A 57,671-nucleotide genomic window follows, 5' to 3' on the forward strand; every position below is an offset into this window, starting at 1 on the left:
GGATCTGAAACGATTGTCCCATCAGGTCATCGACAAAATCAATCTGGGAACCATCCATGTAAGGAACGGAGATTGAGTCGATCAGCACCTTGGCGCCAAGCTTTTCGATGACGATGTCATCATCGGATTGGTCATCAACCAGATCATATTTGTAAGAAAAGCCAGAGCAGCCGCCGCCCTCGACAGAAACGCGAAGTGCTGTTTTGCCCGGTTCGGAACTGATAATTTTTGCAATCCGCTTGGCTGCGGATTCAGAAACGGTAATGTCTGTCATCTGCCTTGTTCCGCTTGCAATTGCGTATGCCGGATTGAACCAATTGAGAATTGTCCAGAATACGCGTACTTGCCTTCATGTTTAACTGATAGCTATGAACGCAACGTGTGGAAGTCAATGTCCACCTGAGTTTAGCGTAATCATATTACAGTGAGGAATGCATCGCAATGTCCCCGGAAGGAATTGGATCGCTGGAAGGAATTGGCTTCGGTTATCGCGAGCGTGCGCCCTATGCCTGCAATCCTGCCTTGACCCGCGGGCGACTGGTTCCTGAGCCTGAAAGTGCAACGCGAACGCCTTTCCAACGCGACCGCGACCGAATCATTCACTCGACTGCGTTTCGTCGCCTCAAACATAAGACGCAGGTTTTCATTGCCCATGAGGGCGATCACTATCGAACCCGTCTGACGCATACCATCGAGGTGGCGCAGATTGCCCGCGCACTGGCGCGCGCTTTACGACTGGATGAAGACCTCGCGGAAGCTGTAGCACTTGTGCATGATTTCGGTCATACGCCGTTTGGACATACCGGCGAAGAAGCACTCAATGAACGCATGAAGCTCTATGGCGGCTTTGATCACAACGCTCAGTCTCTTCGCATTGTGACGAAGCTTGAGCACCGCTATGCGGATTTCGACGGACTAAACCTCTCGTGGGAAACCCTTGAGGGGCTGGTGAAGCACAATGGTCCGCTGATCGGCCCCTATGCTACGCATTCAGATGAGCCGGTTCCACTGCCCATCCTTGATTTCAACGAGCGTTACGATCTCGAATTGTCGCGCTTTGCGAGCCTTGAAGCGCAATGCGCGGCCATTGCCGATGATATTGCTTATAATGCGCATGATATAGACGATGGCCTCCGTTCCGGCCTGCTTAAACTGGAGGGGCTCGATGAGGTGCCGCTTACAAAGCGCCTTCTGGATATCGTGAGAGCGCGTTATCCGGCACTTGATGCGGTACGCACCGGGCACGAGCTGGTACGGCGGCAGATTACAATCATGGTTGAGGATGTGATCGCTGAATCACAGCGTCGTATTGCTGCGGCTGAGCCTCAGAGTGTCGAGGATGTGCAGGCCCAGCCGCGCGCACTTGTGGGTTTTTCGGATGCAATGAGGGATGAAGAGAAAGCTCTGAAGCGCTTTTTGTTCAAGAACCTCTATTTTCACGAGAGTGTTGTTGTTCGCAGACATGCGGCCGACAAAATCGTGCAGGACCTGTTCGATATATGTTTTGACAATCCCGCCATCATGCCTGCGGAGTGGCAAACGGGCTGCGAAACGCTTGATGAGGCGGGTCGCGCTCTCCGTGTTGCAGACTATCTGGCCGGTATGACTGACAATTATGCGGTGCGGGAACACCGACGATTGTTTGACCATACACCCGATTTAGCTTAATCGGGTCGGGACGAAGCGGGTCCTGGAGCTTAAATGCGTCGGGATCTTTGCTATTTTTATGATGAGCCGACGCCGGAAATCGCAACTATAACCGGACTGAGGCCTGACAGGACGAACCATGAATATCTTTGCAGATTTCGACGCGCGTATTAAAAAAACGTTGCAAGATATTGATCTGAAAGCGAAAGATGGCGGCGATCTCGATCTGTCGCGTATCAGCGTGGAGCCACCGCGTGACGCTTCGCACGGTGATATTGCCACCAATGCTGCCATGGTGCTTTCCAAGGCTGTGGGCCAGAACCCGCGCGAGCTTGCCACTGCGATTGCCGATGCGCTGAAGTCTGATAAGGATGTCGCCACGGTTGATGTCGCTGGCCCAGGCTTTATCAATCTGCGTCTGAAAGATACCTACTGGCAGCGTGAGCTGGCCGCTATGCTCAATGAAGGCACCGATTTCGGACGCTCGAAGCTTGGCACAGGCACCAAAGTCAATGTCGAATATGTTTCGGCCAACCCGACAGGTCCGATGCATGTTGGCCATTGCCGTGGCGCAGTCGTCGGTGATGTGCTGGCGAATCTGTTGAAATTTGCAGGCTTCGACGTCGTCAAAGAATATTATATCAACGACGCTGGCGCACAGATCGATGTGCTGGCACGTTCGGTTATTCTGCGCTACCGCGAAGCACTGGGTGAAGAGATCGGTGAGATTCCAGCTGGTCTTTATCCAGGCGATTATCTCGTTCCTGTCGGCGAGGCGCTCGCCAAGGAGTTTGGCAACAAGCTTCTCGAAATGCCGGAAGATGAAGCTTTCGCAATCGTCAAGGAACGCACGATCGACGCCATGATGGCGATGATCCGCGCCGACCTTGATGCGCTGAATGTGCATCACGATGTCTTCTATTCCGAGCGTAAGCTTCATGCTGATCATGCGCGCGTTATTCGCGCTGCGATCAACGATCTGACGCTCAAGGGCCATGTCTACAAGGGCAAGCTGCCGCCGCCGAAGGGGCAGCTGCCGGAAGAATGGGAAGATCGTGAGCAGACCCTGTTCCGTTCGACCGAAGTGGGCGACGATATTGATCGTCCGCTGATGAAGTCTGATGGCACGTTCACCTATTTCGCAGCTGACGTCGCTTACTTCAAAGACAAATATGATCGCGGCTTCAATGAGATGGTCTATGTGCTGGGCGCCGATCATGGCGGCTACGTCAAGCGTCTTGAAGCTGTTGCGCGGGCTGTTTCTGACGGTAAGGCCAAGCTCACCGTTCTGCTTTGCCAGCTCGTAAAGCTGTTCCGCGATGGCGAACCCGTGCGCATGTCCAAGCGTTCGGGCGAATTCATCACGTTGCGTGAAGTGGTGGATGAAGTTGGCCGCGATCCGGTTCGTTTCATGATGCTTTATCGGAAGAACGATGCGCCGCTCGATTTCGATTTTGCGAAAGTGACTGAACAGTCCAAGGACAACCCGATTTTCTACGTGCAGTATGCTTCGGCGCGCTGCCATTCGGTTTTCCGCCAGGCTGTCGACCAGCTTGGGCTGAGCGATCTTGATCGCGTATCGATGGCCGGACATTTCGACAAGCTGACCGATGAGAGCGAAATCGCACTCGTTCGCAAGCTCGCCGAATATCCGCGTCTGATCGAAGCTGCGGCGACGCATCAGGAGCCACATCGCCTCGCTTTTTACCTCTATGACCTCGCCAGTGCGTTCCATTCTCAGTGGAATAAGGGCACCGAGAACACAGACTTACGTTTTATTAAGGTTAACGATCCAGAATTGTCTCTAGCAAGGCTAGGGCTAGTACAGGTCGTTTCCGATGTGCTGACGTCCGGTTTGACAATAATCGGTGCGGATGCTCCAACGGAAATGCGCTAGGACGGTTTCGTCATCCGCAAGTTCAACCAAGGTGTTGAGCGGATGTCGGCAAGTCAAAAAGATGGAAGATCAACGAGGGTGCAAGTCGTCGATCTTCCTTCAGGCGCATGAAACTTCCGTCAACTTTTGCCCACATTGCCTCGCTACAACGTAATGTATCGAGACGTCTTGCGACGTCCAGGGTTTGAGTTAGGAACACACCATGACGGACAGCAGTGCTAATCCCCGTAATTACGGCGAGCGTCCGCTGCATGAAGACGATCCGCTGATGGAACTTTCGCGGATCATGGACTTCGGCGCGTCTGCTGATAACAACGTTGCGCGAAGTGAGTATCGTCCTGAACCGGGATTTGATTCTGGTGATGACGCGCTTTCTTTCGATCTCGAACGCGAGCTCCTTGGTGATTTCGGCGATTTCACAGAGCCGGAACAGCACTCTGCTCCGACGACGGCGTCGCCATATCCGGACCCGCATTCCTATCAGAATCCGGAGCCTCAGCTTCAGGAAGACGATCTCGCGTCGGCACTTGAAGAAGAGTTTGATCTTCATCTGGATGGAACTGCGCCAGCTGCCCCAGCCGAATCGTTTGAATTCGTGGAAACGGATCGCTCCGAACCTGTGCCGCAGTTTGACTACAACGATTATTCCGAAGCGCGCACGGCTTATGAAGAAAGCCATGCTGAACCTAGTTATGCCGAGCCGCTTGCTGCCAGTGTATCGTCTGAGCCCTTGGAGCAGGGCTATGTCGATTATAGTCCAGCCACTGCCTACCAGCCGTCAGAAGCGCCGTATGTCGATCCATATGCGAGCGAACCGACAGTAAACGCAGCTGCAGGCAATGATTGGGAAGTCCAGTCCGCAGAGCCGTTCGAAACCAGCTATGCAGCAGCACCTGCCCATCAGGCGCTTTCGCTTGAAGATGAGCTGGAAAGCCTGCTCTTCACTGACGAACCACAGGCGACTTCGGCCCGTGAACCCATCTATGAAGATGAGCCACAGCAATTCGCAGCCTATACGCCGCGTTATGAGGAACCTGCCGCAGAAGCGCCGTCTTATGCTGCGCCTGCTCATCACGGCGATACCGAGCACGCTTTCGACGATTTCCAGCTCGAAGACTCACAGGCATATGAACCTGTAGAAACAGCGACAAACTTTACGCCTGAACCATATGATGCGCGTGAAGTCACTCCGCAAGCACAGGCGCCTATCTATCCACATTACACGCTGAGCAACTTCGCTGCCGGCGCTGCTGCGACAGGTGTTCTTGCATCTGAACCTGTTCGGACAGAAGCGGCTGATTACGAACCGGAACAAGCTGAACTGGACGACGATTTTTCGTTCGACGATGATTTCTCGTTTGAGAATGAGCAGAACTTCGTACCTGCTGCCGCTGAGGCAACAGAAGATGATCTCTCCGGTCTTGAAGAAATCTCTTTGAGTGAAGAGGATTTCGGATTTGAACCGTCAGGCGATGCTCCGGCTTCCGTCGCTGCAAATGATTCGAACTTCTTTAGCGAAGAAGATTTCTTCAATGCAGATGATCTCGATTTGTCATCGGAAACCGAAGACGAACAGGTTGGTGAACCTGTTTATGCTCATGCGACCTACAATGAAGAAGAGGCGCATCCGGCAGCTCCATCCTTCACCAATTACGCGGACCCACGTTCGGCTTTCGTTGCGCCTGCGCCGGAAATCGAAACGCTGAGTGTTGCTGATAGCAAGGTTGAGCAGACACATTCGCTGGATTTGCCGGAAGTCAATTACGGCGAAGACGAAGCAAATGCCGGTTTGACCGATCTGGAAACCGAATTTGCGGAAGTGTTCAACACTATCGGTGTCGATGAGACAGCTACAAAGACGGATGCACAGAGCGAGGCCGATAAAGCTTTTGAGGATATTTTCCGTGAAAGCGCTTCGTCCTATATGCCAAATGCTGGCGTGGCAGCGGGTGCTGCACTTGGTCTTGGTGCTGCAACCGCTGCAGCTGCGACCGCTTATGGACGCGCAAATCCAACAGCGCAGCCTCAGGCATCACAGGCCACTGTGGCAGATGCTGGTGGTAGCAGCGATGATTTCTATAACCATTGGGCCGCACAGGGCGCTCAGACGATAGAGAGCGGCGAATTCGGTACACGTGCAGCCATGCAGCCGGAAGACGATCTGGGTAGCGCCGCCGAGGCTTACCGCAATCGTCCGGTTCGTGGTCGTCGTGGTCTGATCCTCGCAAGTGTTGCAGGCATTGCGGTTCTTATCGGCGGCATCGGCTACCACTTCCTCGGTGGAAGCGGATCAGGTGAGCCAGTTGTGATTCGCGCTGATAGTCAGCCGATCAAAGTTCAGCCGGAAAATCCGGGCGGAGCGACTGTCCCCAACCAGGACAAGGCGGTCTATGATCGTGTCGCTGGTACATTACCGAACAATCCAGAACAGAAATCGCTGATCTCTTCCGGCGAAGAGCCAGTTGATCTGGGCGCGCAGGATAATGACGTGGGATCGAATGATTTCCCTGAGCCAAATCAAACGGCCGAGGCGCCATCGAATTCCGGTCAGGATGCACCGCTGATCCAGCCGCGTGAAGTCGAAACCATGATCGTTCGTCCAGACGGTACGATCGTTCAGGCCCAGCAGCCCGCCCCAACACCGCAACAGCCGGCACCAATAAACACGGCAAACTCAGCAAGTCCGGCAAATTCAGCGAGCCCGACAAATTCAGCGAGCAATGACGCACTCATTGCACCGCCTGCAGACACTGATGAAATTGCAGCTCTTGCGGCTGGCAATGCACCGCAGGAGCCCGTTGCGAACACACCTGCTGCTCAGCCTGCACCGGCGGCTCAGGCGCCAGCAACACCAGTTCGTGCGCCGGTCGTGCCGTCCCGTCCTGCTGAACAGCCAACCAATATTGTTGGCAACGTGCCGCAACGCACACAGGCTCAGGTGCCTGCAACCGCTCCAGCGGTGCCTCAGGTCGCTTCTGCTGCCGGTGGTGGCTATTTCATTCAGATTGCTTCGCAGCCATCTGCTGAACTGGCACAGAAGTCCTATGCCAACATGGCGCAGCGTTATGGCAGCGTGATCGGCGGCCGTGCAGTGGACATCAAGCGTGCAGATATTCCGAACAAGGGCACTTATTACCGCGTTCGCGTTCAGGCAGGTTCGAAGGATGATGCCAATGCACTCTGCGGTCGTTTCAAGACTGCTGGCGGCAGCTGCTTCGTGACGCAGTAAAATTTACCAGACGAAAAACGAGAAGGGCGGCATAAGAGCGCCGTGCGTCCTTTCGGATGCACGGCGCTCTCAACTATTTTATCTACGCATCATGCTTTACAAAAATCGATTCCGATTTTTGCGCCGATGCTGTAGCCGCCCTTTTGCGTATGGCTACCATGACGGTGATTTTTCGGCTAAACCGCTATCACTGGTTTGAGCACAAACAGATCAAAGGAATGCTGCATGAAAGAGTGCAAGGCGTGGATTGCTGGCGTAGCTGGAACAAAGCTGACGCCTGATGAGGTGGCTTTTTTCCGTGACGAAAAGCCTTGGGGTTTCATTCTCTTTGCACGCAATGTGGAGAGCCTTGAACAGGTTGCAGAGCTAACCGCGCAACTGCGCGATGTGACCGACCGTCCTCAGACGCCTGTTTTCATTGATCAGGAAGGTGGTCGCGTTCAGCGGCTTCGCCCGCCACTCGTTCCGAACTACCCTGCGGCTGCACAAATTGGTGCGATCTATGATCGTGACAATGAAGCAGGTCTTCGTGCCGCCTGGCTTCATGCGCGCCTTCACGCTTTTGATCTTCTGAAAGTTGGTGTCAATGCCGATTGTCTGCCCGTTCTCGATGTTCCGATCGAAGGGGCCCATGATGTCATCGGCGCGCGGGCCTATTCAAAGAACCCGCATAGCGTTGCTGCAATGGGGCGCTCTGCTGCAGAAGGGCTTCTTGCCGGTGGCGTGCTGCCTGTGGTGAAGCATATGCCAGGTCATGGCCGCGCATTCAGCGACACACACAAGGAACTGGCCCGCGTTGGTGTACCGCTCAGTGAACTGGTCGCGCATGATTTTGTGCCGTTCAAGGCGTTGAATGATCTTCCAATGGCAATGACCGCACATGTTATCTTTGATTGCATCGATCCCAAGCGTCCATCGACCTTATCGCCGACAGTCATCAATACGATCATTCGCGATGTTATCCAGTTCGACGGTCTGGTCATCAGCGACGACATTTCGATGAAAGCGCTTTCGGGTGATCTTGGTGATATCGCCGAAGATATTACCGCTGCAGGCTGCGATATCGTTCTTTATTGTGCGGGCGTGATGGAAGAGCTGGTAAAGGTTGCCGCACGCGTTCCGGTTCTCGACGGTAAGGCTCGGAAGCGTGCAGATCTGGCGGAAGTCTATGCAGGTGATCCGGATCTTTCCGATGAAACAGAACTACGCGAAGAGTTTGGACAAATGTTCGAACTGATGGCGTAACCGACAAAACTTGGTACATTAAAACGGATCGGTGGGATTTTCTCACCGATCACAAAGTAAGCAGGACAAGCGGTTGGCTGGATCGGAAACGAACACAAATGGCAAGGACGGCACCAATGTGCCGATGGATGCCTTGTGGCAGGCCGACGCCGATCATGGTGAAAACGAACCATCACTGCTGATCGACGTGCAGGGGTTCGAAGGTCCGCTTGATCTTTTGCTGCATCTGGCGCGAAATCAACGTGTCGATCTATCCCGGATTTCGGTACTGGCACTTGCCGAACAGTATCTGGGCTTTGTGGAACAGGCCCAAGCTCTTCGTCTTGAACTGGCTGCGGATTATCTGGTCATGGCCGCATGGCTGGCTTACCTGAAATCCAAATTGTTGATCCCCAAGCAACAGGACGAAGATGGTGCTACGGGCGAAGAACTGATCGCCTCGCTGCAATTTCGTTTGAAACGGCTTGAAGCCATGCGCGACGCAGCAGCCAAGCTTGTCAATCGCAACCGGCTGGGTCGTGACGTTTTTGCACGCGGTATGCCGGAACTGGTGGTGGTCGATCGATCCAGCCAGTTTTCGGCCACGCTTTACGAATTACTGACCGCCTATGCGTCGCAACGTCAGCGACAGGCAGTATCCCATGTGCAGATTGAGAAGCGTGCCGTCTGGTCGTTAAAAGAAGCGCGTTCAGCACTTGTGAGACTTATGGGATCGAGCGGCGATTGGGTCGCACTGGACCATTTTCTTATCAATTATGCGCTGACACCGCAGGAAAGGGCTTCTGCTTTGGCCAGTTCTTTTGCTGCAAGCCTTGAGCTGGTACGAGAAGGCAAGCTGGAAGTGCGACAGAATGCACCTTTTGAGCCGATCTATATGCGCGTTGCAGGCGGATTAAGCGAACTTGATGAGGACGAAAATGTCTGAAGCGGAAGTGGTAATGGATGATTATGACGATGATGCTCAACATCCAGCTTCGCCGATGGCCTTTGCGGAACTCGGACGGATGGTGGAGGCGATAATCTTCGCATCTTCCGAGCCGGTTTCTGAACGTGCATTGGCAGAGCGGTTGCCGGTTAATACCGATTTGTCAGCAATATTAGAGCATCTGCAAAAGGTCTATGAGGGGCGTGGCGTCCATCTGGTTCGGGTCGGTGCGGCCTGGGCTTTTCGCACTGCATCCGATCTTGGCTTTCTCATGAGCCGTGAGACGGTTCAACAGCGCAAGCTTTCCCGTGCTGCAATGGAAGTTCTTGCAATCATTGCATATCATCAGCCTGTCACACGCGCCGAGCTCGAAGATATTCGTGGTGTGGAAACATCCAAGGGCACGCTCGACGTGCTTATGGAAACGGGCTGGATCAAACTGCGTGGTCGCCGCCGCACACCTGGGCGTCCTGTGACCTACGGCACGACAGATACGTTTCTGGATCATTTTGGCTTGCCAGAAATACGCGATCTACCCGGTTTGGAAGAATTGCGCGGGGCAGGGTTGTTGTCTGCCCGCATACCATCCAGTTTCTCGGTACCAGTTCCGAATGTAGATCCGGACGAACTCACGGACGATGAAGAGCCACTTGAAGATATAGATCTTGAGGGTCTGGGGTTGCTGGCGCCACGCGGAGATTGATGAGGAATTTGAGCTACGACAAATAAAATCGTTGTAACTTCGTTCACTGTCACACTTCTGTTTGAAAGATTTGGTGAAAGCGCTTAAATCGTATTAAGCATTATAGGAATGAGCCGTGTCGGAGCGGCGATGAGAGGAATGAAATGGGTAGCTTTTCTATCTGGCACTGGCTGATCGTTCTCGCAGTTGTGCTGCTTCTGTTTGGTCGTGGCAAAATCCCTGAATTGATGGGAGACGTTGCGAAGGGCATCAAGAACTTCAAGCAAGGCATGTCTGACGAAGATGCTGCAAAGGAAGATGCCAAGGCGGATGCACGGACAATTGATGCCAAGGCGGATGAAACCGTCAATGACGTCAAGAAGACGACAAAATCCTGATCTGATGTAAAGGATGCTGCGTGCAATAGGTGCGCAGCATGTTTTGCTATGACGGCATGATCCAGCGAGTTGGAAGCCACTTCCAGGAAGATCGTGTGTAATAACAACAGGTTGGTTGCGGCCGCATCTTGATTGAAGATGTGTTTGCGATCTGGATTGCGGTTTTCCGCCGAAAGACGGGACGCGCGCGTCAGAAGCGCGGAGTATCAAATTATGTTAGATATCGGTTGGTCTGAACTGCTGATAATCGCGATTGTAATGATCGTGGTGGTTGGTCCCAAGGATCTGCCGAAGATGCTCAGAGCTTTCGGCAAAGCGACCGCGCGCATGCGTAGTACTGCTAATGAGTTTCGGCAGCAGTTCAACGAAGCCTTGAAGGAAGCCGAACTCGAAGACGTCAAGAATATTGTCGATGAGGCTCGCAAGCTTGATCCGCGCTCGAAGCTCACTCAGGTCTTTGACCCGATTCGCAGCGCCGGTGAGGATATTCGCTCCGGTCTTCAGTCCGCGACATCCATGTCACCTGCCGAGCCTGCAAAGGCGGCTGAGGTGACAACGCCTGTTGAAGCAAGTGGTGAGACGGTTCCCGTTGAAGCTCCAGCTGAAAAGCCAAAGACAACGCGGAAGAAGGCGACGCCTGCTGTTGCAGAAACGCCGGTGGCGTCCAAGCCTGTTAATCGGAAAGCTGCGACTGCCAAGCCAAGCACAAGCGTCAAAGCTGAACCCGCTGCAAAGGCGGCTGCGCCGAAGAAGGCGTCTCCAGCAAAACCTAGCGCGGTGAAGGCGGACACTCCCGCCAAGAAGACCACGAAAAAGACGACTGAAAAGACAGGAAGCAAAGCGTGAAACGGGACGAGGACGAAATTGAACAGAGCGCTGCTCCTCTGCTCGAACATCTTATCGAACTGCGTCGCCGCCTGATCTGGGCGATTTTGGCGTTTTTTATTGCTTTTATTCTTTGCTTTGCCTTTGCAAAGCATCTCTTCAATCTACTTGTCGTTCCCTATCAGTGGGCGCTCGACTGGGCTGGAATGGACCGCTCGAAGGCCGAGCTAATCTATACCGCGCCGCAGGAATTCTTCTTCACGCAAGTCAAGGTCGCCATGTTTGGCGGTGTTGTTCTGGCGTTTCCGATTATCGCTGCGCAGATTTACAAGTTTGTGGCCCCCGGCCTCTATAAGCATGAGCGCATGGCGTTTCTGCCATTCCTCATTGCTTCGCCGATATTGTTTCTGACCGGCGGCGCATTGGTCTATTTCTTCTTCACGCCGATGGTTATGTGGTTCTTCCTGGCCATGCAGCAGACGGGTGGCAATGGTGAAGTGCAGATTTCACTTCTGCCAAAAGTTTCCGAATATCTGAGCCTCATCATGACGCTCATTTTTGCCTTCGGTCTGGTTTTCCAGTTGCCCGTCGTCACGAGCCTTATGGCCCGCGTCGGATTGGTTACGTCTGCGGGTCTGAAGGATAAGCGCAAATATGCGATTGTTATTGCCTTTGTGGTGGCTGCGGTTTTGACACCACCTGATCCGGCGAGCCAGATCGGTCTTGCCTTGCCGACGATCCTTCTCTACGAGATTTCCATCATATTGGCCCGAATGATCGAGAAGCAGAGGGATGAGGCGAAGGATGAAGCTAAGGCTGAAGACAACGCCCCCACTTCCTGATCTGGACATATGTTAAACAGAGGCTGCATGATCGCAGCCTCTCTTTCTGTTAAATTTCATGAAACGGCTTTTCCCATGCTCGATATCAAATGGATTCGCGAAAACCCCGAAGCTCTCGACAAGGCGCTTGCCAAGCGCGGAGCAGGGCCACTCTCGTCCGAACTGATCGCGCTTGACGAAAAGCGTCGCGAACACGTCGGCAAAGTTCAGGCTGCTCAGGAGCGTCGCAACGCGGCATCCAAGGAAATCGGCAAAGCAATGGCCGAAAAGGATGCGGCGACTGCTGACAAGCTCAAGGCTGAAGTCGGTGAGTTGAAGACTTTCCTTTCTGAAGCTGAGGAAACAGAACGTCGTCTGGTCAAGGAACTGAACGACGCGCTTTCAAGCCTTCCGAATGTTCCGGCTGACGACGTGCCGCTCGGCAAGGACGAGGCAGATAATGTCGAAATCCGTCGCGTCGGCAATCAACGTAATTTTTCATTTCTGCCAAAAGAACATTATGAGCTGGGCGAGGCGCTTGGCTACATGGACTTTGAACGCGCTGCGAAGATCGCAGGTGCGCGTTTCACTGTTCTAAAAGGCCCGCTGGCACGTCTTGAGCGCGCACTTGGTCAGTTCATGCTCGATCTGCACACTACCGAGAACGGCTATACGGAAACCATGCCTCCGCTGATGGTGCGTGACGAAGCCGTTTATGGCACAGGTCAGCTGCCGAAGTTTTCGGAAGACCTGTTCCGCACCACAGATGGACGTTGGCTGATTCCCACTGCCGAAGTACCGCTCACCAATCTGGTTGCCGACGAAATCGTTGATCTGAAGACTTTGCCGCAGCGTTATACGGCGCTCACACCTTGCTTCCGTTCGGAAGCGGGTTCGGCTGGTCGTGATACACGCGGCATGCTGCGTCAGCATCAGTTCTTCAAGGTCGAGATGGTGTCGGTTACCGATGCGGATAGCTCGGTGGCTGAACATGAGCGCATGACGGCTTGTGCAGAAGAAGTGTTGAAGCGTCTCGGTCTGCCATTCCGCACTGTTGTTCTGTGCACGGGTGACATGGGCTTCGGCGCGCAGAAGACTTATGACATCGAAGTATGGATGCCGGGCCAGAACGCCTATCGCGAAATTTCCAGCTGCTCGGTTTGCGGCGACTTCCAGGGCCGCCGTATGAACGCGCGCTATCGCCCGGAAGGCGAAAAGGCTACGCGTTTTGTTCATACGCTGAATGGTTCGGGCGTTGCTGTCGGTCGCGCTCTGATTGCTGTGATGGAAAATTATCAGCAGGAAGACGGCAGCATTCATATTCCTGAAGCATTGCAGCCATACATGGGCGGCCTCACGCGCATTGAGAAAGCTGCGTGACACATAACATTTGACGATCCGAATGAAGGAGTGACGACGTGCGAATTCTGCTAACGAACGATGACGGTATCCATGCTGAAGGCCTCGCAGTTCTGGAGCGCATCGCACGCCAAATCTCGGATGATGTCTGGGTCGTGGCTCCTGAAACAGACCAGAGCGGCCTCGCGCATTCATTGACTTTGTCCGAGCCGCTTCGTCTGCGTCAGATTGATGATCGTCATTTTGCGCTGCGCGGTACACCGACCGATTGCGTGATCATGGGCGTCCGGCACGTTCTGCCCGGTGTACCTGATCTCATCCTGTCGGGTGTCAATTCTGGCGCGAACATGGCAGATGATGTGACCTATTCCGGCACTGTTGCTGGCGCCATGGAAGGCACGCTTCTTGGTGTTAAGGCAATCGCGCTGTCGCAGGAATATGAATATGAAGGCGACCGCCGCATCGTTCCCTGGGAAACGGCAGAAGCGCATGCGCCTGCACTGATCAAGAAGCTGATCGAAGCGGGTTGGCCCGAAGGCGTTCTGCTGAACCTGAATTTCCCGAACTGCGACCCTGATGAAGTCAAGGGCACGCGCGTAACGGCACAGGGGAAGCTCAGCCATGACGCGCGTCTTGACGAGCGTCGTGATGGTCGCGGTTTCCCATATTTCTGGCTGCAGTTTGGCCGCACGAAAGCAGAGGTTGCAAGTGATAGTGATATTGCAGCCATCCGTGCCGATTATATCTCTGTAACACCGCTGCAACTTGATCTGACCGCACAGAAGGCGCGGGCTGAACTCAGCAAGGCGCTTGGGGTTGAAGCATGAAACAGGCTGTGTCTGAACGCCAGCAGCTTTCGGACAGGGAAGGATTTGCATCCTTCGTTCTGCGCATGCGAGCGCGTGGTATCAACGATGCCCGGCTCTTTGCGGCAATCGAATCGACGCCACGTCAAAGCTTCATGGGGCCGTCTTGGGCGCATCTGGCGTTTAGCCAGCGTACCGCACCGCTTGATTGCGGCGAATATATTGAAGGCATCGATGACCAGGCGCGGGTCATTGCAGCGCTCCAGTTGGAGTCAGGGCATCGCGTACTGGAAATCGGCACCGGTTCTGGATTCACCGCTGCTGTCATGTCGGTGCTTTCAGGCCGGGTCACAACGGTAGAGCGTTATCGCAAACTATGCGACCGCGCTTTGCAGCAGTTTGTGACGCATAAGCGCGAAAACATCATGGTCAAACATGCCGATGGTCGCCATGGCATGCCGGGCGGACCTTTTGATCGCATTGTCATCTGGCTGGCATGCGAAGATATTCCTCGTCATTTCGTGGAGCTTCTGGCAACCCATGGCGTGTTGGTGGCACCAGTAGGTTTGGGCGATGGTCAGCAAATGATGACACGTATCGCAAAGGTCGGTAGCCGTTTCGAACAGGAAAATATCATGCCCGTTCGCTATCAGCCGTTTATCGAAGGCATGTCTTCCGTCCTGTGAGGACTTCACGGCCTCTTTATTTTGAAACCCAGTCGCTTGTTGCATCGATCCGATACAACAAGCGCTGTGCTGCGCTCTCTTGTGCACACAAAGGACGCTCTTCCCTTATTTAATCGGCGCATCGTGCATTCCAAAAGTCGATTCCGATTGTGGGCCGATGCTACGGCTACGGCGGTTTTGCTTTGTGTAATGCACGAGCAAAAAGCGCATTTGTGTGCTTATGGTGTTTAATTGGTGAATATTTTTTCGAAGAAATCTCGATTCTTAACCAGCGAGTAACATTAACGCGTTTTAATGAGTCCAAGTGAGTTTTAGAGTATGGGCGAGTTGAACATGCGTTTTCCAATATTGCAGCATACGTCCGAACGTCTCCTGCGGAATGCAGCGATCGTTCTGATTGCCGGTTTTGGTGCAGGGTGCAGCGCCGATACAATGCGCTTCACGGATGGTCTTTATACGGGCTCCACGTCTAATCCGCGTGTTGTGCAACAACAGCCTGCTGGCGATGTTTATGCATCTGCGCCGGTGGCAGCTGCTCCGCCGGTATCGAGTGGGTCCGTACAGCGTAACAGTCTGCCTCCTGTGTCTTCTGCGCCGGTTGTAGCTGCTGCTACACAGGCACAGAATCAGGTGTATCAGGCGCAAAATACTGCTGCCAATCGTGTAAATGGCGCCGTAAACAATGCTGGAACCCAGGTGGCAAGCGCCGCTGGTGCTGCGAACAATGCAGCCGCGAATGCGAAATCCAACGTTCTGGGACAGTTGCCAGCAACGGCAAATGGCGTTCCATTGCCAGCTGCTAATCATGCGGCTATACCGCAGCAAGCGCCTGTTGCAGCGCCGCAAACTGCCGCAGCAGGTGGTGCCTACACGGTTAAGTCGGGTGATTCGCTTTTCTCTATCGCGCAGAAGCACAATGTGCCGGTTGACAAGCTGAAGCAGGCCAACGGCCTTACCAACGGTGCAATTCGTGTCGGTCAGTCTTTGGCAATTCCATCGGCCGCCGGTGGTGCAACGCAGGTTGCCGCTGTCTCGCCGCAGCCAGCAAAGCCAGCCGCAGCAGCTCCAGTGCAAACTGCATCGATTGCGCCTGATGCGGCATCGAATGTGAAGCCGTATACGCCGCCACAGGCGAGTAACAAGGTGATCGAAGACGCAGAGAAGGATCAGTCGGCTGCTCCGTCCTCGACCGGTATTTCGCAGATGCGTTGGCCTGTTCGTGGCCGCGTTCTTGCGAGCTTCGGTCAGCGTGATGGCACCTCTGTCAATGACGGTATCGACATTATGGTTCCGGAAGGCACCGCCGTTAAGGCCGCTGAAAATGGCGTCGTCATCTATGCAGGCGACGGCTTGAAGGAATTCGGTCAGACGGTTCTGATCCGCCACGACAACGGACTGGTTACAGTCTATGGCCATAACAGCCAGATTCTCGTACAGCGTGGCCAGAAGGTTCGTCGCGGAGAGGACATTGCGAAGTCGGGTATGAGCGGCAACGCGAAATCACCGAAGCTGCACTTCGAAGTGCGGAAGAACTCTTCGCCGGTCAATCCTTCCAAGTATCTGGAATCCTGATCGAAAGCGGTTCAATCAAATAAGAAAGGCGGGTCTCGAACCCGCCTTTTTCTTTACATCGCTTTGCCGAGACGGCCAGCAAGATCCTGAATATATTGCCATGCAACACGGCCCGAACGATTACCGCGTGTCGTCGACCAGGTCAGTGCTTCCGCATGCATCGCCTGCGGATCATAGTCGAGCTTGTAGTGTGCGGCATAACCATCAACCATTGCCAGATAGTCGTCCTGGCTACATTTGTGGAAACCGAGCCACAGGCCGAAACGATCTGACAGTGACACTTTTTCCTCAATGGCTTCAGACGGATTGACGGCCGTTGAACGCTCATTGTCGATCATATCGCGCGGCATCAGATGACGGCGATTGGAGGTTGCATAAAAGATCACATTGTCCGGGCGACCTTCGACGCCGCCTTCGAGCGCCGCCTTCAGTGACTTGTAGGATGTATCATCGTGATCGAATGAAAGATCATCGCAAAACAGGATGAAACGATACGGGGTTTCCTTGATGATGTTCATCAGGGCAGGGAGGCTGTCGATATCTTCGCGATGAATTTCCACGAGCTTGAGCGGCAGCTTGTCGGTCTGTTCTGCATTGACGCTGGCTTGAGCTGCTTTGACGAGCGATGATTTGCCCATGCCACGCGCGCCCCAGAGTAGGACATTGTTTGCCGGATACCCTTTTGCGAAGCGTCGGGTATTGTCAACGAGCTGGTCACGCACCAAATCAACACCACGAATGAGCGCTATATCGACGCGATTAACGCGGCTGACGGGGTCGAGCGTTAGCCGCTCCGGCGCCCAGACGAAGCAATCGGCTGCTTCAAGGTCCGGTACAGTCGGTTGCGGAGGAGCGATACGCTCCAGTGCAGCGATCAGTCGATCCAGTTTCTGGCTAAGTATATTTTCGGTCGTCATTCCAAGCCCTCAGATAGTGAGGATCAGGGCTTAACATGCCACAGCGGACGGGAAAAGTGTGCGACCTTGGCGCAGTAGAGCCTTCGCTGGTTGCAATTCACGCGCTAACCATTGTAATGCCGTAAAGAATTTGTCTTCGAGACTTCAGAGGAGTTCCTAATGTTCGTAACACCGGCTTTTGCACAAGCCTCCGGCGCTGGCGCCGGGCCAGACATGCTCATGAGCATTCTGCCTTTCGTCCTGATTTTCGTAATCATGTATTTTCTCATCATCCGTCCACAGCGGACTCAGATGAAGAAGCGTCAGGAAATGCTGGCAGCAGTTCGTCGCGGCGATACGGTTGTAACCGGTGGCGGCATTGTCGGTAAGGTCCAGAAGGTCCACGATGACGGCGAACTCGACGTTGAAATCGCTGAAGGCGTTCGCATCCGCGTTCTGCGCAGTGCTCTTTCTGAAGTGCGCGTTAAGGGCGAACCAGTCGCCGACAACAAGAACAAGTAAATTTTATCAGACTGCATGGGCCCCGGTAAGGTTTCTATAGCCGGGGCTCGATCATTATTGCATTTCCAGCAAAAGTGCGAAGCGGTTTTGCGTGGGATAATGCTTAAGAACAAATAGTTAGAGCGGCTCTAACAATTCAATCTTAACTGGGACCGCTTTATTGTGCATGGCCACACTTGATTGTGGTTCATTCGCCCAAGCTGGAGAGCCGTTTGCAACAAGTGCGCTCCGGCACGCTCTATCCAAGCCGAAACGGAATTGCTGCTCTATGCTTTATTTTTCACGTTGGAAATCGGCTCTGATTTGGCTGGCAATACTTGCCAGCTTCCTCATTGCATCGCCTAATTTTTTCTCGCGTGAAACACTGGCAAATCTGCCCGGATTTTTGCCCACAAAGCAGGTCGCGCTTGGACTTGATCTTTCCGGTGGTTCCCGTCTTGTCCTTCAGGTGCAGAATGCTGGCAGGGGCGATCTTGATCGCACCAAAGAAATCATGCGCCAACGCCTGGAAGAACTCGGTTATGGTAATCCCATCGTCGAGGAGGAAGGACGCAATCGCATTCGCGTTGAAGTTCCCGGCCTTTATGACGCTCAGCTTCTAAAAGATATTCTCAGCATTCGTGGCAATCTTTCCTTCCGTGCGGTTGATGACAGCGTGTCGCCGGACGATGCTATTCGCGGAACGCCACCAGCCGACAGCACGGTTGTTTATTCCTATGATGATCCGCCGATCGGTTATCTTGTGAAAAACGAGCCTGTGTTTACAGGCGCAGACGTTACGGATGCCAAAGCGACACTTTCCGAAGACGATAATGAGCCGATCATTACGCTGACGCTGGATGAGAAGGGGCGCAGCAATCTCGCTGCAGCGACCGCTCAGGCTATCGGCAAGAGCTTTGCAATCGTCGTCGATAATCAGGTTGTTTCTGCACCCGTTGTGGACGAACCGCTCGATACGAATGAATTGCAGATTTCAGGTGCGTTCGATCTGCAGTCCGCCAACAATATGTCGGTTGTTCTGCGTTCCGGTGCTCTGCCAAAGGCAGTTTCCGTTCTGGAAGAACGCACAATTGCTTCGGCACTCGGTGACGACTACGCGAGCGCTGCAGTTTCTGCAGCTCTGCTGGCTGCTCTTCTCGTCGGTCTTTTCATGGTGCTGTCCTACGGCATCCTTGGCGTCATCGCCATGGTGGCGCTTGCCGTCAACATGATCATTCTGATCGCGATCATTTCGCTGATCGGTGCATCTATTACTCTGGCAAGTGTTGCGGGCCTGGTGCTGATTATCGGCATGGCCGTAGACGCCAATATTCTGATTTATGAACGCGTTCGGGAAGATCGCCGCAAAGGCTATTCCGTTGTGCAAGCAATGGAATCGGGTTTCTATCGCGCACTGTCGACCATCGTTGATGCCAATCTCACAACGATGATTGCAGCTCTGGTTCTGTTCCTGCTTGGATCAGGTCCGGTTCACGGTTTTGCGCTGACCGTTACAATCGGCATTGGTACAACACTGTTTACAACGCTGACCTTCACGCGCTTGCTGATTGCCCAATGGGTGCGCACGGCAAAGCCTAAGGAAATCCCCAAGCGTCGTCTGAAGCTGGTGCCTACTGTTACGCATATTCCGTTCATGCGGCTTCAGTTCGTGACGCTTGGTATTTCGGTTCTGGCGAGTGCAATCGTTGTGGCACTTTTCGTCAATATCGGCCTCAATTACGGTATCGATTTCCGTGGCGGTTCGATGGTCGAATTGCAGGCTCGCAGCGGCGATGCAAACCTGCCGGATATTGAAGAACGCATGAGCGAGCTGAATATCGACAGCGCGCGCGTGCTGCCTGCCAAGTCTCCACGATCTGCCCTTGTCATCATTGGCAGTCAGGAAGTTGGCGACGACGCCGAGCAGACAGTGGCTGTTAAATTGCGCGGCGAGTTCGAGCAGGATTATTCGTTCCAGCGTGTTGAAGTTGTCGGTCCGACTGTTTCCGAGCAACTGTCGCAGGCAGGGCTTCTGGCGCTGTTTCTGTCGCTTGCCGGTATCTTTGTCTATGTCTGGATAAGATTCCGCTGGCAGCTGGCTCTCGGTGCTGTGTTATCGACCCTGCACGATGTTATCATTCTGGCCGGTGTGTTTATTGTCTTCCGCATGGAATTCAATCTCTGGAGCGTGGCAGCAGTCCTGACCATCATCGGCTATTCGCTGAATGATACGATCGTCATCTATGACCGCGTGCGGGAAAACTTGAAGCGTTATAGCAGCGCGCCACTGCCTGCGATTATCGACGCCTCGATCAATCAGACATTGTCACGTACTTTGCCGACCGCTTTTGTGACTTTCATCGCGCATATTCCGCTCTATATGTTCGGTGGAGCGGATATTCGCATGTTCGCATTGGCGCTTAGCGTCGGCATTATCGTGGCGACCTATTCTTCGATCTTTATTGCAGCACCTCTGCTTGTACAGTTTGGCCTCAAGCCGCGTGCAGCCGATGGTGACGATGCAATGGGCGACGATCTCGCACAATCGCTCAATCTGGACAGTTAGAAATGGCTAAAGGCATAGAAATTCGCGAAGCCCACTTTCCGGGCCGTGCCCCTATTGATGCATACGGCAATGGCGGTTTCCGCTTCGCCGATATGTCGCATAAGGGGTCTATCCTGTGCTTGCCATCCGGCATTCATGGCTGGGAACCACAGACGCCGCCAATCCTGTCTCCCCATGACCTGGGTGCCATTCTCGAGCAGGCGAGCGATATTGAAATTCTTCTGGTCGGCACGGGTATGGACTTGCGACGCATTCCAGAAGATGTTCGTGCTATCCTCCGCGAGCACCGTATCTCGTCCGATCCAATGAGCACAGGCGCTGCGGTGCGTACTTATAATGTGCTGCTCGCCGAAGATCGCGCGGTTGCCGCTGCACTGATTGCTGTAGACTGATTTTCATGAACCAGAATGAGGCACATTGTCTGGCGCTTCTGCGCGAAGCCGACCGCGATCGTTATCTTTCGGTGCTTTATGCGCCGGAAGACAAACGCGGCGCGCTTGCAGCCCTTTATGCGTTCAATGCAGAAATTGCCCGTATTCGCGATCAGATTCATGAGCCGTTGCCCGGCGAGGTTCGTTTGCAATGGTGGCGAGATCTCATCAATGGCGAGGCGAGAGGAAGTGCAGAAGCGCATCCGGTAGCAGCAGCGCTGATTGAGACAATTACCCAATTTGAGTTGCCGCGCGTGGCTTTCGACAATTATTGCGAAGCTCGTATTTTCGATCTTTATGACGATCCGATGCCAAGCCGGAACGATCTGGAGGGCTATTGCGGTGAAACCGCTTCCGCGCTCATTCAGCTGGCAGGTTTCATTCTCGACCGTGATGCAGCCCAATCTCATACCGAGACGGCGGGACATGCAGGTGTTGCGCAGGCAGTAACAGGTCTGTTGCGCCTCATGCCGATCCATCGCCGTCGTGGGCAGCTCTATGTGCCTGCGGATATGTTGCAGGCCGTCGGCGTGACGCGCGAAGAGTTTCTTGGCAACGATGATAAATCTGCTCATGAGCGTGTCATCAGCGTGATGATGGCGCTTGCGCGCGAACACTTGGCAATCTTCGACAAGGCCAAAAAGGATCTGCCCAAAAGCCTCGGACCGGCATTCCTGCCAATGGCGCTTGTTCCGGCCTATCTCAATGCTATTGAGCGGCTTGGCGGCAAAGCTGCCGATCAGGTGGCGGACCTTTCAGCCACACGCAAACAATGGCTGATGTTTAAAGCAGGTTTTTAAATAATAGGGCGGTTTTCTGGTTCAGAAAACTACCCTATCTATTTGATATGTAACTTCTTTCAAAGCTACGCGTTATTGCTCAGCCATTCCTGAAAATCAGTCAGCGCGCGCGCGGACAATGCGCGCTTTTTCGCAATGGTCTTTTCCTTGCCGCGCAGCCGCTTGCCCTCGGTCTTTGGCACTTCAACCGGCGGGAACAGGCCGAAATTCACATTCATCGGCTGGAATGAGCGCTTGCCCGGTTCGTCCTCATCAGCAACGATGTGACCGCCGGTGATGTGGCCGAGAAGTGCACCAAAAGCCGTAGTCTGTGGTGGTGCAACAGGAGTTTTTCCAAGCTTTTCAGCAGCGGTGAAACGTCCGGCCAGCAAACCGATTGCCGATGATTCGACGTAACCTTCACAGCCCGTGATCTGACCAGCGAATCGCAGGCTATCGCGTGACTTCAACCGTAGCACATTATCGAGCAGCACTGGCGAATTGAGATAGGTGTTGCGGTGCAACCCGCCAAGACGCGCAAATTCAGCATTCTCAAGGCCAGGGATCATCTTGAAGATACCGGTCTGAGAGCCGTATTTCAGTTTCGTCTGGAAACCGACCATGTTGTAGAGGGTGCCAAGTGCATTATCCTGACGAAGCTGCACGACTGCATAGGCTTTCACCGTCGGATTATGCTCATTGGTGAGGCCCATTGGCTTCATTGGCCCATGACGCAGGGTTTCAGGACCGCGTTCGGCCATGACTTCGATAGGCAGGCAGCCGTCGAAATAGGGCGTACCTTCCCATTCCTTGAACTCGGTCGTGTCGCCTTCGATAAGTGCGGCAACGAAAGCCTCATACTGCTCCTTATCCATGGGGCAGTTGATGTAATCCTTGCCGGTGCCACCGGGGCCAACCTTATCGTAGCGCGACTGGAACCAGCAAACATCCATATCGATCGAATCAAAATGAACAATCGGCGCGATGGCGTCGAAGAAGGCGAGTGCATCTGCACCGGTTTGTGCCTGAATGGCTTCTGCAAGCGAAGGCGCGGTTAGTGGACCCGTTGCGACAATCGTCGTGCCCCATTCTTCCGGTGGCAAGCCCGCGATTTCTTCGCGCTCAATGGTGATGAGTGGATGAGCTTCGAGTTTTGCAGTTACCGCCTGCGAAAAACCTTCACGATCAACAGCCAAAGCGCCACCAGCCGGAACCTGATTTGCATCGGCGCATGCCATGATCAGCGAGCCTGCAAGGCGCATCTCGGCATGAAGAACGCCGACAGCGTTGGTCTCTGCATCATCCGAACGGAAAGAATTTGAACAAACCAGCTCTGCCAGCTGCTCTGTCTTATGCGCATCTGTGCCGCGAACGGGGCGCATCTCGTGCAGAACAACGGGAACGCCAGCTTGCGCGATTTGCCACGCGGCTTCAGAGCCAGCGAGGCCGCCGCCGACAACATGTACTGGGGAGAGATTGGTATCTTTTGACATGGCAAATCCCATACCGCCTTTGCATGTCGCCTTCAATGGGAGAAGCGCATCAGACGAGGGTAAACAGGTGCCACAAAAACAAATGGCATCCGGCGCGGGAGGAGGTGCGACGGATGCCATTATTGTCAGACCGGAATTGGGAGGAGGAGAGACCGGTCTTGGTACCGCAAAGCTTGGGAGGAGGACTTTGCGATAAACCGGGCCTGATGGGAGGAGGATTCAGGCCCAGCAAATTTGAATGAGTTATTAGCGTCCCTTGGACTGACGCGCTACATATGGGATGTCTGCGCGGGAAATGCCAAGGTCGTTAAGTTCGCGAGTCGAGAGCTGGTTCAGCTCGTTGACAGTATCGCGGTAACGGCGCCAGTTGTTGTAAGAGCGGAAGAGGTTCATGGTATTATTCCTTCATCGTTGAGGAACTGGTGTTCAATTCATCTTGTTTGTTGCCCAGTATATAACTCATTGTTTTCGCTACTTGCAGACCCGAGTTTGCATAGCTGCCTTGCGGGTTCTGCACGACGCGCTAAATCGATTAGACTGGTCGAGCACAAAATTGCCGTAAAGGAACAAGACCTAACTATTTGCCGGCTGGCGAGTTTCCTATATGTTCTCAGCTACTTGGAATGTGTGTCGCATCAACAGATAGATTGTTCGGGAGTTGTTTTGTCGTTTTCAGTTTCTGTAGAGCGCCTGATTGAGCGCTGGCAGCATGAAGGACTTATTGATGCCGAAACGGCGTCGCGCCTGAATGTTGATCTCGAAAAACGTGGTCCCCGGTTCAGTCTTGGCTCGGTTCTCGCGACGCTTGGCGGATTGTTGCTGGGAGCAGCGGTCATCATGCTGGTTGCAGCCAACTGGCAGGATATGCCGCGTATTATGCGTATCGGCCTGATCTTTGTCCTGATCTGGGCGTGCTATCTTGGTGGGGCATGGCGACAGTCGCGTGGCGACAGGCTATTGCCGCAAGCGCTTTATATAATGGCGGCATCATCTTTTGGGGCCGGCATAGCGCTCGTTGGTCAGATGTATCATCTGTCGGGCGATGTGCACTCAGCAGCGCTCGTCTGGGCAGGCGGTGTTCTGGCATCGGCCTTCCTGTTGCGTTCGCCGGTGCTGACAGCCTTTGGTGCGGGCGTCGCGTGCTTCTATTTGTCTACATATGCTTTCAGCAATGAATATGCCGATCTCAGCTATCGCTGGATGGGGCCGTTGCTTGTTCTTGTTGGCGCAGGCGCTGCCCGTTTCACGCGATCCCGTCACGCCGCACATCTGTGGTGCCTGTTTGTCATGGGGTGGGCCGTTCTTCTTTATTCGGAAAACGAGAGCCACACGATTCTTGGTATAATGCTGGTCATCGGTATCGCACTGATGCTGGCGGATGCATTTGCACATGAAGTTCTTCAAAAGCTGACACGCTTCGCGCATCCTTTGGCTTCCTATGGCTTGCTGCTTGCGCTTTTGGCGCTTGGCATTCTTCAGGTCGATAAGATGCTTTCAACGATCTTTGACAAGAATATCACGCAGGATGTCGTTTATGGCATTCTCATTCTGGCCCTTTCGATTGGTTCGCTTGCCATATGCGGACGCGACAATGGCAGCTTGCGATCAATCGCTTATGCGGCCTTCTCGGTTGAAGTCCTTTATCTCGCCTTCGCAACCGTTGGATCGATGATCGGTACGTCTGGTTTCTTCCTGACAGCGGGCGTGCTGGTGCTACTGCTTGCGGCTTTTGTTCGTCGTATGGAGAGCAGGTTCGGGCGAAAGCGTTCAGTGGAGGTGCAGCCATGAGCCTATTGAAAAGCAAGTGGCTCTACGCGGGCGCGGTTGTTGCTGCAGTGCTGCAGACCGGCATTCTTTATGCAAGCATCGAAAAGCGGGCTTCGGTGCTGCGTTCTGGCCATGAGATCGTGCTGCAGACGCGACCGATCGATCCTCGCGATCTGATGCGTGGCGATTATGTGATCCTTGGCTATGATATTACATCGATTGACCGCAAGATTATTCAGGGAACACCGGCCGACGGGTCGCGTACTGTCTGTGTGGCGGTTAAGCCGAACGACAAAGGCATATGGAATATTTCTCGTGCGTCATTCACGCCGTTCACGGACCTGGCTTCTGATGAAGCGCAGATTCGTGGGCAGTCAACCTACGCTATCTCCGACTATCCGGATGCGACAATCAGTATGCGCTACGGCATAGAGCGCTATTACGTACCCGAAGGCGAGGGGCGTGCAATCGAGGATGGCCAGCGTGATCTGGAAATTACTGCGGTGGTTTCTGTCGATGATACGGGCACCGCTGTCATGAAAGCTTTGCGCGATAACGGCAAGCAACTTTACCAGGAGCCGCTCTATTAATATCGCCCTTGAAGAAAAGGGGCTTGGCTAAGGCGCCAAGATCGCTATATAGGGGCGGAAAGCACGAAAGCGCTTTGGCTTGAAAGAGCTGGCAAATCAATGCCGGTAAAACGGCTTTTTTCCTTTGAACCGGGAAAATTGAGTGATATAGAGACGCGCGCTTTCGAGAGGCGGTTCAATATCTGAGGCGAATTCAGTGCATTCGGTGGAGTGCACTTCGGTTCAGAGGCGGATATGGCGAAATTGGTAGACGCACCAGATTTAGGTTCTGGCGGGAGACCGTGGGGGTTCGAGTCCCTCTATCCGCACCAACTGCCTTAAGGCAAAAGAATTTCTCTCCCGCGACGAGGCATAAGCGCCGGTAACGGCGGGACAATGACAAGAAGTGAAGGTTTGAACATGCAGGTTACCGAAACGCTCAATGAAGGGCTGAAGCGCGAGATTAAAGTCGTGGTTCCGGCCGGAGATCTCGAAGCCAAGCTCTCTGAGCGGCTCGAAACCGCGCGTGGCCGCGCCAAGATCAACGGCTTCCGCCCAGGTAAGGTGCCAACTGCGCACCTGCGCAAGACCTACGGCAAGTCCTTCATGGCTGAGATCGTGAACGAAATCCTCAACGATTCGTCGCGTTCGATCCTTGCTGACCGCAACGAAAAGTCGGCAACGCAACCTGTCGTTTCGATGTCGGAAGACGAAAAAGAAGCTGAAAAGGTTCTCGACGGCAAGGCCGATTTCGTTTTCTCGCTGACCTACGAAGTTCTGCCAGCAATCGAAGTCAAGGACTTCTCAAAGATTGCTGTAACCCGTGAAGTTGTCGACATCGCTGATGAAGAAGTTGACGAACAGGTCAAGCGCATCGCTTCTTCGACCCGCACCTTTGAAGCAAAAAAGGGCAAGGCCGAAAATGAAGATCGCGTAACGATCGACTATCTCGGCAAGCTCGACGGCGAACCATTTGAAGGTGGCGCAGATACAGATGCGCAGCTCGTTCTCGGTTCGGGTCAGTTCATTCCAGGTTTTGAAGAACAGCTCATTGGCCTCAAGGCTGGCGACGAAAAGGTTGTCAACGTAACTTTCCCTGCTGAATACGGTGCAGCGCACCTCGCAGGCAAGGATGCAACCTTCGACATCACCGTTAAGGGTGTTGAAAAGGCTGGCGAACTCGTTCTCGACGACGAAACCGCAAAGAAGCTCGGCATCGAGTCACTTGAGCGTCTGCGTCAGGTTGTTCGCGAACAGATCGAAAGCCAGTATGGCCAGATCACCCGCCAGAAGGTAAAGCGTCAGATTCTCGACGCTCTCGATGGCGATTACCAGTTCGAAACCCCAGAAAAGCTTGTTGATGCAGAATTCAACAACATCTGGCAGCAGATCAATTTCGACCTGCAGCAGGCTGGCCGCACCTTCGAAGACGAAGAAACCACTGAAGAAGCCGCTCGCGAAGAATATCGCAAGCTTGCTGAGCGCCGCGTGCGCCTCGGTCTGGTTCTCTCCGAAATCGGTGAAAAGGCAGGCGTAGAAGTTTCTGAAGAAGAACTGCAGCGCGCTGTTTACGACCAGGTACGTCGCTACCCAGGTCAGGAAAAGGAAATCTACGAATTCCTGCGCAAGACGCCGGATGCCGTTGCTAATCTCCGCGCACCTATCTTCGAAGAAAAGGTCGTCGACCATCTGCTCGCAAACATCAACGTGACCGACAAGAAGGTCTCGAAGGAAGAGCTGACAGCTGAAGACGACGATGCAACTTCGGAAGCAAAGCCAGCCAAGAAGGCTGCTGCGAAGAAGAAGGCTGCACCTAAGAAGAAGGCAGAAGAAAAGTCTGACGAGGCTTAATTCTTCCTAGCTGAGAATCGATGAAAGGGCCGCGCATTGCGCGGCCTTTTCCGTTTCATCCGTTGATTTGAGTGGCCGAAAAGCTTGCATCCAATGGGGCTTTGCTCTAGCCAGTACTCAATCAGTTTTTAGCTCAATCAGAATATTTGCGAGCCAGCATGTCTCTTATCGATACGCGTATACCTGAACCTAAACGTTTCATTTCTGGCGCCACTGGCGACTGGGAAGTGGTTATCGGCATGGAAGTCCATGCGCAGGTTACGTCCGAATCCAAGCTGTTCTCCGGCGCATCAACATCGTTCGGCGCTGATCCGAATGCCAATGTGTCTCTGGTTGATGCCGCGATGCCCGGCATGTTGCCTGTCATCAATCTGGAATGCGTCAAGCAGGCTGTGCGCACGGGCATTGGTCTCAACGCGCAGATCAATCTGAAGTCGGTTTTCGACCGCAAGAACTACTTCTATCCCGATCTGCCGCAGGGCTATCAGATTTCGCAGTTCAAGCAGCCAATCGTCGGCGAAGGCAAGATTATGATTTCGGTCGGCCCTGACAATAAGGGCCAGTTCGAAGATGTGGAGATCGGCATTGAACGTCTGCATCTGGAACAGGATGCCGGCAAATCGCTGCACGACCAGCATCCAACGATGTCTTATGTGGACCTGAATCGTTCCGGCGTGGCGCTGATGGAAATCGTCTCCAAGCCTGATCTGCGTTCTTCAGATGAAGCCCGCGCTTATCTCACAAAGCTGCGCACAATTGTCCGCTATCTTGGCACTTGCGATGGCAACATGGACGAAGGCTCCATGCGCGCCGACGTGAACGTCTCTGTTCGGCGTCCGGGCGGTGAATTTGGCACACGCTGCGAAATCAAGAACGTGAATTCCATCCGTTTTGTTGGTCAGGCGATTGAGTATGAAGCACGTCGCCAGATTGCTATTCTGGAAGATGGTGGCTCTATCGATCAGGAAACCCGGCTGTTTGATCCGGTAAAGGGTGAAACCCGTTCGATGCGCTCGAAGGAAGAAGCGCATGACTACCGCTATTTCCCGGATCCTGACCTTCTGCCGCTTGAATTCGATCAGGCTTTTGTTGATGCGCTTGCCGCTGAATTGCCAGAACTGCCGGATGTCAAGAAAGACCGTCTGGTCGAAAAGCTCGGCATTTCGATCTATGACGCCTCGATTCTCGTTACGGAAAAGGCTATCGCCGATTATTATGAAGCGGTTTGTGATGGACGTGACGGCAAGGCAGCTGCAAACTGGGTTATCAACGATCTTCTTGGTGCGCTGAACAAGGCGGGCAAGGACATTGAAGAATCGCCCGTTTCACCAGCTCAGCTTGGCACGATCATCGATCTCATCAAGGACGGTACGATTTCCGGCAAGATCGCCAAGGAGCTGTTTGAAATCGTCTGGAATGAAGGCGGTGACCCGAAGAGCCTCATCGAAGAACGCGGCATGAAACAGGTTACCGACACTGGAGCGATTGAAAAGGCCGTTGACGATATTATCGCAGCCAACCCGGACAAGGTCGAGCAGGCCAAGGCCAAGCCAACCATGGCTGGCTGGTTCGTTGGGCAGGTCATGAAGGCAACGGGTGGCAAGGCCAATCCGCAGGCCGTCAATGATCTGGTCAAGTCCAAGCTTGGGATCGAAGAATAATGTGGGTTCGCAGCGCCAGTGAAGCCGATCTGAAGGCCGTGCATGAATTGCTGGTTTCAACCTGGCATGCGACCTTTGACGATATTCTTGGCCGGGAGATGGTGAATACCGTCACCGGTCAATGGCATTCCGTTGCAGCTTTGAAAGCCAATCTGAAGAAGCCATATTCGGAATTCATCGTTGCCGATAATGGCGCAGGCGGCATCGATGGAATGGCTTTTGCAAGCCAGACCGGAGAGGGCAAGGCTTCGCTTCATCAGCTCTATGTACGCCCTGACGCGCAGGTGCAGGGCATCGGAACCATGCTTCTGGCAGAAGTCGAAATGGCCTTTCCGGGCGTGAATACGATGCGGCTTGAAGTTATCGAGCGGAACGCAAAGTCTGTCCGCTTCTATGAGCGTAAGGGCTATGCTCAGGTTGGTCGGAGTGAAGATTGGGGCGATCCCAATTGCAAGGAACCGGTAATCATCATGGAGAAGTCTCTCGAAGGCTGGTCCATGTAGAATTTGTTTGTTGCTGCATCATACTCTTGTGACAGCGGCAACTTGCCCCTTGCCTTGGTCTTTCGATGGGGCCATAAGCGTTGAAAACCCGGCAGTTACTTTGCCTGTGGCAATAATGGATCTGGATAGGTCATGAAGAAATTTCTTACACAAGTCTTCACCTGGTGGAATGGCCAGACGCTCGGCACCCGCCTTCATACGTGGCGCAAGGGCGAGCGCGTAGGTGAAGACGAGTTCGGCAATGTCTACTATCAGGGTGGCAAGGACTCTGAAGGTCGCACACGCCGTTGGGTCATTTTCAATGGCTATGCAGAAGCAAGTGCAATTCCTCCGGGCTGGCATGGCTGGATGCATCACCGCGTTGACACACCGCCGAGCAAGGAAGATTACAAGCCACGCGACTGGCAGAAGCCACATTTGCAGAACCTCACAGGTTCGCCATTGGCTTACCGTCCGAAAGGCTCGATCGCTATTCCGGGCACGCAGCCTGCGGAGCGTCCGCGCGTGACTGGCGAATACGATGCCTGGACCCCTGGCAACTAAATATTGAAATTGTGGTCCGGCGTGGCATGTCACGCCGGATTTTTCATCTCCGATTGCCAGTTTGCAAAAGGTTTTGAGGATAGAGGCGCTGTGCCGGCGCTGTCGGTTCATTGCTGCTTGCAGCAGGGCAACGAATCGTCACATTTCATGCTTAGGAATTATTCCGGCTTTTTAATTCACCATTTTGATGCGGATATCCGTTTTGACGAAGCATTCTTCCAGTATGGCTGGTAATGGAAACAACTGGGTCAGCAAGGCGACGCAAGTCGCACTGATCGTGCTTCTTTCAAGCACAGGCAGCATTCACCTTGCTCAGGCCGAACGGATATCGAACCCCGTAGCCGAGTTTTCGGGACTGGATAAGATTACAGGTCGCATCACAAGTTTTGACGTTTACATCAACGAGACAGTACAGTTTGGTGCGCTGCAAGTGACGCCAAAAGTCTGTTATTCCCGCACTGAGAACGAAGCGCCGCGGACAGACAGTTTTGTCGAAGTTGATGAAATCACGCTGGACCGCAAGATCCGTCGTATTTTTACAGGCTGGATGTTTGCGGATAGCCCGGGTCTCAATGCCGTCGAACACCCGATTTATGACGTGTGGTTGAAGGACTGCAAACAGAAGTCCGACGTTCCGCCACCCGATCAGCGTAAATAATCGAGAGCACATCCCGAAAAGTGGGAACTGGTTTTCGGACCAGATGTGCGTAAACAAAAAGATGAAGTATGTTGAGAAGTGTAAAGCTGTCCTGACGGTGCAGTTTTAAATATACTGCTCAATACGTCATTCAGAATGTTGCGTTGCCCTGCAGCGCCTGCTCAAGCAGCACTTCGTATTTTTTACGCTTTACCTCAATGGCACCGAAGCGCTCCAGATGAGCGGTTGTGAACTGCGTATCGAGCAGGACAAACCCTTGCCGGTTCAGATGTTCAACCAGATAGGCGAGGCACACCTTTGAGGCATCGCGCTTACGTGTAAACATGCTCTCGCCAAAGAATGCGCGACCAAGCGTGACACCATAAAGCCCGCCGACGAGCTTGCCGTCATGCCATGCCTCAACAGTATGGCAATGTCCGGCTTCAAACAGCTTGCCATATGCTTCACGGATTGGCCCGTTGATCCAGGTACGCGCACGTTCACCGGAGCCGCTTGCGCAGCCGTCGATAACGCCCGCGAAATCACTATCGAGCCTGATCTCAAAAATAGCTTGTCGGATTGTTTTTTGCAGGCTCTTGGGGATGTGAAAGCCATCAAGCGGGATGATACCGCGTTTCTCAGGACGAACCCAGAATATCTCGGGATCATCTGCTTCTTCGGCCATCGGGAAAACCCCGGTGGCATAGGCCCGCAGGAGCAATTCCGGTTCGATTGTATGGTCGTCCGGGGGAGCTCCTGCGGTCACTTTATTTATGCACCCATGTTCTTATGTATTTGGAGTTTCTGACTGCTGAGCCAGATATTTTTCCAGCCAATGGATGTCATAATCACCATTGGCAATGTCCTGATTGGAAATCAGGTCCTGGAACAGAGGCAGGGTCGTCTTGACGCCATCGACCACGAACTCATCGAGTGCACGACGCAGACGCATCATGCATTCGACGCGATTGCGGCCGTGTACGATGAGCTTGCCGATCAGGCTGTCATAGTAAGGCGGGATGCGATAGCCGGAATAGACGCCCGAATCCACGCGAATACCGAGGCCACCCGGCGTATGGTAATGCGTGATAAGACCCGGCGATGGGGTAAAGTTACGCGGATCTTCTGCATTGATGCGGCATTCAATGGCATGGCCATGGAAGCGTACATCTTCCTGCTTGACCGAAAGGCCGAGACCAGCCGCAACACGGATCTGTTCGTGAACGAGATCAATGCCGGTGATGGCTTCGGTAACCGGATGCTCCACCTGCAGACGGGTGTTCATTTCGATGAAATAGAACTCGCCGTTTTCATAGAGGAACTCAATCGTGCCTGCACCGCGATAACCCATATCGGCAATAGCATTGGCGCAGATCATGCCGATCTTATCGCGTGCTTCCGCATTGAGCGCTGGCGAATTGGCTTCTTCCCAGACCTTCTGGTGACGACGCTGCAACGAGCAGTCGCGTTCGCCCAGATGGATTGCATTGCCTGCACCATCGCCCATGACCTGAACTTCGATGTGACGCGGCTTTTCGAGATACTTCTCGATATAGACTGCATCATCACCAAACGCAGCACCAGCTTCGGTACGTGCCGTTGCGAGGGCTACCGCCAGATCTTCTTCAGTCTTTGCGACCTTCATGCCGCGACCACCACCACCGGCGGACGCCTTGATGATGACCGGATAGCCGATTTCCTTTGCGATGCGCTTGGCTTCGTTTTCGTCGGTTACACCACCATCCGAACCCGGAACGACAGGAATACCAAGGCGCTTTGCAGTGCGCTTGGCTTCAATCTTGTCACCCATGACGCGGATATGCGAGGAGGTTGGTCCAATGAAGGTAATGCCATGTGCTTCGAGAATTTCAGCAAACTTGGCATTTTCCGAAAGGAAGCCGTAGCCCGGATGGATTGCATCCGCGCCGGTGATCTCGCAAGCGGCAACGATTTGATGAATATTCAGATAGCTGTCGCGTGATGGAGGTGGCCCAATGCATACGCTTTCGTCCGCAAGGCGAACATGCATCGCATCGGCATCTGCCGTGGAGTGAACTGCGACCGTCTTGATGCCCAGCTCTTTACAAGCCCTGAGCACGCGAAGAGCGATTTCGCCACGATTGGCTATGAGTATCTTTTGAAACATTGCGCTTTGCTGCCCGTTCATTGAATAAGCCGAAGTACTTCTGACCGAATAGTCGTCTTATTCGATCACGACGAGCGGCTCGCCGAATTCGACGGGCTGTGCGTCTTCAATCAGAATAGCCTTGACCGTACCGGCGCGGGGGGCGGCGATCTGGTTCATGGTCTTCATGGCTTCGATGATGAGAAGCGTCTGGCCTTCCTTAACCTGGGTGCCAACTTCGATGAAGTTGCGTGCGCCAGGAGCAGGGGCGAGATAGGCAGTACCGACCATTGGCGAAGGAACTGCATTCTTGCTGAGTTCTGCCTTGGTTGGCTCCGCGGCAACAGCAGCAGCGACAGGCGCAGCAGCTGCTACTGGTGCGGCCTGCATTACGGTGGCTGCAGCCTGAACCGTTACCTTGCGCGAAACGCGGATGCGCAGGTCGCCATGCTCGACTTCGATGTCGGTCAGGTCGGTTTCATTGAGGATATCCGCGAGATCGCGGATGGTTTCCTTGTCGATGACGGAAGTTTTGCTGGACATATCAGGCCCCTTTACGCTTGCCCGTTGTTTTCTTCTTCTTTGGCAATTGCCGCGAGTGCGCGCAGGCCGAGCAGGTATCCTTCCGCGCCAAAGCCGCAGATGACGCCTTTGGCGACTGCGGAGACATAGGAGTGATGCCGGAAAGCTTCACGCGCATGAATGTTCGACAGATGCACTTCCACGACCGTAACCTTGGCCGAACGGATTGCATCGTGAATAGCAACCGAAGTGTGGCTGTAAGCAGCTGGATTGATCAGAACATAGGCGTTCTTATCGCCTGCCTCCTGAATCCAGCTGACCAGATCACCTTCGTAATTGGTCTGGCGAAAATCGACCTCTAGATCGAGTTGTTCAGCCTCACGTTTGCAGCTCGCTTCGATATCGTCGAGCGTTGCCACACCGTATATGCCAGGCTCACGCTTCCCAAGAAGATTGAGATTGGGGCCGTTCAGAACAAAAACTGTTTTCACCATATTCGTCCGTGATCGATAACGGGCCTATTACGAAATTTCGATTACACTTCGCATTCCATATAGAGGGCTTGGATGCAAGTCGAAACCCTTTAATTCAATGCTAATGTTTCACTGCAGCGTTTTTCCCGCTATTCTTTGTGGAATGGACGCAATATGTGGCAAAAATAGTCATTAATCAGGTCTGATCTACAGATTGCGCCTTGTCGAAAATCAACAAGGCGCGATCTCGATCAGATCAGCTTTTATTGGCCGAGCGCGCCGCGGCGATTCTTTCAATCAGGCCTTCTGCACCGATTGCACCGGGAACAAGCTCGTTTCCAATGATGTAAGAAGGCGTACCAGTAATGTTGAGCTTTTGGGCGAGCTGATAGGTTTCCTGGAACGCGTTGGTGATTGCCGGATCCTTCATCTTCTCGCGAAGCTGCGCTTCATCAGCTCCGAGCTTCACCGCATCAGCAATCGCTGAAGCTTCCGTTGCGCGCTCCTGCGCACCGAGAAGAACTTCATGATATTCGGCATATTTCGCAGGCATCAGCGCTTTGAAGGCCTGTGCCACAATATGCGCGCGCATCGAGTCTGGTCCGAGGATCGGGAACTCCTTCATGACGAAGCGGACATTCGGATCGTTCTTGAGGATGGCTTCCATGTCTGGGAGCGCGCGCTTGCAGTAGCCGCAATTGTAATCGAAGAACTCATAAACGGTTACATCGCCGTTCGGATTGCCGAAGACTGCATCATGCGACGGATTGAAAAGCTGATCCTGACTTGAAGCAAGAATTCGCTTTACCTGTTCCTGAGCGGCTTCTGCCTGTTTGGTTTCGAGTGCGGTCTGTACTTCAACTATGATCTCAGGGTTCTGCAGCAGATAGTTGCGAACGATGTTTTCGACGGCCTGCTGGTTCATAGCTGGTGCTGCAGTCGTTTCAACAGGTGCGGCCGGGGGTGCGACTGGCGCTGGCTGATGTGACGTGCCTGCATAATAGCCGAGCGCAAGCGCAGCTGCACCGACGACAGCACCTCCGATGGAACCAAGAATGACGTTCTTCATAGCAATCACTTTCATACGTTCTGAAAACTCACTTAAAACACGCCCTGGTTGGCCTTTTAAGTGACTTACTTTTTAGCTTTGGCGTTGATGATATCCTGTGCACGCATCCAGTCCGGCGATCCGGATTTCATCTGTTTCTGCGCACGGATCGCAAAAATCTGAGCCTGTTGTAGTTTGCCGGAATAATAGTTCATATCGGCTGTGGCAAGGTCTGCACGCGCCATATCACCCGACTGACCATAGGCTTGGGCGAGATAGCCATATCCTCCCGGAAACTCCGGGTCGGATGCAATGCCGGCTTTAATCTCCTTGATTGCGGTCGGCATATTCGCTTTTGTTCCCGTCAACATCAACGCACGGCCATAGCTCATCCGAAGAAGCGGGGACTTGCGTGTGTCGAGTGAAACAGCGCGCTGGAAAGCCTTGGCTGCGTCCTGAGGATTGTTGGCTTTGATCAGAACTTCGCCCATCATTTCCTGAAAATATGGGTTCTTAGGCTGTTCTTTGATGAGTGCATCAAATTTAGGAAGCGCAGAACGCGCCGAGCCATTCAGATATGTTGTGATGGCGCTGCCATAACGGGCAGGCAGGCCGCCGGGATTGCCGCGGAACATACGCTGTAATGCGCCCATATTGTTGGAATAGGCTGCAATTTTTGCACGCGCCATATCATGTCTGAGCTGAAGAGCTGCCGAATCCGTCTTGTTGTAGTTGGGGCTTTTCTTGGCAAGCTCCTCCAGATTGGAAATACGCTCGCGCGGCAGCGGATGGCTGATGCGATACTGATCAATCTGCGTGCCCGACAGCGAAAGAGCGGAAGCAAAACGCTGGAACGTATCAAGCATGCCCTTCGTGGATTGACCGGTGGCATTGAGATAGTTCACAGCCAGTCGATCAGCGGTCATTTCTTCGGTTCGCTGATAGCTGAGCAGGCTGCGCATCGCCATTTCCGTGCTGCCCATGGCTATACCGCCACCAGCGCCTGCTGCGGCACCGCTGCCAGATGCAGCACCAGCAACGCCTGCGCCAACTCCCAGAAGCATGCCGATCACAGCCATTGTGCGTGCACGACTCAACTGTTCACGCAGGCGATCCTGATGTCCGCCAGCGATATGACCTGCTTCATGTGCGATTACGCCGATGATTTCATTGGGCGTTTCGGCCTGCATGATTGCGCCTGTATTGATGAAAATACGGCGGCCATCGACGAAAGCGTTGAAACTCTGGGAATTGACGAGAATAACGCGGACACCACGTCCGCCTAATCCGGCGACTTTGAGAATAGGGGCTGCATAGTCGGCGACAAGCGCTTCGATTTCAGCATCGCGGACGATGGGAACACCGCCGCCGCGCGATTGCGCCTGTGCAGGCAGAACGCCCGTAACGGCAACAGCAAGGGCTGCAAAGGCAGCAACTGAACGGCGCATCACATTCTGAAAAGAAAACGCTTTGGTCGTGAAAGTTGCAGTCATGCTCCCCATAGTGCTCCTCATCCTGCTCAAACGAAATAAAAGCGAATCTTACAAATCTGGCTTACTTTAAGGGCTTTATATCAATCTTCATCGCTGTTTTTACTATAGCGCTGTTGCTTTACCAATCCGGCGATTATAGGGCGGGGGAGTTGCATTGCATTCCCCGCTTTTCTGGAGGCCAAGTTGAATACTCTTTCCAAGCGTAGCGCAGTCGAGCCGTTTCACGCCATGGATGTTCTGGCGGAAGCCAATCGTCGTCGCGCTGCGGGCCATCCGATTATTTCGATGGCAGTCGGACAACCGGCAGATCCTGCGCCACAAATTGTGCGGTTGGCTGCGGAACGTGCCTTGAAAGATGGTCGTATCGGCTACACTGATGCGCTGGGCCTGATCGAACTGCGTGAGGCGATTGCTGCGCATTATGTTGACAACTATGGCGTAACCGTCTCGCCGGAACGTATTGCGATTACGACAGGCTCATCGGCCGCGTTCAATCTTGCATTTCTTGTCTATTTCGATCCGGGTGATCGCGTGGCCATCACCCGTCCGGGCTACCCTGCCTACCGTAACATCCTGACAGCGCTTGGTCTCGAAGTGGTGGAAATTGCCAACGAGAGTGGCGCATCCGGCGCTTTGACTGCCAGAGCGCTGGCTGCGGCCCATGCTGAAAAGCCGCTTAAAGGCGTGCTGTTTGCGAGTCCTGCAAATCCAACAGGCGCGGTCATCGATAAGCCGGAACTCAAGGCAATCATCGAAACGGCTCAAGATCTCGGCATTCGCGTGATTTCGGATGAAATCTACCACCGTCTTTCTTATGAAACAGAAGATGTGACGGCACTTGAGATTTCGGATGATGTGACCATCATCAATTCGTTCTCAAAATATTACTGCATGACTGGCTGGCGCATTGGCTGGATGGTTCTGCCAAGCGCAGATGTTCGAGCCATCGAACGTCTTGGCCAGAGCCTTTATATTTCGGCACCCGAACTTTCCCAGCGTGCGGCAATTGAAGCGTTTCACGCAACCGCAGAGCTGGAACGCGTGAAAGACCGTTATCGTCAGAACCGCCAAATCCTGCTCGATCATCTTCCGCAAATGGGATTGAACCTTGCAGCGCCAATGGATGGTGCGTTCTATGCCTATTGCGATGTTTCGCGTTTTACCAATGACAGCATGGAGTTCGCGCGTCGTATGATTGTTGAGACCAATATCGCAGCCACGCCCGGACGCGATTTTGATCCCATTGATGGGAATCGCACCATGCGCTTTTCCTATGCTGGCAAGGTCGAGGAAATGCAGGAAGTTGTTCGTCGCCTTGAAGAGTGGCTTCCACAACAACGTGCCTAATAATTAATCTCTAAAACAAAAAGAAAACCGGCGTTTCCGCCGGTTTTCTTATGTTTAATATCAGAAGAGTGCAGGCTTAGAAGAAACCCTTCTTCTGCCACCAGCCGCCACGCTTCGGCTTCTGTTCTTCCGTATCGCTGGAAGTGACGACAGGCTCGGCAACCTTTTGCGGTTCTGCAACAGGTGCTGCTTCTGGTTCCACCGCAACTTCTTCAACTTCCTGCTTTGCAGCAGCCTTGCGTGTACGACGCTTAGGCTTTGCAGCTTCGGCATCTTCCGCAGGAGTTGTGACTTCTTCCTCAACAGCCTTCTTGCGCGAACGTGTCTTGCGCGCGGGCTTTGCAGGTTCCTCTGCAGGGTCGGCAGCGACCACATCGTCATTCGCTGCTTCTTCACTCTTTGCAGTCTTGCGACCGCGTGGCTTACGCGCTGGTTTTGCAGGCTTTTCGTCTGTTTCAACTGCAACCGTTTCAGCAGCCGAAGCAGCTTCAACCACTTCAACAGTGACGGTTTCAACCGCAACAGCCACTTCCGCAGGCTGTTCTTCTGCCTTTACAGGGATGACTGGCGTATAACCGACGAATTCAGGATCAGGTACTTTCTTGAACTGAATATCGTCGTCACGACGGTTTTTGCGACCGCCACGACGGCCACGACGACGCTTCTTGCGACGATCCTCGTCGCTCTGCGAAGCATTGCTTTGAGAGCTGGTGCTTTCATCCTCATCGCCGTCTTCGTCCGAAACTTCTGCGCCGGATTCAGTCTGCTCCGTCTGCTCGCGGTCACGACCGCCACGACGGCGGCGCCGGCGACGACGTTTGCGATCGCCTTCTTCGCTGCTTTCTTCGCGAGCCTGTGGTTCGTCCTTGATTTCTTCTTCGGCTTCATCGTCCTCAAGCGGAATTTCAGGATCTTCGATATCGTCTTCATAAACCATCGGCTGCACAGGCTGGATGGTTATTGGACGTGTCGAAGGCGCGCCCTTGTCGATGACGAAATGCTGATGACCAACGCTTTCGTCCGCATCGATGCTGATATTTGCGCCGAAACGGCCTTCCAGATCAGCCAGCAGCTGGCGCTTATGGTTCAACACATAAAGCGCCGACGCGGCAGGGGTGCGAACGACGATGTCATAGCCCGAATGGCGCAGGAGATAATCTTCAATGCCACGGATAATATGCAGAGCCATGGAGGAGTCGGAACGGATATGTCCGGTACCGCCGCAATGCTGGCAAACCTGCATCGTGCTTTCAAGGACCGATGCGCGGATGCGCTGGCGCGACATTTCGAGAAGGCCGAAATGCGAAATACGGCCTACCTGAATCCGCGCCCGGTCGTCCTTAAGGCAATCCTTCATCTTCTTTTCGACAGCGCGGTTGTTGCGCTTTTCTTCCATGTCGATGAAGTCGACAACGATCAGACCGGCAAGGTCTCGCAGACGCAGCTGGCGCGCGACTTCTTCGGCCGCTTCCAGATTGGTCTGAAGAGCGGTGTCTTCGATCGAATGTTCGCGGGTTGAGCGGCCCGAGTTGACGTCGATCGCAACCAGCGCTTCTGTCTGGTTGATAATGAGATAGCCGCCTGATTTCAGCGTCACCTGTGGCAGAAGCATACGGTCTAGCTGTGCTTCAAGGCCGTAGCGCGTGAAGACAGGAACTGGCTCGCGGTAAGGCTGAACGACCTTGGCATGGCTCGGCATGAGCATGCGCATGAAGTCTTTCGCTTCGCGATAGCCATTTTCACCCGCAACCAGAATCTCGGTGATGTCTTTATTATAAAGATCGCGGATCGAGCGCTTGATCAGGCTGCCTTCTTCATAGACGAGGGCAGGCGCAGTTGATTGCAGCGTCAGCGAACGCACGTTCTCCCACATACGCATCAGATATTCGTAATCGCGCTTTACTTCGGCCTTGGTGCGGTTCGCACCAGCCGTGCGCAGGATTACGCCCATGCCCTGTGGAACTTCGAGCTCCTTGACGATTTCCTTGAGACGCTTGCGGTCCTGCGGATTGATGATCTTGCGCGAAATCCCGCCACCGCGCGCAGTGTTTGGCATCAACACGGAATAGCGACCAGCGAGCGACAGATAAGTCGTCAGAGCAGCGCCCTTATTGCCGCGCTCTTCCTTGACCACCTGCACCAGAATAATCTGGCGGCGCTTGATAACTTCCTGAATGTTGTACTGACGGCGATTGGTGCGGCTGTGCGAGGGAAGCTCTTCCATCGCATCCTCGGAACCAACCGATTCAACCATGTCTTCTTCGTTCTCGACTTCCGAATCGTCATCATCGTCGCCATTGTCGGTGTCCACGGCTTCAGAAATGACATGACCAGCCTGCTTCATCAGCGCGATAGCAGGCGTGCCCGGCACATAATTTTCAAAAGCAGGACCGACTGGCTCTGCCGCAGGCAAGCCGTTGCGGGTGGCATTTGATTGCGAATCGCTGGTCTGACCGTCACGACGTCCACGACGGCGATGGCGGCGCGAACGATCATTGTTCTTTGCCTTTGGTTCGTCTTCGTCGTCTTCATTGCGAGCCGCTTTGGCTTCTGCTTCGAGCAGTGCCAAACGATCAGCAACCGGGATCTGATAATAATCCGGATGGATTTCAGAGAAAGCGAGGAAGCCATGGCGATTACCGCCATATTCCACGAACGCAGCCTGAAGAGATGGTTCGACGCGGGTGACGCGTGCGAGATAAATATTACCCTTTAGCTGCTTCTTGTGTTCCGACTCGAAGTCGAATTCTTCAATCTTGTTGCCACGCGTTACGATGACGCGGGTCTCCTCCGGGTGGGAGGCATCTATAAGCATTTTGTTGGACATTAGTGTCTTTCCTGCCGGCGCTAGGACGCAAGCCGCATGCGCCGGACGAAACCCTGAAGGCTGTCGTCCTGGCTGGGATGCATCTGCCGAATGATATTGGGTTCGTCGGAATAAAAGCTGCTGTCCTTACGCGCGATGGCCTCGTGGCGATCACGGTCTTCAGGCTTGCAATGGTCAGTCTTGCTTGACCCATAGCTGTTCCGAACGAAACGACCTCATATATGACCCGAAAAAGCCGGGCCGACCTCTTTGCTCTTTCAGAGCGCTGGCGACAGCGCGTATCAATGCGCAGTCGGCCGATTAAAAAACGGAGGCGGCAGGGGAGCCGTATTCCGTTGAATTCTGTGCGGGTTATTGGGTGGCGAACTCAATACGCCACTGTATTTGCTATCTTTCCTCGCGCTCCGTTTTAAAAACCGGCAAACGATTCTGGCAGCTACTCCATAACCTACTTTAGCTTTTATGGTGTCGTTTGAACTATGACAAGTATGAATATCAGTTGACACCTTCATCGTAATTTTGCCGAAAGGTGATAATAGAGGTCAAAACCGCCTGCCAAGGCCCCGATGAAGCCATGGAACATGGGGCGAAAAGCCTTCGTTAACCATAATTTTGTACGGGTAGAATTATGAAGTGCGCGCAATCACAGGCTATGGCGTAAATGTCTGGCCCAAGATTATTCCATAATTTTTAGATCGCGATTACGGATGCATTCTCTGAGCAATAAAAATGGAACTCAAAAAATGTCGGCGGTGCGAAACATGCTCGTGCTGCTGACGATGATGTGTGCCACTTTTTTTCATGTCGGCTCCGCCATGGCCACCAATATCGGCAATGTTCCGCTCTCGGCTCTGACATACCGTATGGCTGGCGACGATTTGCGGATGCGCGTCGTTGTCATGTTCGACCGTGAACCTGAGTTTTCGACACTCATATTCGACAATCCGCACCGTCTCGTCTTTGATCTTCCCGAAACGCGCTTCGGCTTTGATGAGAAAAGTCTGGAGGCGAGGGGGATTGTCTCCCGTGTACGTTATGGGCTGGCCGGAAATAACCGTTCGCGCCTCATTCTCACGCTGCGTGGTCCATTTAATGTCGAGAACATTCAGGTAATCAAGAACGAAACCGCCTCCGGTTATCGTCTGGTCGCCGATATCGTCGCGTCTTCGGATCGTGAGTTTGCTGCAAAGCTCGCGTCTCAGCATGATGTCACCGGATCGACCGAACGAAAGCAGAAGAATGGGAACGCAGTGCTTTCATCGGAGTCCAGTGGTGCGCGTCCGTTTGTTGTGATGGTTGACCCCGGCCATGGCGGTATCGACAGCGGCGCTGAAAGCCTGAGCGGCAGCAAGGAAAAGGATCTGACTCTTGCTTTCGGGCAGGAATTGCGTGATCGCCTGGCAAAAGAAAAAAACATCAAGGTTTTGATGACCCGCGACGATGACACATTCTTGCGGCTCTCCGAGCGTGTGCGTCTGGCGCGCCAAAAGGAAGCCGATCTCTTCATTTCTATTCACGCAGACACGATCAATCAGACTGATATTCGCGGAGCGACTGTCTATACAATTTCCGACAAGGCTTCTGACTCCGTTGCGCGCGCCATGGCAGAGCGCGAAAACAAGTCCGACAGTATCGGAGGGGCTGTTCCTGAAGAGCTACCGGAAGTCGCTGATATCCTGCTCGACCTGACGCGGCGGGAGACACACACATTTTCTTTGAGTTTTGCCGAGAAGGTTATTCGCTCCCTTCAAGGTGAGGTCAATCTGATAAACAACCCGCATCGCTTTGCCGGTTTTCAGGTTCTGAGAGCTCCCGATGTTCCGTCCGTATTGATTGAGATTGGCTATCTTTCCAATGCCGAGGATGAGAAATTGATCAGCAATCCTGAATGGCGTCGCAAACTGGCGGATCGTATCGCACAAGCCGTAAGAGCGTTTGAAATACAGAAACATCCAGAAATTTTGTCAAAAGGTTAGAAATATGCGATGTTTGGCAGGGTTCATATTCATCCCTGCTTATAAGATGCATGGTTGCAACAGTTTCTTGTATTTTTGACGTTGTCCCGCGTTTGCATGCGTTAAATTGGTAAAAATAGAGAAACGATCTTGCCTTTGACGCATTTGATAGTCACTAAACCACCGTATTGCCAATGCGGCATTTGTCGATGGGTGCTCGTTTCGATTGCCCCCTAAATTATGCGAATGATCTGAAGGCAGGATCCCGGATTTATGGTAAGGCTTATCGGATATTTCTTTGGAATTGGTACGGTTCTGGCGCTTTTGGTGGCTGGCGGTGTTGCCGTCTATATTGGAAGCCTCACAAAGGAACTGCCCGATTACGAAGTGCTCGCAAAATACGAGCCTCCTGTGATGACGCGCGTCCATGCTTCGGACGGTAGCCTTATGGCGGAATTTGCGCGCGAGCGCCGCATGTATCTGCCAATTCAGGCTGTGCCAAACCGTGTTAAGGCTGCCTTTATCTCCGCCGAAGACAAGACCTTCTACGAGCATCACGGCCTTGATTTCGGTGGCTTGACTCGTGCGGTTCTTACAAATGTGAAGAACATGGGTTCTGGCCGTCGCCCAGTCGGCGCATCCACGATTACCCAGCAGGTCGCAAAGAACTTCCTTCTGAGCTCGAACCAGACCTATGACCGCAAGATCAAAGAAGCGATTCTTGCGATGCGCATTGAGCAAGCCTATTCCAAGGACCGTATTCTTGAGCTTTATCTCAACGAGATTTTCTTTGGTTTGGGTTCTTATGGCATTGCCAGTGCTGCTCTGACCTATTTTGACAAATCGGTTGGCGAATTGAGCATTGCCGAAACAGCTTATCTGGCCGCTCTGCCAAAAGGCCCAAACAATTACCATCCTTTCCGTTTCCCGGATCGCGCGATTGAACGCCGCAACTGGGTTATCGATCGCATGGCTGAAAACGGCTACATCACGACACAGGAAGCGGAAGAAGCCAAGAAAGAACCGCTTGGCGTAAAGACCCGCACCGCAACGCATTACCTGTTCGCTTCCGAATATTTCAGCGAAGAAGTGCGCCGTCAGATTATCCAGAAATATGGCGTTGATGCACTTTATGAAGGTGGCCTGTCGGTTCGTACGACGCTTAATCCAACCATGCAGGTCGAAGCACGCAAATCACTGCAGGCTGCATTGCTCCGTTATGACGAGGCACGCGGCTGGCGTGGACCTTTGAAGCACGCCGAACTTGGCGGTGACTGGGCAACCGCTTTTGGTGATTTGCAGGCCTATCCTGATGTGCCTGAATGGCAGCTCGCCGTTGTCCTGAACGTCTCGGCTGCTGGTGCCGATATTGGTCTTCAGCCAGAAGTAGAAGGCTCGGGTTCGCGCAGCAAAGAACGTACACGCGCATTCATTGCTGCTGATGATATGAAATGGGCAATGCGCGTCACCAATATTGGTGGCAAGCGCGGCAGTGCGAAATCGCCAGAAGGTGTTCTGAACGCCGGTGACATTGTCTACGTATCGAAAGCCGGTGACGGTGAATCCCGCTTCCGTCTCCAGCAGCCACCAAAGCTGCAGGGTGCACTGGTTGCTATGGACCCGCATACTGGCCGTGTGCTGTCGATGGTAGGAGGCTTCTCCTTTGGAGAATCCGAGTTTAACCGTGCAACGCAGGCCTATCGTCAACCCGGATCGTCGTTCAAGCCGTTCGTCTATGCTGCCGCTCTCGATAACGGCTACACGCCAGCTTCCGTTGTTCTGGATGGTCCGCTTGAAGTTAATCAAGGTGGTGCGCTTGGCGTATGGGCTCCGAAAAACTATTCCGGCAAATTCTCTGGCCCGTCGACCCTTCGTTACGGTATCGAACAATCGCGTAACGTCATGACTGTGCGTCTTGCACAGGACATGGGTATGAAGACTGTTGCGGAATATGCGGAGCGTTTCGGTATCTACGACAAGATGATGCCGGTTTTGTCGATGGCGCTTGGTGCTGGTGAAACGACTGTCCTGCGCATGGTTACGGCTTATTCCGTTATCGCCAATGGCGGGCAGAGCATTACGCCTTCGATGATCGACCGTATTCAGGATCGTTACGGCAAGACCGTCTTCAAGCATGACGCACGCCAGTGCGATGGCTGCAACGCCCAGCAATGGTCAAATCAGGAAGAGCCGACACTGATCGACAATCGCGATCAGGTGCTCGATCCGATGACTGCCTACCAGATCACATCGATGATGGAAGGCGTCGTGCAGCGCGGTACTGCGCAGCTTCTGAAGAGCCTTGATCGTCCGCTGGCTGGTAAGACCGGCACGACCAACGATGAAAAAGACGCGTGGTTTGTCGGTTTTACACCTGATCTGGTTGTCGGTGTTTTCATGGGTTATGATACACCCACACCGCTTGGTCGCGGTGGCACAGGTGGCGGTCTCGCTGCTCCAGTCTTCAAGGAGTTTATGGGGCAAGCTCTGGCTGGAACACCGAAGGTCGATTTCCGCGTGCCGGAAGGCATGACACTGATTGCGATCAACCGTAAGACGGGCATGCGTACCAATCAGGGTGACCCAAACCTCATCATGGAGGCGTTCAAGCCCGGTACTGGCCCATCTGACAGCTATTCCGTTATCGGGATGGATCAGTTCCGTGAAGGGTCACCGGTCCAGCCTCAATCGCCACAGGCGACCCGCGCGATCAATTCGGGTTCTGGCGGACTTTACTGATCTATCCCCCTTTACACTGCGTCGCGTGCTAATTATGGTCCGCGGCGCTTGAATGGCTTTTATGCCTTCTTGCGTTGAGGCAAAGCGGTTTGCTTTAATGTAACGCGCTTTAGAACAATATAGTTCGCAGTGTGAGCTTGTGTTCTCTCTCTCCACCCAAAGCATTTCCAGCAAAAGTGCGAAGCGGTTTTGCGTTGGATAATGCATCAAGACAAATAGTGAGATGCGGTTCCAACGATTCAGTTCTAACTGGAACCGCTCTGCGACTGACTTATTGAAGGAACGATTTGCCCATGCGCGCGGAAATCGAGACGCTGGTTGACGAAATCCAGCAGGCCATAAGCCTGCTGAGGAGGCATCTTTGACTGGGATCAGGCAATCAAACGTCTGGGCTATCTGAATCAGAGAGCCGAAGACCCGACCCTTTGGAATGATGCCCAGGAAGCCCAGAAGCTGATGCGCGAGCGCCAGCAACTGGAAGATAGCATTAATGGCATCAATACGCTCAAACAGACACTGAATGACAGCATCGAACTCATCGCCATGGGCGAAGAGGAAGGCGACAAGTCGATTATTGCCGACGCGGAAAATACGATCCGTGGGTTGAAGCAGGAAGTCGACAGCCGACAGATCGACATGCTGCTTTCTGGCGAAGCGGATGCGAACGACACCTATCTTGAAGTGCATGCCGGTGCAGGCGGTACTGAAAGTCAGGATTGGGCATCCATGCTTCTGCGCATGTATACCCGTTGGGCCGAGCGCAGTGGACGCAAGGTCGAGGTGATGGAAGTGCATTACGGCGAAGAAGCCGGCATCAAATCAGCATCGATCCTGATCAAGGGCCACAACTCCTACGGTATGGCCAAGACGGAATCCGGTGTTCACCGTCTGGTGCGTATTTCGCCTTACGATTCGAACGCACGTCGTCACACGTCGTTTGCGAGTATCTGGGTTTATCCCGTTATCGATGACAACATCGATGTGCAGGTGACTGAAGCCGATGTTCGCATCGATACATATCGCGCTTCGGGTGCCGGTGGTCAGCACGTCAATACGACGGATTCCGCTGTGCGTATTACGCATATTGCGACCGGCATTGTGGTGCAGTGTCAGGCAGAGCGTTCGCAGCACAAGAACCGCGAAAAAGCTTGGTCGATGTTGCGCGCCCGTCTTTACGAAGAAGAGCTGAAAAAGCGCGAAGAAGCGACTGATGCGGCCAATGCCAACAAGACTGAGATCGGCTGGGGCCATCAGATCCGCTCTTACGTGCTGCAGCCATATCAGCTGGTCAAAGATCTGCGTACCGGCGTTGAAAGCACCAATCCGCAGGAAGTGCTCGACGGTGCCGTGACGCCGTTCATGGAAGCAGCACTTGCTCACCGCATCCATGGTGGTGCCGAACTCATCGAAGATATCGATTGATATTTTTGAGAACATGTTCTGAAAAAACCCGGCCTTGAGCCGGGTTTTTTGTGCCTAAATCAAAGAGCCATATTGTGAACGGTTGCCGTTCAGGAATCTTTTGAAGCAGTGCGCCCTGCATCCGCACGCGGTTTGTATGCGCGTGGTCCGGTGATGATCGGGTCTATACCCTGAATGCTGATCGCATCGCCGGGAACGGACAGTTCCTGTTGAGCCGAAACGTTCGGTGCTGATTCCGATGGCATTTCAGGCAATGGCTGCATGACGGCCGGTTTCTTCAGCACGGATGCAAGCTCGCCGACCGGCTCATTCAGACCATGACGGTTTTCTGCGGTGTCATGCACATTTATATAGATGCCTGCGCCGAGACACGCGGCGAAAGCCGTGGCACCCAACGCAGCCAATCTTGTACGGATCGTGAAGAAACCGGAGCGTTTGATAGGTGTAGAATCCGCGATGGCATCAGGGGGACGCCCATCGCGGTTTGTCTTCTTTGGCTCATTCGACTTCTGCACCATGCCTGCAGTCTTCACATTCCAGATCGTTGATTCGATTGCATGTTATCATGGTTAACAAAGCTTTTCCGAAGCTTTCCCAAAGCTTTCTTTGCGAGCATTTTCAGCAAATTGATGGGGGAAACAATTTGCGATAGCTCTCCTTGTTAGGCGGGTTGGAGTGCGCGGGTTGCCTCAAGGACGCGTTCGGCATGTCCCGCCACTTTTACTTTTTCCCAAATGTGTGCGATGCGGCCTTCGCTATTGATCAAGAAAGTTGCCCGTTCGACGCCCATATATTTACGGCCATACATACTCTTTTCGACCCACACGCCGTATGCTTCGAGAGCAGTTCTATCTTCATCCGCAGCGAGATCGACAGTCAGTTCATGCTTTTTACGAAATTTCGCATGTTTTTCTGCGCTGTCGGGTGAAAGCCCGATGACGCGAGCGCCAATTTTGTCGAATTCCGGCTTCAGCTGAGAGAAGGCAATGGCTTCTTTGGTGCAACCCGACGTGTCATCCTTGGGATAGAAGTAAAGAACGACGAGTTTGCCTTTGAGCGACGACAAGGTAATCGTGTCGCTATCCGATGGCAAAGTGAAGTCCGGTGCCAGATCTCCAACTTGGGGACGAGCCATATCTGCGCCTTTCTTTTATGGATAAACGGGGAAACTGCCTGTTACACTTCGAGCTATCGCATTCGGGCTTTGCTTGTGCAACTGTTCAAGCGCACCCAGTCTGGTCTGCTGACGTCTGTCGATGAAACCTCAAAGAGGTTGATCAGCGGCTTCGGTGAAATGCATAAGTGTAACAAAAGTAGAGTAATAGCGAGTTTTTATAATCCGCTTTGTAAGGGTGCTCATTTGCGGAAATTAGATGTTCGGCTGGAATATTGACAGATAAACTGCGCAAAATCCGCTTTAGCAAGCGTGAGATGAAGAGAATCGAACGCCTCGCAGCCGAAGGCGCGGACCGGGTTGTGCTTGCTTCATTGCGCTCCCGTCGCTCGTTTATGTCGTGGTGCTCTCACGCCTTTCTTTCCTTATGCATAGCTCTTGTCCTGATTGGCGGTGTTGGGTTCGTGATTTTGCGTGGTGGCGTGAACAGCGAACTCTTACGCGATGAAGCCCAGAAGAGCCTGAGCGGGGTACTCGGCAAGGATGCCTCCGCCACGATCGGCAGTGCCGGATTATCGCTCGATCAGAACAGTCTGGTCGCAATGGAGGCGAGGGATGTTTCCATCATCGATCCGAAACAGGGCATTGAAATCAGGAATATCAAGTCGGTACGTCTTGGTTTGGCGCCTTTGCCATTGTTGACAGGCAAAGTCCGTGTCGCTGAACTCGAGATCGACGGTGCGTCTTTCGATCTGCCTGAACAGGAAGGTGCCGGTTTCTGGAAATCTCTTCCATATGACAAGCGGGGCTACATCGATTTTGATGCGGTTTCCGAAGAGCTGTTCTCGACTATGCGGCGCAATCTTGAATTATTGCGCAATCAGAACACTCATGCCATCGGGCTGCTGAACACCACAATTCGGTTCAAAACCGGCGATACGCAGCAAAGCATAGAGGTGCAGAAGCTTCGTTTGGTCGAGAGTTCTGGAAAAATCTCGGTTGCGGGGAGTGCCGTTTGGCAGAACAAGACGATCACAGTTGATGGCAGCATTGATCGTAAGGGACAGGAAAACGATCTGGATGCATTCCAGATCAAGATCAGCAATCTGCCGATTGATCTGGGATCGCCGGAAGAGGTTGCGCCGGTTATCGATGGTAATCGCGTTAATCCTGCGCATTTCGACCTGAGCGGTAAAGCGAGCCTTGCTCTGTCTGGCAAAGCCGCCAATGGCGATAATCCTGAGCAGGTCACGGCTGAATTGGCTGTCGATGGCATCGATATGGAGATTGGGCGGGTCACTGATGTTCGCGGTAGCGCAATGCTTCGTATTGAACATACGCGTGGCAGCGGCAAAATCGAAGTCAAACCTTCCCATATTCAGTTAGGTGGAATGAACGCTGAGTTTAATGGTGCTTTCGGTCCGGAACCAGATGCCGACAACAATACTGGCGGTCCAAGCTATCGCTTTGAAGTGCTGACGAGTTCGGCCACCAGTATGCCTGCGGAATCAACCGACCCGGAATTGCCCTTCGGCGTGAAGATCGCAGGTCGCTTCCTGGCCAATCAACAACGCCTTCAGTTCTCCAATCTCGATGTCCAGACCAATACGGGCGAACTATACGGCCAAGGAAGCATGGGCTTTGGTGATGGCTCGCCTGAAATGATTTTCATGCTCCGCATTCCGAAAATGGCGGTCGCGGATGCAAAGCATCTTTGGCCAATTGATGTGGCAGATGGTGCGCGCGAGTGGGTTTTGAAGAATCTGTTTGGCGGCACATTGAAGGATAGCCGCATTGATATTTCTCTGGCGGGCGGACGGTTCAATGGTCCCGGTCTGCCACCACCATTGACGGGTGAGGAAATCAAGGCCGATTTCAATGTGTCCGACACGCGGTTTGATGTGATTGGCGAACTGCCTCCCGTCCGTGACGTTACAGGAAGTATTTCGGTGCGCGGCGCGCGCACGACAATTAAGCTGGCTAATGGCGTTGCCTACACGCCGGACAATCGCAAGGCATCTGTTTCTGACGGAACTCTGATCATTCCCTGGGGACCACAGCGACCGGTGATCGCCGACCTTGATTTGCTGGTTTCGGGTGATGCCGCAGCGATCGCGGAAATTGCAGGCAAGAAGCCAATCGATGTATTGAAGAACGTGCCTTTTAAGCCTGAAGACGCGACAGGTGATGTCAAGGCACGGGTGAAAGTGGGGTTCGCTGTTTCCAAAGGTGCCCCTCCCGGAACTCTGACATGGAATGCCGATATCGGGTTCGCCAATTTGGCTATTTCACAGCCTGTGGGCGGCTCCATGGTGAGCGAGGCGAATGGCAGCATTAAAGTTGACCAGACGGCGGCTCTCATTACTGCAGACGCAAAGCTTGACGGCGTTCCAGCAAAAATATCGATGACTGAGCCCGTTGACCGTTCGGGTCCGGCGAAACGGGAGCAGAAGATCAAGCTTGAGCTCGATGACGGCTCGCGCAATAAACTGTTGCCTGGCTTGAAAGATTTGTTTTCTGGCCCGATGTCGGTTGATCTTGGTATTGAAGAGAACGGTAAGCGACACGTATCGGCAGATTTGAACAAGACACAAGTGGACTTGCCATGGCTTGGCTGGCGCAAGGGGAGCGGTGTTCCCGCCAAGGTGACGTTCGATCTGATCAAAAGCAACGGCAGTGACGGTAAACTGGATATCCGCAATCTGGTACTGACTGGCGATGCGTTTGGCGCAAAAGGCAATCTTTCGATTGCCGGTGGTGATTTTCAGTCGGCCGATTTCAGTGACATACGGCTCACCCGTTCAGATCGATTGAGCGTTAAGGCGACGAAAAGCTCGGGTGGTTATCGCGTTACCATACGCGGATCTCAATTTGACGCCCGTTCGATCATCAAACAGATATCGGACATTCAGAAAAAGAGTGGAGGCTCTGGTGATAAGAGCCCACGCGTGGTTGTCAGCGCACAGATTGATGAAGTGAGTGGCTTTAATGACGAGAAGCTGCGCAATGTGGCTGTTTCGTATGAGAATGCGGGAAGCAAGATTTCCGGCGTGTCGGTTAACGCTGTTACAACTTCTGGTCAGGCATTCGTTGCAACCAACAACGAACAGGGTGACGCCCGGTCAATTTCACTGCAATCCAATGATGCTGGCGCGGTTCTGCGTTTCTTCGACTTCTACGACAAGATGCGTGGCGGAAAGATTACCGTGGGTCTGGCCGGGCAGGGCAATGGTCCTTTGAGTGGTCAGATCGATGCGCGGAATTTCGCAATCATCAATGAGCCACGACTGGCAAAGATTGTTTCGAGCTCGCCAAGCAGCGGTGGTACCAGTCTTAATCAGGCGGTCAAACAGGATATCGATGTGTCGCGCGTCGATATTGAACGTGGGTTTTCGCTTATTGAAAAGGGTGAAGGCTATCTGAAACTTTCCAAGGGTGTGGTGCGTGGACCCTCTGTTGGTACGACCTTCCAGGGTACGCTTTATGATTCGCGCGGCAATATGTCGATCACCGGCACCTTCATGCCGGCCTATGGCGTGAACCGAATTTTTGGTGAAGTGCCAATCTTTGGCGCGCTGCTGGGCAATGGACGTGATCGCGGTTTGCTGGGGATCACCTTCAAACTTGAAGGCAGCGCAAAGCAGCCGCAGGTTATCGTGAACCCGATATCCATAATTGCACCGGGTATCTTCCGCTCTATCTTTGAATTCTGAGGTTGAGGAAATCAGCTCAATAAAAAAGCCGGGCACATAGCCCGGCTTTTATCGTTATGAGACACGGCTCACGCAGGACGAATGAGCACGTGGCGCTTTTTGCCGAGCGATACCTTGATAACGCCTTGTTCGTTAAGAGCCGACGCGTTGATCGTCAGACGCGGATCGGTAACAGGCTCATCATTGATGCGAACCGCACCGCCTTCGATGTGACGGCGTGCTTCGCCGTTGGTGGCGCAGAGTTCTGCGAGCACCATCAGCGCCAGAACACCGATTCCATCATTGAGTGTCGCCTTGTGCACGCCAACCGTTGGCAGGTTCTGCGATAGCTCACCTTCTTCAAAGGTTTTGCGCGCAGTTTCCGCAGCTTCTTCGGCGGCATCACGGCCATGCAGGATAGCAGTAATCTCGGTTGCGAGGATTTTCTTCGCTTCGTTGATTTCGGAGCCGTCGAGTGCTGCGAGCTTTGCAATCTCATCCATTGGCAGCGTGGTGTAGAGCTTCAGGAAGCGTTCTACGTCAGCATCTTCCGTGTTACGCCAGTACTGCCAGAAGTCATAGGCGCTCAGCATATCGGCATTCAGCCAGATCGCGCCACCCAGCGACTTGCCCATCTTCTGACCGGAAGCCGTGGTGAGCAGAGGCGAGGTGAGGGCGTAAAGCTGCGGCGTGCCCATACGGTGACCGAGATCTATACCGTTGATGATATTGCCCCACTGATCCGAACCACCCATCTGCAGGCGCACGCCGTAGCGCTTGTTGAGTTCAACAAAGTCATAGGCCTGAAGGATCATGTAGTTGAATTCGAGGAACGACAGCGACTGCTCGCGGTCAAGGCGCGTCTTTACCGAATCAAACGACAACATGCGATTGACCGAGAAGTGGCGACCGACATCACGCAGGAATTCGAGGTAGTTGATGTTACGCAGCCAGTCGGCATTGTTGACCATCATGGCATCGGTCGGGCCATCACCGAAGGTCAGGTAATTCGCGAAAACGCGTTTGATACCGGCAATGTTCTCGGCAATCGTGTCTTCGGTCATCAGCTTGCGCGCTTCATCCTTGAAGGATGGATCGCCAACCATGCCTGTGCCACCACCCATAAGGGCTACAGCGCGATGACCGGTCTGCTGGAACCAGTGCAACATCATGATCTGGATCAGGCCACCGGCATGAAGGCTTGGTGCTGTAGGATCGAAGCCAATATAGGCCGTCACGGTTTCCTTGGCCAACAATTCGTCGAGGCCGCTTTCATCGGAAATCTGATGAATAAAGCCGCGCTCGGAAAGCGTGCGAAGAAAATCGGATTTAAAACCGGACATGCCCTTTTCCTGACTGATTAGGCGAGAATGGAAACAACAGTAATCAAGTGCTTACCGCCTTATGATATTTTGCCTTTAGCATCATTCAAGCGGGAATAACAAGGAAAGTCCGGTATGGCCGATTTGAAACGCGCAATAGGGCTGATGAGTGGTACTTCGATGGATGGTATCGATATTGCGCTTGTGACCACCGATGGCGAACATTGGGTTGAGCGCGGCCCTTCAAGTGCTGTGTCTTATTCAGATGGATTTCGTGCGCGGTTGAAGGCGGCACTTGTTGACGCGCGCAGTATCACCGATCGCAATGAGCGCCCCGGCATTCTCAAACAACTCGAGCATGACCAGACATTACTGCATGCTGTCGCCATTCAGGATTTTCTGCATGAGTATGCATTGCAGCCCGAGGAAATCGATGTAATCGGCTTCCATGGGCAAACCGTGTTGCACCGACCGCGGGAAGCTCTGACTGTTCAGATTGGCGATGGACCACTCCTGGCTGCCGAAACAGGTATTCCTGTTGTTTATGATATGCGTGCTGAAGATATGCGGCATGGCGGCGAAGGTGCGCCGCTGATTCCCGCTTATCACGCAGCGCTTGCAGCCAATCTTCCGTTTGGTCTCGAGGGACCTGTCGTCTTCGTCAATATCGGCGGAATTTCCAATCTGACCTATGTGGACAAAGGTGATGTGCTGATCGCTTACGATAGTGGACCGGGCAATATGTTGATCGATCAATGGATGGAGTTGCACGGGCAGGGCAGCTTTGACCCGGGCGGCATTACAGCCATGAGTGGTAGCGTCGACGATGTTCTGGCCGCTCGATATCTCGATCATGAATTTTTCAAAGGAAATCATCGCCGGTCGCTGGATCGCGGCGATTTTATTGTGCTTGCAAAAGACGAGGCCTCCGTCGAGACAGGAGCCCGTACGCTTGCTTATGTCAGTGCTGCTGCAATCTTGCGTTCGGCATCACATTTGCCGTCACGGCCACGTACTTATGTTGTGAGTGGCGGCGGACGTAAGAACGGAGCGATCATGACAGAACTGAGCGCACTTGCCGAGCGCGAAGGCGCACGCGTGCTTGATGCAGATAATGCAGGTTTTGATGGTGATGCAATGGAAGCAGAAGCCTGGGGCTATCTCGCCGTACGTTCGCTACGCGGTTTGCCACTAACCTATCCAACGACAACTGGTTGCGATAAACCCGTTTCAGGTGGTGTTTTGGCGTCCGTAGACAAATAAAAAATCCGGCGAGACAGCTCGCCGGATTTTGTTTTTTAGCGTATTAGCGCAGGCGCTTGGGACGAACTTCCACCAGTTCGCCAGCAAGACGACGATCCAGATATTCAGAGCATTCTTCGATGAGCAGATCGCTTTGGCCTGAGAAGAAGTGGTTCGCGCCAGCAAGCGTGTTCTGGGTAATGGTGATACCCTTCTGCGTCTTGAGCTTATCCACCAGCCCCTGAACATCCTTTGGCGGTGCTACCTTGTCCTGATCGCCGTGGATGATCAGACCAGAGGATGGGCAAGGCGCCAGGAACGAGAAGTCATACGTGTTTGGCTGCGGTGCGACCGAGATAAATCCTTCGATTTCCGGACGGCGCATCAGAAGCTGCATGCCAATCCACGAACCGAAAGAATAACCGGCGACCCAGCAATTCTTGGAATCGGGGTGCAGCGCCTGTACCCAGTCGAGTGCGCTTGCTGCGTCCGACAACTCACCTGCACCATGATCGAATTCGCCCTGGCTACGTCCGATACCGCGGAAGTTGAAGCGAAGTGTCGTAAAACCGCGCTGCTGGAACATGTAGAACAGATCATAGACGATCTTGTTGTTCATGGTTCCTCCGAACTGCGGATGCGGATGCAGGATCAGGGCGATAGGCGCATTCTTTTCCCGGGAAGGCTGATAGCGGCCTTCGAGGCGTCCGGCAGGGCCGTTAAAAATGACTTCAGGCATGTGTACTCCGCTTGTGATCGGAAGATCGGCTTCAGGGTGGCAAACTTGACGTAGGAGTGCGCCGCTTCTAGAACCGATTTGAAATTTCGTTAGACTGAACCAAAGTTCAGTACCTAATGTGGCTTAATAGGCTTTTCCTGATTGAAAATTCAAGAAAATTGCGCGCGAACTGCGTGCGAATAGCATGCTAAGCCACTTTAAGATGTTGCTTAGGAGATAGTATCGGTGATCGGAACCGGCAAGAGGCTCTATCTGGACTATAATGCCAGTGCGCCTTTACTTGATGAAGCGCGCAATGCGGTCATCGAGGCATTGGGCATTCCTGGCAATCCGTCATCTGTGCATCGTGAAGGCCGGGCCGCACGTGGGCTTGTTGAAGCTGCGCGCCGCAGTGTTGCTGCGCTGGTCAATGCCAAGTCTGATCATGTTTTCTTCACGTCAGGCGCCACCGAAGCTGCATCGACGTTGTTGACACCTCATTACATGATGGGCCGCGCGCCGGTGCGTCTGTCGCATCTTTATGTGAGTGCGACAGAGCACCCATGCATACTTGCCGGCGGACAATTTCCAGCTGAAAATATCACCATACTTGCTGTTGATGAAAACGGCATCCTGAAGCTGGACGCCCTGCAACAGGTATTGGAAGCGCATGATAAGAGCGCAGGCTTGCCGCTCGTTGCCGTTCAAGTTGCAAATAACGAGACCGGCGTTATTCAGCCTGTTCGCGAAATCGCGACACTGGTCAAAGCCGCAGGCGGAATTTTCGTCGTTGATGCAGTGCAGGCTGCTGGACGTATTAAATTAGATATTACAGATAATTGCGGAGATTATCTGATAATTTCCTCACATAAGATCGGCGGCCCCAAAGGCGTCGGCGCTGTGATCGCGATCTCCGATCTCATGATGCCAAAGGCGCTGGTTCGTGGCGGCGGTCAGGAAAAGGGACATCGTGCGGGCACAGAAGCGCTCCCTCTCATTGCTGGCTTTGGGGCTGCTGCAGATATTGCAGCCACGCGACTGAACGGCAATGGCTGGTCATTCGAAGCACGTGACAGGCTTGAAGCGGGGCTCATGGATATCGCGCCGAGTGCCACGATCCACGGCAATTCCGTTGATCGTCTGCCGAACACGACGTTTTTCTCGCTGGACGGTCAAAAGGCTGAAACTGTTCAGATCGCATTCGACCTTGGTGGAATCGCGCTTTCTGCCGGATCTGCATGTTCTTCCGGCAAGGTTGGTCCGAGCCATGTATTGGCTGCGATGGGGCATGAAGATGGTCCGGGCGCGATCCGCGTTTCGCTTGAACCGAATGTTTCAATAGAATCTGTCGACCAGTTTCTTGATGTTCTGCGCAAAATTGTTGCCCGTCACGAGCGCTCAAAGGCCGGTTAAACGCCTAATCGGGCTTGTCGTCGTAAATTATTCTTGAATTTTACCCGCAAATTTAAAGCCGGGCTTGAAATTAAGTTTAGAAGGGTTTTAAAGAAGCGTCACGCACACTATATTGCGGCGAGGATAGCGACTATCATCGCCCTGACGTTTGCAACTGTCGGACCTTGAATCTGACGAGGATGGAGAACGCCAATGCCTGCAGTGCAGGAGACCATTGATCAGGTTCGCGGCTTGGACGTGGACCAGTATAAATACGGCTTCGAAACAACCATCGAAGCTGAAAAGGCCCCAAAAGGCCTTAACGAAGATATCATTCGCTTCATTTCCGCCAAGAAAGATGAGCCGGAATGGATGCTTGAGTGGCGTCTGAAGGCCTATGAGCGCTGGCTCACCATGGAAGAGCCATCATGGGCGCGCGTGGATTATCCAAAGATCGATTTCCAGGATGCGTATTATTACGCGGCCCCTAAGAATCAGACCGGCCCTAAGTCGCTGGATGAAGTCGATCCGGAATTGCTTCGCACCTACGAGAAGCTCGGTATTCCTCTGCGCGAGCAGGAAATCCTTGCGGGCGTTCGCAAACAGGGCGACCCAAGCGAAATCGACGGCAATCCATCGGACAATGTCTATGCATCTGGCCGCGTGGCTGTTGATGCGGTGTTCGACAGTGTTTCGGTTGTCACGACGTTTAAGGCAGAGCTTGCCAAAGCGGGCGTGATTTTCTGCTCGATCTCGGAAGCCATTCGTGAGCATCCTGAACTGGTTCAGAAGTATCTGGCTTCTGTCGTTCCCGTTTCGGACAACTATTATGCGACGTTGAACTCGGCTGTCTTCACGGATGGTTCGTTCGTCTACGTGCCGAAGGGCGTTCGCTGCCCGATGGAGCTTTCGACCTATTTCCGTATTAATGAGAAGAATACGGGCCAGTTCGAACGCACGCTGATCATCGCGGAAGAAGGCGCTTACGTCTCCTATCTCGAAGGCTGCACCGCACCACAGCGCGACGAAAACCAGCTCCACGCAGCAGTCGTTGAACTGATCGCGCTCGATAATGCCGAGATCAAGTATTCGACTGTTCAGAACTGGTATCCGGGCGATAGCAGCGGTAAGGGCGGCATCTATAACTTCGTCACCAAGCGTGGCGATTGCCGTGGCGACAATTCCAAGATTTCGTGGACGCAGGTCGAAACCGGCTCCGCAATCACCTGGAAATACCCATCTTGCATTCTGCGTGGCGATAATTCGCGTGGCGAGTTTTACTCGATTGCCGTTTCCAACGGCTATCAGCAGATCGACAGCGGCACCAAGATGATCCACCTCGGCAAGAACACGTCGAGCCGCATCATCTCCAAGGGTATTTCGGCAGGCAATTCCAACAATACCTATCGCGGACAGGTTTCAGCCCATCGTAAGGCTGAAAATGCCCGTAACTTCACCCAGTGCGACTCGCTCCTGATCGGCAATGATTGCGGTGCGCATACTGTGCCTTATATCGAGGCGAAAAATGCCACAGCACAGTTTGAGCACGAGGCAACCACCTCCAAGATTTCCGAAGACCAGCTGTTCTACGTTATGCAGCGCGGTATTCCGGAAGAGGAGGCAATCGCCCTCATCGTCAATGGTTTTGTGAAGGAAGTTATTCAGGAACTGCCAATGGAATTCGCCGTCGAGGCGCAGAAGTTGATTGGCATTTCGCTTGAAGGCAGCGTCGGTTAATCCGGCGCGCTTTACTGCCTTACCACATCCGATTTTCTGGCCAGCCCTTTAACTGGCATAAGCAGCTCTTCGTGAGGCTGCGCTGAGAGACAAGGTTTACACCCATGCTTGAGATCAAGAACCTTCATGCAAAGATCGCTGACACGGATACAGAAATCATCCGTGGTCTGAACCTGACCGTAAACAAGGGCGAAGTCGCCGCCATTATGGGCCC

At 53.4% G+C, this 57,671-nt stretch carries 50 protein-coding genes and 1 tRNA gene (2 of these 51 running past the window's edge); 36 read left to right on the forward strand and 15 right to left on the reverse strand.

What is annotated here, in order from left to right; all coding sequences use genetic code 11:
• On the reverse strand, positions 1-274 hold the 5' portion of the coding sequence (erpA, locus tag CEV33_RS18995) for an iron-sulfur cluster insertion protein ErpA (RefSeq protein ID WP_024896593.1). Its footprint begins 53 nt before the window's first position; 274 of the gene's 327 nt are visible here — the first part of the coding sequence; its start codon is at positions 272-274; its stop codon lies beyond the left edge, outside the window.
• Positions 275-441: 167 nt separating this feature from the next.
• Between erpA and CEV33_RS19000 the strand changes: the two genes are divergently transcribed.
• From CEV33_RS19000 to dipM, 13 genes are all read left to right on the forward strand, one after another.
• Positions 442-1,668: a deoxyguanosinetriphosphate triphosphohydrolase gene (locus CEV33_RS19000; RefSeq protein ID WP_094541953.1), complete on the forward strand. Its 1,227-nt coding sequence runs from the start codon at positions 442-444 to the stop codon at positions 1,666-1,668.
• 118 nt (positions 1,669-1,786) lie between these two features.
• Positions 1,787-3,544 (forward strand): arginine--tRNA ligase, encoded by a 1,758-nt coding sequence (gene argS, locus CEV33_RS19005; RefSeq protein ID WP_094541954.1) that lies wholly within the window; start codon positions 1,787-1,789, stop codon positions 3,542-3,544.
• 202 nt (positions 3,545-3,746) lie between these two features.
• A complete protein-coding gene (locus tag CEV33_RS19010) occupies positions 3,747-6,773 on the forward strand; it encodes an SPOR domain-containing protein (protein WP_094541955.1) in 3,027 nt (1,008 codons plus the stop codon).
• 225 nt (positions 6,774-6,998) lie between these two features.
• A complete protein-coding gene (nagZ, locus tag CEV33_RS19015) occupies positions 6,999-8,018 on the forward strand; it encodes a beta-N-acetylhexosaminidase (protein ID WP_094541956.1) in 1,020 nt (339 codons plus the stop codon).
• A 124-nt stretch (positions 8,019-8,142) separates the two neighbouring features.
• Complete coding sequence (locus CEV33_RS19020; RefSeq protein WP_374816624.1) at positions 8,143-8,943, forward strand: segregation and condensation protein A; 801 nt, start codon at positions 8,143-8,145, stop codon at positions 8,941-8,943.
• The gene (gene scpB, locus CEV33_RS19025; RefSeq protein ID WP_094541958.1) at positions 8,936-9,646 is read left to right on the forward strand and encodes an SMC-Scp complex subunit ScpB; all 711 of its coding nucleotides are present in this window, start codon (positions 8,936-8,938) and stop codon (positions 9,644-9,646) included. The genes CEV33_RS19020 and scpB overlap by 8 nt, the downstream gene beginning before the upstream one ends.
• Positions 9,647-9,789: 143 nt before the next feature.
• Positions 9,790-10,023, forward strand: a complete 234-nt coding sequence (locus tag CEV33_RS19030) for a twin-arginine translocase TatA/TatE family subunit (protein ID WP_094541959.1) — start codon at positions 9,790-9,792, stop codon at positions 10,021-10,023.
• Between the two features lie 213 nt (positions 10,024-10,236).
• The gene (gene tatB, locus CEV33_RS19035) at positions 10,237-10,869 is read left to right on the forward strand and encodes a Sec-independent protein translocase protein TatB (protein ID WP_094541960.1); all 633 of its coding nucleotides are present in this window, start codon (positions 10,237-10,239) and stop codon (positions 10,867-10,869) included.
• Positions 10,866-11,690 carry a twin-arginine translocase subunit TatC gene (gene tatC / locus CEV33_RS19040; protein WP_094541961.1) on the forward strand — a complete coding sequence of 275 codons (825 nt, stop codon included), beginning with the start codon at positions 10,866-10,868 and terminating at the stop codon, positions 11,688-11,690. Before tatB ends, tatC begins: the two co-directional genes overlap by 4 nt.
• A 75-nt stretch (positions 11,691-11,765) precedes the next feature.
• Entirely contained in the window at positions 11,766-13,049 is a 1,284-nt protein-coding gene (serS, locus tag CEV33_RS19045) for a serine--tRNA ligase (protein ID WP_094542083.1), read from the forward strand.
• A 38-nt stretch (positions 13,050-13,087) separates the two neighbouring features.
• Positions 13,088-13,855, forward strand: coding sequence for a 5'/3'-nucleotidase SurE (gene surE / locus CEV33_RS19050; protein WP_094541962.1), 768 nt, complete (start codon positions 13,088-13,090; stop codon positions 13,853-13,855).
• On the forward strand, positions 13,852-14,520 hold the full coding sequence (locus CEV33_RS19055) for a protein-L-isoaspartate(D-aspartate) O-methyltransferase (RefSeq protein WP_094541963.1): 669 nt from the start codon (positions 13,852-13,854) through the stop codon (positions 14,518-14,520). The genes surE and CEV33_RS19055 overlap by 4 nt, the downstream gene beginning before the upstream one ends.
• A gap of 318 nt (positions 14,521-14,838) precedes the next feature.
• Complete coding sequence (gene dipM / locus CEV33_RS19060) at positions 14,839-16,092, forward strand: cell division endopeptidase DipM (RefSeq protein ID WP_094541964.1); 1,254 nt, start codon at positions 14,839-14,841, stop codon at positions 16,090-16,092.
• A gap of 53 nt (positions 16,093-16,145) precedes the next feature.
• Here dipM and CEV33_RS19065 read toward each other — a convergent pair whose 3' ends face one another.
• Positions 16,146-17,009, reverse strand: a complete 864-nt coding sequence (locus CEV33_RS19065) for an ATP-binding protein (protein ID WP_094541965.1) — start codon at positions 17,007-17,009, stop codon at positions 16,146-16,148.
• A gap of 159 nt (positions 17,010-17,168) precedes the next feature.
• Here CEV33_RS19065 and yajC point away from each other — a divergent pair, with 159 nt between their 5' ends.
• The 4 genes from yajC to CEV33_RS19085 all read left to right on the forward strand — a co-directional run bounded on the left by yajC (position 17,169) and on the right by CEV33_RS19085 (position 21,286).
• Positions 17,169-17,510, forward strand: coding sequence for a preprotein translocase subunit YajC (gene yajC / locus CEV33_RS19070; RefSeq protein WP_094541966.1), 342 nt, complete (start codon positions 17,169-17,171; stop codon positions 17,508-17,510).
• Between the two features lie 166 nt (positions 17,511-17,676).
• Positions 17,677-20,055, forward strand: coding sequence for a protein translocase subunit SecDF (secDF, locus tag CEV33_RS19075; RefSeq protein WP_374816565.1), 2,379 nt, complete (start codon positions 17,677-17,679; stop codon positions 20,053-20,055).
• Positions 20,056-20,057: 2 nt separating this feature from the next.
• Positions 20,058-20,447 (forward strand): Mth938-like domain-containing protein, encoded by a 390-nt coding sequence (locus CEV33_RS19080; RefSeq protein ID WP_094541968.1) that lies wholly within the window; start codon positions 20,058-20,060, stop codon positions 20,445-20,447.
• Positions 20,448-20,452: 5 nt separating this feature from the next.
• Positions 20,453-21,286, forward strand: coding sequence for a phytoene/squalene synthase family protein (locus CEV33_RS19085; protein ID WP_094541969.1), 834 nt, complete (start codon positions 20,453-20,455; stop codon positions 21,284-21,286).
• Positions 21,287-21,351: 65 nt separating this feature from the next.
• Here CEV33_RS19085 and trmFO read toward each other — a convergent pair whose 3' ends face one another.
• Both trmFO and CEV33_RS19095 read right to left on the reverse strand, forming a co-directional pair.
• Entirely contained in the window at positions 21,352-22,758 is a 1,407-nt protein-coding gene (trmFO, locus tag CEV33_RS19090; RefSeq protein ID WP_094542084.1) for a methylenetetrahydrofolate--tRNA-(uracil(54)-C(5))-methyltransferase (FADH(2)-oxidizing) TrmFO, read from the reverse strand.
• Between the two features lie 246 nt (positions 22,759-23,004).
• Complete coding sequence (locus tag CEV33_RS19095; RefSeq protein ID WP_084486703.1) at positions 23,005-23,151, reverse strand: DUF1127 domain-containing protein; 147 nt, start codon at positions 23,149-23,151, stop codon at positions 23,005-23,007.
• Positions 23,152-23,421: 270 nt separating this feature from the next.
• Between CEV33_RS19095 and CEV33_RS19100 the strand changes: the two genes are divergently transcribed.
• The 9 genes from CEV33_RS19100 to CEV33_RS19140 all read left to right on the forward strand — a co-directional run bounded on the left by CEV33_RS19100 (position 23,422) and on the right by CEV33_RS19140 (position 30,310).
• Positions 23,422-24,546, forward strand: a complete 1,125-nt coding sequence (locus CEV33_RS19100; protein WP_094541970.1) for a DUF2157 domain-containing protein — start codon at positions 23,422-23,424, stop codon at positions 24,544-24,546.
• Positions 24,543-25,115 (forward strand): GDYXXLXY domain-containing protein, encoded by a 573-nt coding sequence (locus CEV33_RS19105; RefSeq protein WP_094541971.1) that lies wholly within the window; start codon positions 24,543-24,545, stop codon positions 25,113-25,115. Before CEV33_RS19100 ends, CEV33_RS19105 begins: the two co-directional genes overlap by 4 nt.
• Before the next feature lie 228 nt (positions 25,116-25,343).
• A tRNA-Leu gene (locus CEV33_RS19110) sits at positions 25,344-25,426 on the forward strand.
• Positions 25,427-25,514: 88 nt separating this feature from the next.
• A complete protein-coding gene (gene tig / locus CEV33_RS19115; RefSeq protein ID WP_268875816.1) occupies positions 25,515-26,945 on the forward strand; it encodes a trigger factor in 1,431 nt (476 codons plus the stop codon).
• Positions 26,946-27,103: 158 nt separating this feature from the next.
• On the forward strand, positions 27,104-28,606 hold the full coding sequence (gene gatB / locus CEV33_RS19120; RefSeq protein WP_094541973.1) for an Asp-tRNA(Asn)/Glu-tRNA(Gln) amidotransferase subunit GatB: 1,503 nt from the start codon (positions 27,104-27,106) through the stop codon (positions 28,604-28,606).
• Positions 28,606-29,109 carry a GNAT family N-acetyltransferase gene (locus CEV33_RS19125; RefSeq protein ID WP_094541974.1) on the forward strand — a complete coding sequence of 168 codons (504 nt, stop codon included), beginning with the start codon at positions 28,606-28,608 and terminating at the stop codon, positions 29,107-29,109. The genes gatB and CEV33_RS19125 overlap by 1 nt, the downstream gene beginning before the upstream one ends.
• A gap of 132 nt (positions 29,110-29,241) precedes the next feature.
• Positions 29,242-29,652, forward strand: coding sequence for an NADH:ubiquinone oxidoreductase subunit NDUFA12 (locus CEV33_RS19130; RefSeq protein ID WP_024896617.1), 411 nt, complete (start codon positions 29,242-29,244; stop codon positions 29,650-29,652).
• Positions 29,653-29,655: 3 nt separating this feature from the next.
• Complete coding sequence (locus CEV33_RS19135; RefSeq protein ID WP_141211599.1) at positions 29,656-29,886, forward strand: hypothetical protein; 231 nt, start codon at positions 29,656-29,658, stop codon at positions 29,884-29,886.
• Entirely contained in the window at positions 29,840-30,310 is a 471-nt protein-coding gene (locus tag CEV33_RS19140) for a DUF2155 domain-containing protein (protein ID WP_094541976.1), read from the forward strand. Before CEV33_RS19135 ends, CEV33_RS19140 begins: the two co-directional genes overlap by 47 nt.
• Positions 30,311-30,440: 130 nt before the next feature.
• Here CEV33_RS19140 and aat read toward each other — a convergent pair whose 3' ends face one another.
• The 6 genes from aat to CEV33_RS19170 all read right to left on the reverse strand — a co-directional run bounded on the left by aat (position 30,441) and on the right by CEV33_RS19170 (position 35,959).
• Positions 30,441-31,010, reverse strand: coding sequence for a leucyl/phenylalanyl-tRNA--protein transferase (gene aat / locus CEV33_RS19145; RefSeq protein WP_235818461.1), 570 nt, complete (start codon positions 31,008-31,010; stop codon positions 30,441-30,443).
• A gap of 66 nt (positions 31,011-31,076) precedes the next feature.
• Positions 31,077-32,435, reverse strand: a complete 1,359-nt coding sequence (accC, locus tag CEV33_RS19150) for an acetyl-CoA carboxylase biotin carboxylase subunit (RefSeq protein ID WP_094541978.1) — start codon at positions 32,433-32,435, stop codon at positions 31,077-31,079.
• A gap of 57 nt (positions 32,436-32,492) precedes the next feature.
• Complete coding sequence (gene accB, locus CEV33_RS19155; RefSeq protein ID WP_094541979.1) at positions 32,493-32,957, reverse strand: acetyl-CoA carboxylase biotin carboxyl carrier protein; 465 nt, start codon at positions 32,955-32,957, stop codon at positions 32,493-32,495.
• Between the two features lie 11 nt (positions 32,958-32,968).
• On the reverse strand, positions 32,969-33,430 hold the full coding sequence (aroQ, locus tag CEV33_RS19160; RefSeq protein WP_094541980.1) for a type II 3-dehydroquinate dehydratase: 462 nt from the start codon (positions 33,428-33,430) through the stop codon (positions 32,969-32,971).
• Positions 33,431-33,665: 235 nt separating this feature from the next.
• Positions 33,666-34,478, reverse strand: a complete 813-nt coding sequence (locus CEV33_RS19165; RefSeq protein WP_094542085.1) for a DsbA family protein — start codon at positions 34,476-34,478, stop codon at positions 33,666-33,668.
• 65 nt (positions 34,479-34,543) lie between these two features.
• Positions 34,544-35,959 carry a M48 family metalloprotease gene (locus CEV33_RS19170; RefSeq protein WP_094541981.1) on the reverse strand — a complete coding sequence of 472 codons (1,416 nt, stop codon included), beginning with the start codon at positions 35,957-35,959 and terminating at the stop codon, positions 34,544-34,546.
• A gap of 174 nt (positions 35,960-36,133) precedes the next feature.
• Between CEV33_RS19170 and CEV33_RS19175 the strand changes: the two genes are divergently transcribed.
• Entirely contained in the window at positions 36,134-37,297 is a 1,164-nt protein-coding gene (locus tag CEV33_RS19175) for a pyridoxal phosphate-dependent aminotransferase (RefSeq protein WP_094541982.1), read from the forward strand.
• Between the two features lie 76 nt (positions 37,298-37,373).
• Here CEV33_RS19175 and CEV33_RS19180 read toward each other — a convergent pair whose 3' ends face one another.
• Positions 37,374-40,124: an Rne/Rng family ribonuclease gene (locus CEV33_RS19180; protein ID WP_094541983.1), complete on the reverse strand. Its 2,751-nt coding sequence runs from the start codon at positions 40,122-40,124 to the stop codon at positions 37,374-37,376.
• A gap of 2 nt (positions 40,125-40,126) precedes the next feature.
• Between CEV33_RS19180 and CEV33_RS19185 the strand changes: the two genes are divergently transcribed.
• The 4 genes from CEV33_RS19185 (at position 40,127) to prfB (ending at position 46,240) form a co-directional block, all read left to right on the forward strand.
• Positions 40,127-40,312 (forward strand): hypothetical protein, encoded by a 186-nt coding sequence (locus CEV33_RS19185; protein WP_094541984.1) that lies wholly within the window; start codon positions 40,127-40,129, stop codon positions 40,310-40,312.
• 573 nt (positions 40,313-40,885) lie between these two features.
• Complete coding sequence (locus tag CEV33_RS19190) at positions 40,886-42,100, forward strand: N-acetylmuramoyl-L-alanine amidase (RefSeq protein ID WP_094542086.1); 1,215 nt, start codon at positions 40,886-40,888, stop codon at positions 42,098-42,100.
• Between the two features lie 252 nt (positions 42,101-42,352).
• Positions 42,353-44,818 (forward strand): penicillin-binding protein 1A, encoded by a 2,466-nt coding sequence (locus CEV33_RS19195; RefSeq protein WP_094541985.1) that lies wholly within the window; start codon positions 42,353-42,355, stop codon positions 44,816-44,818.
• Positions 44,819-45,111: 293 nt separating this feature from the next.
• Positions 45,112-46,240 (forward strand): peptide chain release factor 2 gene (prfB, locus tag CEV33_RS19200; protein ID WP_141211601.1). Its coding sequence is split into 2 segments (ribosomal slippage): positions 45,112-45,180 and positions 45,182-46,240, totalling 1,128 coding nucleotides; the frame shifts between segments, so codons are not numbered across the junction.
• Between the two features lie 89 nt (positions 46,241-46,329).
• On the opposite strand, the gene CEV33_RS19205 is transcribed toward prfB, so the two are convergent.
• Both CEV33_RS19205 and CEV33_RS19210 read right to left on the reverse strand, forming a co-directional pair.
• On the reverse strand, positions 46,330-46,773 hold the full coding sequence (locus CEV33_RS19205) for a hypothetical protein (RefSeq protein WP_141211602.1): 444 nt from the start codon (positions 46,771-46,773) through the stop codon (positions 46,330-46,332).
• 128 nt (positions 46,774-46,901) lie between these two features.
• Positions 46,902-47,375 carry a peroxiredoxin gene (locus CEV33_RS19210; RefSeq protein WP_094541988.1) on the reverse strand — a complete coding sequence of 158 codons (474 nt, stop codon included), beginning with the start codon at positions 47,373-47,375 and terminating at the stop codon, positions 46,902-46,904.
• Positions 47,376-47,671: 296 nt separating this feature from the next.
• Between CEV33_RS19210 and CEV33_RS19215 the strand changes: the two genes are divergently transcribed.
• A complete protein-coding gene (locus tag CEV33_RS19215) occupies positions 47,672-51,067 on the forward strand; it encodes an AsmA family protein (protein ID WP_094542087.1) in 3,396 nt (1,131 codons plus the stop codon).
• Between the two features lie 68 nt (positions 51,068-51,135).
• Here the strand turns inward: CEV33_RS19215 and tyrS are convergent, their stop codons facing one another.
• Positions 51,136-52,389 (reverse strand): tyrosine--tRNA ligase, encoded by a 1,254-nt coding sequence (tyrS, locus tag CEV33_RS19220; protein WP_094541989.1) that lies wholly within the window; start codon positions 52,387-52,389, stop codon positions 51,136-51,138.
• Between the two features lie 114 nt (positions 52,390-52,503).
• On the opposite strand from tyrS, the gene CEV33_RS19225 reads away from it, so the two are divergent.
• The gene (locus tag CEV33_RS19225) at positions 52,504-53,631 is read left to right on the forward strand and encodes an anhydro-N-acetylmuramic acid kinase (RefSeq protein WP_094541990.1); all 1,128 of its coding nucleotides are present in this window, start codon (positions 52,504-52,506) and stop codon (positions 53,629-53,631) included.
• Between the two features lie 43 nt (positions 53,632-53,674).
• Here CEV33_RS19225 and CEV33_RS19230 read toward each other — a convergent pair whose 3' ends face one another.
• Positions 53,675-54,349, reverse strand: coding sequence for an alpha/beta hydrolase (locus CEV33_RS19230; RefSeq protein ID WP_024896636.1), 675 nt, complete (start codon positions 54,347-54,349; stop codon positions 53,675-53,677).
• 225 nt (positions 54,350-54,574) lie between these two features.
• On the opposite strand from CEV33_RS19230, the gene CEV33_RS19235 reads away from it, so the two are divergent.
• From CEV33_RS19235 to sufC, 3 genes are all read left to right on the forward strand, one after another.
• Entirely contained in the window at positions 54,575-55,741 is a 1,167-nt protein-coding gene (locus CEV33_RS19235) for a cysteine desulfurase family protein (protein WP_094541991.1), read from the forward strand.
• A gap of 192 nt (positions 55,742-55,933) precedes the next feature.
• Positions 55,934-57,457, forward strand: a complete 1,524-nt coding sequence (sufB, locus tag CEV33_RS19240) for a Fe-S cluster assembly protein SufB (RefSeq protein ID WP_094541992.1) — start codon at positions 55,934-55,936, stop codon at positions 57,455-57,457.
• A 104-nt stretch (positions 57,458-57,561) separates the two neighbouring features.
• Positions 57,562-57,671 carry the start of a Fe-S cluster assembly ATPase SufC gene (gene sufC, locus CEV33_RS19245; protein WP_024896639.1) on the forward strand. The gene runs 646 nt beyond the window's last position, so 110 of the gene's 756 nt are visible here — the first part of the coding sequence; it begins with the start codon at positions 57,562-57,564; the stop codon falls past the right edge of the window.

The organism is Brucella grignonensis, from assembly GCF_002252505.1.
In the GTDB taxonomy this organism is placed as follows: domain Bacteria; phylum Pseudomonadota; class Alphaproteobacteria; order Rhizobiales; family Rhizobiaceae; genus Brucella; species Brucella grignonensis.

What these genes read in the sequence shown, in the direction of transcription:
- CEV33_RS19195 (WP_094541985.1), top strand. Translation starts at nt 42,353, where the DNA reads ATGGTAAGGCTTATCGGATATTTCTTTGGAATTGGTACGGTTCTGGCG.
- sufB (WP_094541992.1), top strand. Translation starts at nt 55,934, where the DNA reads ATGCCTGCAGTGCAGGAGACCATTGATCAGGTTCGCGGCTTGGACGTG.
- accB (WP_094541979.1), bottom strand. Translation starts at nt 32,957, where the DNA reads ATGTCCAGCAAAACTTCCGTCATCGACAAGGAAACCATCCGCGATCTC.
- CEV33_RS19065 (WP_094541965.1), bottom strand. Translation starts at nt 17,009, where the DNA reads ATGACGACCGAAAATATACTTAGCCAGAAACTGGATCGACTGATCGCT.
- CEV33_RS19215 (WP_094542087.1), top strand. Translation starts at nt 47,672, where the DNA reads ATGAAGAGAATCGAACGCCTCGCAGCCGAAGGCGCGGACCGGGTTGTG.
- secDF (WP_374816565.1), top strand. Translation starts at nt 17,677, where the DNA reads ATGGCCACACTTGATTGTGGTTCATTCGCCCAAGCTGGAGAGCCGTTT.
- CEV33_RS19095 (WP_084486703.1), bottom strand. Translation starts at nt 23,151, where the DNA reads ATGAACCTCTTCCGCTCTTACAACAACTGGCGCCGTTACCGCGATACT.
- CEV33_RS19000 (WP_094541953.1), top strand. Translation starts at nt 442, where the DNA reads ATGTCCCCGGAAGGAATTGGATCGCTGGAAGGAATTGGCTTCGGTTAT.
- CEV33_RS19130 (WP_024896617.1), top strand. Translation starts at nt 29,242, where the DNA reads ATGAAGAAATTTCTTACACAAGTCTTCACCTGGTGGAATGGCCAGACG.
- yajC (WP_094541966.1), top strand. Translation starts at nt 17,169, where the DNA reads ATGTTCGTAACACCGGCTTTTGCACAAGCCTCCGGCGCTGGCGCCGGG.
- trmFO (WP_094542084.1), bottom strand. Translation starts at nt 22,758, where the DNA reads ATGTCAAAAGATACCAATCTCTCCCCAGTACATGTTGTCGGCGGCGGC.
- CEV33_RS19210 (WP_094541988.1), bottom strand. Translation starts at nt 47,375, where the DNA reads ATGGCTCGTCCCCAAGTTGGAGATCTGGCACCGGACTTCACTTTGCCA.
- CEV33_RS19020 (WP_374816624.1), top strand. Translation starts at nt 8,143, where the DNA reads ATGGATGCCTTGTGGCAGGCCGACGCCGATCATGGTGAAAACGAACCA.
- CEV33_RS19230 (WP_024896636.1), bottom strand. Translation starts at nt 54,349, where the DNA reads ATGCCTGAAGTCATTTTTAACGGCCCTGCCGGACGCCTCGAAGGCCGC.
- CEV33_RS19180 (WP_094541983.1), bottom strand. Translation starts at nt 40,124, where the DNA reads ATGTCCAACAAAATGCTTATAGATGCCTCCCACCCGGAGGAGACCCGC.
- CEV33_RS19225 (WP_094541990.1), top strand. Translation starts at nt 52,504, where the DNA reads ATGGCCGATTTGAAACGCGCAATAGGGCTGATGAGTGGTACTTCGATG.
- CEV33_RS19140 (WP_094541976.1), top strand. Translation starts at nt 29,840, where the DNA reads ATGCGGATATCCGTTTTGACGAAGCATTCTTCCAGTATGGCTGGTAAT.
- CEV33_RS19030 (WP_094541959.1), top strand. Translation starts at nt 9,790, where the DNA reads ATGGGTAGCTTTTCTATCTGGCACTGGCTGATCGTTCTCGCAGTTGTG.
- CEV33_RS19125 (WP_094541974.1), top strand. Translation starts at nt 28,606, where the DNA reads ATGTGGGTTCGCAGCGCCAGTGAAGCCGATCTGAAGGCCGTGCATGAA.
- gatB (WP_094541973.1), top strand. Translation starts at nt 27,104, where the DNA reads ATGTCTCTTATCGATACGCGTATACCTGAACCTAAACGTTTCATTTCT.
- CEV33_RS19055 (WP_094541963.1), top strand. Translation starts at nt 13,852, where the DNA reads ATGAAACAGGCTGTGTCTGAACGCCAGCAGCTTTCGGACAGGGAAGGA.
- aroQ (WP_094541980.1), bottom strand. Translation starts at nt 33,430, where the DNA reads ATGGTGAAAACAGTTTTTGTTCTGAACGGCCCCAATCTCAATCTTCTT.
- CEV33_RS19165 (WP_094542085.1), bottom strand. Translation starts at nt 34,478, where the DNA reads ATGAAGAACGTCATTCTTGGTTCCATCGGAGGTGCTGTCGTCGGTGCA.
- CEV33_RS19105 (WP_094541971.1), top strand. Translation starts at nt 24,543, where the DNA reads ATGAGCCTATTGAAAAGCAAGTGGCTCTACGCGGGCGCGGTTGTTGCT.
- CEV33_RS19190 (WP_094542086.1), top strand. Translation starts at nt 40,886, where the DNA reads ATGCTCGTGCTGCTGACGATGATGTGTGCCACTTTTTTTCATGTCGGC.
- accC (WP_094541978.1), bottom strand. Translation starts at nt 32,435, where the DNA reads ATGTTTCAAAAGATACTCATAGCCAATCGTGGCGAAATCGCTCTTCGC.
- CEV33_RS19170 (WP_094541981.1), bottom strand. Translation starts at nt 35,959, where the DNA reads ATGGGGAGCATGACTGCAACTTTCACGACCAAAGCGTTTTCTTTTCAG.
- tig (WP_268875816.1), top strand. Translation starts at nt 25,515, where the DNA reads ATGCAGGTTACCGAAACGCTCAATGAAGGGCTGAAGCGCGAGATTAAA.
- nagZ (WP_094541956.1), top strand. Translation starts at nt 6,999, where the DNA reads ATGAAAGAGTGCAAGGCGTGGATTGCTGGCGTAGCTGGAACAAAGCTG.
- scpB (WP_094541958.1), top strand. Translation starts at nt 8,936, where the DNA reads ATGTCTGAAGCGGAAGTGGTAATGGATGATTATGACGATGATGCTCAA.
- tatB (WP_094541960.1), top strand. Translation starts at nt 10,237, where the DNA reads ATGTTAGATATCGGTTGGTCTGAACTGCTGATAATCGCGATTGTAATG.
- tyrS (WP_094541989.1), bottom strand. Translation starts at nt 52,389, where the DNA reads ATGTCCGGTTTTAAATCCGATTTTCTTCGCACGCTTTCCGAGCGCGGC.
- dipM (WP_094541964.1), top strand. Translation starts at nt 14,839, where the DNA reads ATGGGCGAGTTGAACATGCGTTTTCCAATATTGCAGCATACGTCCGAA.
- CEV33_RS19085 (WP_094541969.1), top strand. Translation starts at nt 20,453, where the DNA reads ATGAACCAGAATGAGGCACATTGTCTGGCGCTTCTGCGCGAAGCCGAC.
- argS (WP_094541954.1), top strand. Translation starts at nt 1,787, where the DNA reads ATGAATATCTTTGCAGATTTCGACGCGCGTATTAAAAAAACGTTGCAA.
- serS (WP_094542083.1), top strand. Translation starts at nt 11,766, where the DNA reads ATGCTCGATATCAAATGGATTCGCGAAAACCCCGAAGCTCTCGACAAG.
- CEV33_RS19080 (WP_094541968.1), top strand. Translation starts at nt 20,058, where the DNA reads ATGGCTAAAGGCATAGAAATTCGCGAAGCCCACTTTCCGGGCCGTGCC.
- CEV33_RS19010 (WP_094541955.1), top strand. Translation starts at nt 3,747, where the DNA reads ATGACGGACAGCAGTGCTAATCCCCGTAATTACGGCGAGCGTCCGCTG.